We start from the raw sequence: 57671 nt of genomic DNA, 5'->3' as shown, positions 1-57671 counted from the left end.
GGGTAGGGGAGCTTGAACCGCGGGGCGCTCAGGGTGATACGCACCGGCACCCCTTGCGGGGGCTGGAACGCCTGGTAGCGGTTGGTGAAGAGGGTCAGCAACGGGCTGTTCCTTTCGCGCTGCGCCCGCGGTGAGCCGCGGGCACGTGGTACTCGTGCAGGTGTTGTGGCGTCTCCACTCGGACTGCGGGCCCTGAGCAGTACCGGGCACACAGGGAGCACCCTGTGGGCCCAGCCCTCCGATGCCGGGAGAGGGCAAGTCCGGACCAGACGCTGAGGTCCGGTCCGGACCGGTGAGCCTCAGTCCTCGGGGCCGGCCTTCCGACTGATGGGCTGTGCCAGATGGACCGTGACGTCGAAGACCTGGGGTTCACTGTCCGGGAACTCGGCTGTCACACGCAGGACCCGGTTGCACTCGTTCGCGAGCCGCGATGCTGTGGTTTCCTCCGCCTCGACAATGAAATCGGACGCCGGACCGGGAACCCTGTCCCTCGCCGAGTTCATGAGGTGATCCAGGAAGCCCGTGAGTTGCCGGATACCCGGGTTGGCCGATGCCGTACCCCAGTCCAGTTGAGAGCTGTCCGTCATCTACACCCTCTTTTCCACTGTTGAGTTGAGAACCTGCTTTACATTCATAATTTTAGTGGAATTCGAGAGCCTAGTACATATTCGCCGGGAATTGATTTCCGGAATTCTCGAATATATTTGCGCGCAATCTGGAGGCCGGCGCCAGTGCTGCGCACAGAAGCCGCACACCGCGAAGAGGCGCGGCCGGGAGTCAGTCCCCGGCCGCGCCTCCGTTACCTCACTTCGCTGCCGCGGAGTCCGCCTTCTTGGCGGTCCCGGTGGCGGGCTCCGCCTTCTTCTGTGCGGGGACGGTGCGGGGGGCACTCTTGGCCGTGCCCGCGGCCTTCGCCCGGGGAGCGGCGGGCTTGGGCGCCGCCTTCCTGGCGCTCGACTGCGCCGGGGCCTTGGCCGCCCCCTCGGGCTTGGTCTCGCTCTGCTGGGCGGCCTCCTGCTGGACCTCGACGGCCGCCTTGTTGAACTCGTCCGCCATGGCGCGCTGGATGCCCTGCGCCTTGCTCAGCATGTTCCGCACCTTCTGCACCTGGCTGTAGATCTTGCCGACGACCCGCACGTAGCGGTCGAGGTCGCTGCCGAGGATGACGGCCAGGTCCTCGGGCTTCTGGCCGCCCAGTTCCTCGAAGAGCTGGATCAGGATGTCCTCGGCCTTGCCGAGCTTGTCCTTGGCCTGCGCCTTGGCCGCCTTCCGCTTCTCCCTCTCCTCCTCACTGGGAGCCTCCTCGCCGGTGAGGGAAGTCTGCGTCTCCATCATCTTCAGGCCGTTGGCGAAGTGCTGGGCCTCCGCCTCGCTGTCGAAGTCGCCGCGCACGTAGCGCATGGCCGCGACCATCTGATTGGCCGGGCTGAGCTGGGCGATGTGCCAGGCCAGGTTGTTCTTGATCTGCCCCTTGTCGACCATGTCGGCGACCTCCGGGCGCAGGGTGAGCAGGCCGAGGCGCCAGGTGATGTGGGTCTCCGTCTTGCCGAACTGCTTGGCGATCTTCACCGGCGTCCAGCCGGCCGCTTTGAGGTCGGCGTACGCACCGGCCTCCTCCATGATGGTCATGTCCTCGCGGCCGACGTTCTCGGCGATGCTCTTGACGTATGCGTCCTCTTCGCTGGTGTTCTTGATGACCATGGCCGGGATCACGTCCATGCCGAGTGTCGAGCAGGCCCTCCACCGGCGCTCGCCCGCAATCAGCACGTAGGGGGCTTCGCCCCCCTCGACCGGACGGACGACGATCGGCTGAAGGAGACCATTCTCCTTGATGGTTTCCTTCAGTTCATCGAGCTTCGCCTTGTCGAAGAACTTGCGGGGCTGCTCCGGATTCCGGGCAATTTCCGAGATCTTGAGGTTCGCGAACATTTCCCGCGCCTTCCTTAAATTCAGGGAAAACTCTTTTTTATTTTCCCGTTGTTCTTACACTTATATCTTAATCGCATACGCCGCTAAAGCAAGTAGGGAATTCCTTTTAATTTCGAGAATTCAAATCGGCGAATTTCGCGCGAATTTACTGACAGGGGGATGCGGCGTCGACCGTGCGCGAAGGGGAAAGAGTGAGCCCGCCGCGGCCTCACGGCCGCGACGGGCTCTGCTCCCATCGCCTGCCCCACCGACCACGCCGACGTGGTCGACTCCTCGCGGGCGGGGCGCGGGGGGTCGGCCGCCCGCGAGGAGCAGGGAAGGGCGTCGCTTGCGCGGCGCCATCAACCGGGACCCCCAGCGGAAGTCGTCGATTGACGTGGTGAATCTATCACGACTTCAACAGTGCCACCTATCTGTGACTGAGCCGCAGCTCACGACGCACCGGAATCCGCCTCGTCCGACCCCGCGGTCCACTTCAGCACCGCCAGCACCTCCGCCACTTCCCTGGCCTCTTGCGGCGCGGGGGCGCCTGGACTCGACGGCCCGATCACGTGCGGCGGCTCACTTGCAAGACGGCCAATCCGCGCCTCATCAAGTCCGGCCTGCTCCGACGGGACTTCAGCGGGCGACATCTTCACGACCCCCTCACCGCCCGTATCCCCGCAGCCCGCCGACCGCATGTCAACTGGTCGGTACCTTCCCGGCGATGACGCATGCCGACTCCTCGCCTCTCCAGACGGCCGTCCCGATCGGATGCCGCGTCCCGCGCCCGGCTCGGCACTGACAAGCCCCGGCCTACGCCTCAAACGATCAGGCTTGCAATAAACTGCATGAAGCGTGCATCCTACTGCATGTCCGTGAACGTACGCTGGGACGAGGCCCGATGAGAGATGACCACCCCGTCGACGAACCGGATCAGTCGCTGGACGAACTGATCCGCAGTTCCAAGCGGACGGTCTCCGAACGGCTGCGGCACCTTCGTCACCACCACCCCGAAGGTCCGTTCACTCTCGCCGTGCTTGCGGAGAGGGCCAACGTCTCAGTCCGCACGCTGGCTCAGGCTGAATCCGCCGAGGGAGCGAACGTCACGCTCGAAACCCTCGCGAAAGTGGCCCACAGCCTCGGCATCAAGCGCATCGCCTACTTCCTCGACGACGCCGTCTACCAGCAGATCACGGAGGAGTTCCGTGCACTGGAACGACTGCGGGAGCAGGGAGTCGAGGGCGTCGCGGCGCGCAGGGCCGCCCCCACCGGCCTGCCCGCCGTCTCCGTGGAAGAACTCACCCGCCTGCTCACCGGAATCGCCGAGCAGGCCCGTGATGCTCTGCAGGAGCTTCCACCCGCAGTAGAGCGCAACCCCCCACAAGAAAGCGGCAGTTAACGCACGATGTGCTCACGAAAACGCCGGAAGACGACAAGCCATCAGCCTCACGACGACTTCAAGCAGCGTTGCGAAGCACGCGTCCGCTCCCTCGGCTTACCCAAGAGGGAGCATCTCACTGTCCCGGTCCTCTGCAACAGACTCAGCCAGCTTCGCGGACGGCCCATCCAGGTCCTGGGCCTGCCTCTGCCACTCGGAAGCCCCGACGGCCTGTTGATCGAGACCGAAGCCCAGGACTTCATCATCTACGAGGCACGTCTGGCCCCGGTTCACCAACGCCAGGTGGTCCTGCACGAAGTCGGCCACCTCATCTGCGAACACACCACAGAAACCGCCGTCCCGCTCCTCACGGAGCTGTTCACACCGTCTCTGGATCCCGGACTCGTACGCCGGGTCCTTGGCCGGGACCACTCGCACACCGACGTGGAACACGAAGCCGAGTACATCGGATCCCTCATCGGACGCAAGATCAGCACCTGGAGCTCCGAGCGCACACGGACCGTGCCGCCAGAGGCGCGAGACCTCGTAGCCCGTCTGTCGGCCTTGGACCCTTTCCGCCCCTGTAGGTAGCGATGAACAGCGTTGTGTACCCCATCTGCGCCGCAGTGAGCTGCGTCGCCTTCATCTACAAGCTCCGCATCCTGCGCATCGACCGTTCGCCGGCGCAGTGGGCGTTATGCGGGAACTTCCTGGTGTCCACGGTGATCTTCACTGTGTCAACGCCGACCGTCTGGGTGGCTACGAGCAGACTCGTCGGCGTCGTGAACTTCGCGGGACTCTTCACGCAGGTCCTGGCCATGGTCCTGGCCGGCTGCCAGCAACTGGTCCTGCTGCATCTCACCTACGAACGGGGTGTTGCCTGGCGCAAGGCGCGTTTCAGGCTCCTCGCCATCGGTCTCGTCATCAGCGCCATGATCGTGCTGTTCGTCTATGCGACCAACGCCAGTGAACTCCCGACGAACTTCGCGCTGACGACGGCGCGGTTCTATCCGGCGTACCTGTCGATCTACATCGTGGCCTACTTCTGGAACCAGATCGACATCTGCGTCCTCTGCTGGAAACACGCCCGTGTCTCCCCTCGGCCGTGGCTCCGCCGCGGCCTGCGTCTTGTCGCGCTGACCCTGCCCTCGTCACTCGTCTACGGGGGCTGCCGCGCCGCCGACATCATCGCGGGCCAATTCGGCATCTCCGGTGAGGCATGGGAACCGCTCGCCCCCCTCGCGCTCCTGGTCGGGATCGTCGGCAAGACGATCGGCTGGACTCTGCCGGACTGGGGCCGGTACCTCTCGACCGCGCAAGAGCGGTTCTACCGCCAGTGGGTGCACCGCCAACTCGCTCCGCTGCACCGTCAGATCACCGCGCACGTGCCCGATCCCGTGCTGGAACTGGGCCCTGACGACGACCTCCAGACGCGCCTGTACCGCATGGTCGTCGAGATACGGGACGCCCAGTGGGCTCTGCGCCTGTGGATGACACCGGAGGCGGCAGCAGCGGCCCGGCGCGAGGGCGAGAGCCTCGACCTCCGCGGCGACGACCTCCTCGCGTTCGCCGAGGCCCGACAGCTCACGGCTGCCATCGAGGCGAAGGCCGAGGGGGCCGAGCCCGCGGACCACTCGGTCATGCCGCGGCTCGCCGAGCCTCCGGACCTGGCGGCAGAGCTGTCCTTCCAGCACAAGCTCGCCCGCCACTTCCGCCGGTCCCTCCTGGTCCCGATGACCGCAGCGGGAACAGCTCCGGCCGCAGCACCACAGAATGGGAGCCGAGCATGACCTTCCCGGACACCGCCCCTCCGTGCCTCTTCGATGCCGGCTTCTTCGCGGATCCGTACGCCACCTACGCGCGCCTTCGCGTCGAGGGCGCCGCACACCACCTCGCGACCCCCGAGGGCTCACTCATCTGGCTCGTCCCCAGAGAACGAGACGTCCGAGCGGCACTGAACCACCCGCAGCTGTCGGTGAACAAAGCCCACTCGACGCACGGTTTCCGGGGCTTCTCCCTTCCGCCGGCCCTGGACGCCAACCTCCTCAACGTCGACCACGCGGACCACCTGCGGCTGCGCCGACTGGTGAGCCAAGCCTTCACCGCCCGTCGCGTGGAGCAGATGCGCAGCACGATCGAGGCGTCAGCCCACCGGCTGGCTGATGCCCTGGACGGAGGCGGCATCCACGACCTGGCCGCCGTCTACGCCAGCCCGCTTCCGATCACGGTCATCGGAGACCTCCTGGCCGTTCCCGACACGGACCGGCTCGCCTTCTCCTCCTGGGTCGGCACCATGTTCGCCCCCGAGCACCCCGGGCAGGCCGGCGAAGCCATCAAGAAGATCCAGGAGTTCCTGACCGGCCTGGTCGCCGAGCGCCGGCGCGCCCCCGGCGACGACCTTCTCTCCGGACTGATCGCCGCCCGGGACGAGGGCGACAAGCTCAACGAGGACGAACTCGTCTCTCTCGCCTTCCTGATCCTCATGGCCGGAAGCGAGAACGCCCAGCACGTGATCACCACCGGGGTGTACACCCTGCTCCAGCATCCTCAACAGCTCGCCGCGCTCCAGGCCGACCGGAAGCTCCGTCCGAACGCAGTGGAGGAGATACTCCGCTACGCGCACCCCAACCAGATGGCCATCCGCCGCTTTCCGCTGGAAGACCTCGACATCGGCGGCGTCCGCATCCCCCGGGGCGAAACGGTGATGCTCTGCCTTGCCTCTGCGAACCGGGACCCCGACCGCTACCCGGACGCGGACCGCTTCGACATCCGCCGGGCGGACAAGGCCCACCTCTCCCTGGGACACGGCCTGCACTACTGCCTCGGCGCTGCGCTGGCCCGCATCGAGGTCGAGGCCGCGCTCTCCGCCCTCCTGGACAGATTCCCCCGACTGCGTCTGGCCGCTGCACCGCACGAGGTGCGCTGGCGCCACTCCTGGCGGTCACACGCCCTGCGGGAACTACCCGTCACCGTGGCATGACACCCCACTCGACGTACGCACGCGCACAGTTCACCCCCTGGGGGCGGTCATCCCCATGTACGCCAGGTCAGGGCCACCCTGTCGGAGTCCACCGTGCGCGAGCCCCGGCCACCCGGATAGACGGCGATCTTGTCCAGCAGCAGGAACGTCAGTGCCCTCTTCGAGGCGAGCGGCGCGTGCTTCCACCACTTCACGAGGTCCGGAACACCAGCGACGCTCACGCCCGCAAGCTGCTCCAGGAAGCGCAGCTCCTGCCTGCCCTCGCGGATCTGCTTCGACAACTCCTTGTCTGCCGCCTTGAAAGCGGACAAGGACACGTCGCGCGCCTTCGCGAAGTCCTCGCCAAGGCGACTCTGGCGCTGGCGGTCATGCTCGATGCGCTCCAACAGCGAGGCCGCCTCCTGCTCGGCCTGCTCGCGCGCCTTCTCCACCAGGGCGCTCACTCCCGGCTTCGCCAACTCGGCCAGCACGTGCTCACCGACATACGTCTCCAGGAGGTCGGCGTTGATCCGTACACGCCCGCAGCCCCGGGGACGCCGTGGACTGCTCGGCGGGCAGCGGTGGCCGCGGCTGCCCGCGTTGGACGGAGCACCACCGAGAACGTAGCCGCACAAGCCGCACACCAGGCGCTTACCGCTCAGCATGTACTCCCGTTCCGGCGCCTGGGCGGCTCCCGGTTGATGCTTGGGGCGCATCTGACGGATCTTCCGGAACTGCTCGGGCGAGATCAGCTCCGGCCCGCCGGAGGGCAGCAGGTTGCCGTCCTCGTCCTCGAAGAGACCGGCGATGGCGGGGTGGTCCAGGACCGCGGCCAGAACGTGGGGCCGCCACTCGTTGCCGAGGGTGGTGCGGTGGCCCTCCGCGTTCATCCAACCCGTGATCTCCTCGTAGGGCTGCTCTGCCTCCCGCCGGTTGGCCGCCTCCTGCAACGGCCCTACCTCGTCAGCCTTCGGCCTTCTGAACGCCGTATCCGCGAACCCGTACAGCCTTGGCACAGAATCTCCCCAGCCTTCGCCGACCCCAGTACACCTCCTATGGTAACGAAGATAGGCCACACTGCTGCAAAGGGTGGTCCTATATCGGTAAAACGGCATATTCCACGGAGTCCTGCGGCAACCCCTACACGTGAGTGCCCTCGACTCCGAGTGCCTCCCACAACGCCGCCGTCGGCACCCGCACCGTGCTCCCCAACGGCAGCGTACGAACCGGGAACCGGCCGTCCCGGATCAACTGATACGCCTTGTTCGGCGAGATCCCCAGAGCCCGAGCCGCGGTCACCACATTGACCGTGACCGGAAGCGACAACAGCTCCTCCAGGCCCATCGCCCCAGCAGAAGCCTGCCCGTCCGTGTCCTGAGCAGTCATGTCGTTGGTCGCAATCTCCCCCGCGCCAACCTGCCCGCGACTTTACCTCAGTGTCCGACAGCCCTCGGAAGATCAACACAGATCGCGCAACGCGACCAAGGAACGACTGGCAGCCCCCGGATCACGGGCGGCGAGGGCGAGGGAAGAAGGCGCATGTTCGAGGACAAGACCTACAAGCGGTGTGCCTGCAAGGGCCCCATGACCCACAAGGCCGGGCCCAGGAATGGACAGCCCGTCCTCAACGACGACGGAACGCCCAAGATCGGCTACCTGGAGACCGCCTGCCCGCTTCTCAAGAAGCGGGACCACGGCTCCTGGTACTACAGCTTCGAACTCCCACCCGGCCCCGGCGGCAAGCGTCGGCACCCCAAGAAGGGCGGTTTCAAGACCCAGGAGAAGGCAGCCGCCGAAGCAGCCAAGGTTTATACCGAGGCCATGGCAGGAGTCGACGTCCTGTCGGACGAGACCGTCGGCGACTACCTGCGCCGTTGGCTCGACAACCAGCACGATCTCAAGGCCACCACGAAGAAGAGCTACGAGGACTACCTGCGCCTCTACTTCACCCCATACCTCGGGCACATCAAGCTCCGTGGGCTCCGGCCCCGACACCTCGAAGAGATGTTCGCCGCCGTCCAAGCCGAGAACAAGGCCAAGCTGAAGGACCAGGCGGCAGCTCAACTGGCCCGCGAGGCCGAGAAGAAAGCGCACGCAGCATGGCGCGATGCCAGCGCCCCTCGCGACCCGCAGCTGCGAGAGACCTGGAACGAAGCCAAGGCCCACCTCAAGGCCACCCTCGCACGCCCTCGCCGCCAGACCGGCCCCGCCACCCAGCACCGCATCAAGATGGCGCTCAGCTCCGCCCTCGAAGACGCCCGCAAACGCCGGATGATCACCGACAACTGGGCATCCATGATCCAGACGCCCCGGGTACGCAAGGCCAAGGCACTGGAGTGGACCGCCGCCCGCGTCGAAGCCTGGCGCAAGACCGGCAAGAAACCCTCCCCGGTCATGGTCTGGGCTCCAGAACAGACCGGCAAGTTCCTCGACTCCGTGGTCTACGACCGCCTCTACCCCCTATGGGTCATCATCGCCTTCCTCGGCCTGCGCCGCGGCGAAGCCTGTGCCCTGTCCTGGGCAGAGGTAGACCTCGACGTCGGCGCCATCCACATCACCGAGGAGATCGTCACCGTCGCCTACGAGCCGCACGAGGACACCCCGAAGTCCGACAACATCCGCGACATATCCCTGGACGAGGACACGATCGCCCTGCTGCGGTGGTGGCGCGACCGCCAGCAGGCCGAGAAGCAGGAGTGGCTCGAATCCACTGGAGAGTGGACCGACAGCGGCCGGGTCTTCACCCTTGAGGACGGCACGGAGTACCACCCTCAGTACTTCTCCGACCGCTTCGCGCGCCTCTACAAGAGGGTCGACCTGCCGCCGATCCGGCTGCACGACCTCCGCCACGGCTCAGCGACACTCGCCCTTCGGGCAGGCGTGGCCATGGTCACCGTCCAGCGCAGGCTCGGCCACTCCTCGATCCGCGTAACCTCCGACATCTACACCACCGTCCTCGCGGAAGTAGAGCGCGAGGCCGCTGAGGCAACCGTGTCCGTCGTACCCCGCTCACGCAAACGCGTCATCCCGCAGCCGCAGACCGGGGGCAATGCCTCAGCGGACGACGAGCCGCAAGAGGGCCAGGAGGTCACCGAGGAAACCCCGGATGTTCCCACCGAGGACGCTGCCTGACGGCATGTTCCCAGGATGTTCCCATCCGCTCACGCAGAAAGCCCCCGCGACCTTGCAGGGGCCTTCTGTCCGATCCGTTTCCCCTGGTCAGAGATGGAGCCGCTTTCGGGATTCGAACCCGAGACCTACGCATTACGAGTCCGGCGTTCCTCCGGATCAGAACCCACTCTCAGCAACAGACCCGACCCGTAACTTCATGGCCTTGCTCGAAGCCCCGCTGCGGCACCGCCGGCGGGCCTGCGCCGAGGACCGCATCCGCGCCGCCCGCTCCACCGGCCTGCGCAACCTGCCCCTACACGATGCGGCGCAGAACCAGGTCTGGCTGGAGATCGTCCAGATCGCCCTGGACACATGTGATCACCGCTGCACTGCAACGGCTCGATGCCCTTCCGAACCCAGGCTGACCGACAGCCTCCCGCCCCTACGAGCAGGACCACCCCGGAGCCGTGGAACCCGGAGTCCATCCGACGCGACAGCCGGGCCGCCATGATGCCCGCAAACAGAAATCTCCGCTCTGAACGAGCAGAAAAGGGTTAGTCAGCAAGCTGACGAACCCTCATGCAAGATCGAGGCTGACGACATCTTGAAGGCTGCGTCGGCCTTCTTCGCGGCCGATCTCGACCGGCCGTCGAAGCGCCCCACCGGTCCCGGAGTGGTTCAGGACAAGGCGCCAGGACGCTGTCGATGACGATACTGCCTACCGGGCGGATCCTTCGGTGCGCGTCGGCCAACCGGACCTGTCCGACGCCCCGGCCCTCCAACTGCCGGATTCCTGGTGCAGCGATCTCGCTGGGACGTTGGAGAAGGTGGCATCCGTCAATACTGACCGTGTCGCTGTACGTCAGCAGTACAGGATCGGGCGATCCGGGAATTGTTGGCATCCAAGGGCCCGCTGTGACGTGGGGCACGGTTCACGTGGTTGGGCGGAGCGTGCCGGCGGGGCGTGCGTGGTGTCCGCGAGGGGGGTGGAAGTCAGCCATCTCTGATCGTTCAGGCGCACCTTCGGAACGCTCAGCTGCACCAGCTTTACATGGATTGCGCGCAGGGTCAGCACAGGAAGATCTTGAGTCCTGTGAGTTCTCCTGCCCCTTGGGCTCGGTCTGGTGGTGCGAATGATTCACGCCACTGCCGTAGCCGCGTGTGTCGAATATTCGTGCGGAAAGCTGCTGTGGCCGCTTACGGTGAGGCGGCGCGCGCCGGATGCCTGACCGGTCCCGGGCGTGTGTATCAGCAGCCGGGGGGCTGCTTGCTCACGGGGGAGGGGCTGTATTGCTGTGCCGTCGTTCCGGAATCCATGTCAGTCCCGTTGTCGGCGTATTGCCTTGAGTTCTTCTCAGGATGTCGTACGGCGGTGATTCTTCCCGTCCTGCGGTCCCGCTTTCGGCGTGCAGCCATCTGACGATGAAAGGGATGTTCCTTGCGTTATAGACCGTGGTTCCGTGTGTCCGGGGCGCGAAGACCCCGATGGCTTACATCTGCTGTGACGTCCACGGTGGCCGTGGCGGTGCTCGGTGCCCTGGTGGTGCAGCCGGGGTTGCCGGCCCGGTCCAGCGGCCTCGGCGACCTCGCCCCTGTCGCCGACAGCTATGACGGTTTCGACACCGCGGCCGCCGAGCAACTGCGGCAGGACCAGTGCTTGATGGCGGATGTCCTGCGGCTGGGCGGCCCGTCGATGTCCGGTGTTGCGCGGGACGCGCTGAATCAGGCGCCGGACGCGTTGCACGCCGCGGCGAACCGCCAGTACTGGGACGACACCCCGCTGTCCAGGATGTTCGAGCAGGACCGAGTGCTTCTGGACAGTGATTCCGCACGTCGCGATACCACCCGCAAGAGTTGGCCGGTCCCGCTCAATGGTCTGGCCACGCCCCTCGGATACTCGTTCGGGGGGTTCTTCACGCCGCCGGACGGGAAGGAAGATTTCTTCGCGCGGACGGGGCTGCCGCAGTGGTCGGGTGAGCAGTGGTGGCGGAGCGAGGACACCTTCTACGAGGACCCGACTCCTCGGGCTGACGAGGCCACGGCGAAGGCCGTGAAGGACCTGGGCACCCCCCTCTACGGCAACGACCCGGACCCAGCGCTGCCCACCTGGAAGCGGGACTACGAGGAGAATCAGGCGTGGGAGCGCCTGGTCAACCGGCCCCTGGAGCCGATTGGCGCCGACAACGCCCGCCTGTTCCTGGGCGCCGGTGGCTTCGCCCGCAGCGCCCCCGAGACCGGCAGTCTTGAATTCCGGGTCGATGTGGAGGACCTGAAGTCCCGCTTCGCGGCGTGTGCCTGGCGTGGTCCGGTGGATCCGGACCGGGTCCTGGGACAGGAGGTGGCTGCCGCATCGGCCGAGTGGCAGCAGGAGATCGCTTCGCAGGCCACCCAGCGGAACCAGATCCTGGACGCGAACCAGGACGCCACCGACGCCCTGAAGGCCAGTGCGACGGCCATGGGCGACCTGCTCGGCCAGTCCTGGATAGCCGACCACCTCACCCGCTGGCAGGACCATTGGAGCGCCGGCGGCATCGGCTGGATCGGTGATGCCCCGCTGGAGATCCAGGTCCCCGGGGCCACGGGCAAGTGCCTGGACGTGGCGGGCGCCGGCATGACGAACGGCACCCCGGTACAGATCTACACCTGCAACGGCAGCGCCGCCCAGAAGTGGCAGATCTGGGCGTCCTACGACGGCGGCTACCAACTGTTGAACCCCAACTCGGGCAAATGCCTTGAGGTACTGAACGGCAGCAGCGCCGACGGTACGAAGATCGACATCCGGGACTGCGGCGACAGCACGGCACTGCAGTGGACGTTCGACGTCCGCAGCGCGGGCGCGCTGCGGAACGCAGCCACGGGCAAATGCGTGCACCTGCCGACGTTCGCCACCAGCCAGGATGCCGTGCTGTCGGCGTGCAACAACTCAAGCGCGCAGAAGTTCCTGATCGTCCCCAAGGGCCACACCGGCGACGACAGGCTCGGCTACCCCAGCCAGGCCCAGTTCGACAAGGCGAAGCGGGGTGTCACGGCCGCGCAGGCGCATGCGAAGGAACAACTCGCCGTCCTCAAGACCCAGCTCGCTGCCGGGCAGCAGGCGGCGACCGCCTCCGACACGGCGCTTCAGTCCGCCTACCAGATCGCTGACGCGAACGGGGCGCCGCGAGGCCGTGGTCTGCTGGTCGGCCAGCAGAAGGACCAGGTCACCAGGGGCGTGGCGGCTGCGCTGCAGGCCCTGGAGAAGGCCGGTGAGACGGCCGAGGCCGCCACCCGTGCCTCCGCCGGCGACAGCCAGACCATCGCGCAGCGCGCCCTGGCACAGACCGCCCAGACGAAGGCGGAGTTCCGCAAAGAGGCTGCCGCCAGGGCCGAGTGGCAGGCCAAGGCCGCCGCGGACGCCGCCAGGATCCACCGGGACAACGCCAAACAGGACAAGGAGACGGCCGAGGCAAAACTCGCCGTCGCGGTCAAGGCCGAGGCGGACGCGAAGGCCGCCGCAGCCGACGCCCACGCCAAACGACTCGCGGCCGAGGCCGAGGAGAAGACGGCCAGGGCGGAGAAGGACAACGCCGCAGCGAGCCGCACCGAGGCCGCCGAGCACCGCAAGAACGCCGAAGCCCAGGCGGCGACGGCCAAGGACGCCAAGGACAAGGCCGAGGCATCCGAGAAGACGGCCGAGGACCGGCGCGATGACGCGGTCAGGGCAGCCGACCACGCCAGGTCCCTGCGCGATGACGCCTGGGACGCCGAGCAGAAAGCCGATGCCGCCCGCGCCAAGGCCGACGCCAAGGACGCCTACGCAGACTCCCTCGATGCCGGCGAAGCAGCGGATGCCGCCCGCGCCGCCGCGAACGAGGCCGACGGGCATGCCGACGACGCCGAAACCGCCGCCGCCCGGGCACGCTCCGAGGCGGACGCCGCCACCCAGGCCGCGGCCGACGCCGACGCAGCCGCCACCCGCGCCGAAGCAGCAGCCAAACGCGCCCGCTCAGCCGCGGACGCCGCACAGGCCGACAAACTGAAGGCCGACGCGGCCGTGAAGACCGCGACCAGCGCCACGGCCGACGCGATCACGGCAGCCCAGGACGCCGCCACCGAAGCCAACACCGCGGTCAAGCTTGCCGACGAGGCCGAACAGCACGCCAAAGACGCCAAAACGCAGGCCGACGCCGCCAAGACAGAGGCCGGCAACGCCCGCTCGGCCGCGGCCACCTCCGCAGGCTTCGCCCACGTCACGGCACAGGCCGCGGCGGATGCGGGCAAGGCCGCCCAGCAGGTCGCCGACCCCGCCAACGACGCCATCCAGCTCGGCGCACCCTACATCGACACCGACTCCGCGGCCGGTCTGGTCGTGCTGACCGGACAAGGCTCGAAGTCCATCGCCGAGCAGCAGCAGGCTGTCGCCGACGCACACGCCAAGAACGCAGCCGCCGAGGCCCAGGCCGCCAAGAACATCGCCGACCAGGCAACCGGCGACGCCAAGGAGGCATACCAGCACGCGGCAGGCGCCGCCCAGTACGCCGCCGACGCCCGCACCTACTCCAAGGAAGCCCTCGGCTACGCCGCCGACGCCGCCAAGGCCGCATCCGCCGCAGCCGCCTCCCTGGCCCGCACCATCGACTACGACCAGCAGGCCACCACCGACGCCACAGCCGCCGACAAGGCCGCAGGCAACGCGGAGAGCTACGCCAAGGACGCCCGCGACTCCGCCGACTCCGCCGAACTCGACGCCGAAGCCGCCCGCACCGCAGCCGCCCAGGCCGAACAGGACGCCCAGGACGCCCGCGACGCAGCCGACCGCGCCGACACCGCCGCCACCGAAGCCGAACAGGCGGCTAAAGACGCCGACAAGTACGCAAAGGAAGCCCAGGAAGCAGCCGAACGCGCCGAAGCAGCCGGGAACGCCGGTCAGATCTCCTCGGGAACCGTCGTCGACGAAAGCGGCGCCTCCATCGGCAACATGTTCTACGTAGTCGACCAGGTGGAGAAGCTCGGCGAGCCGGAGGTGATCAACAAGCAGAACTGCAACCCGATCATCCACACCGGCGACTGCAAGATCACTGCGAAGATCCGGTTCAAGGCCGTCCTTGACCTGTACCTGTGCACCGCGCAGGACCTGGACCTCTCGAATTTCCAGTGTCCAACCAGCTCGACGTTGTACCTCGGCGACTACTCGACCGCGGAACTGTCCTCCGAGGTCACCGACACAATCTCGATGCTGGAGTTCAACGAGGGCATCGACCCGGTGGACATCCTCCTCGGGCACTGGATCAAGTGCGTCCAGAAGGTCGCTCCTGGAGGAGGTGACGGAAGCTGGAGCGGATGCGCATGGGCAGCCGTGGACGTCGCCACCCTGTTCGCGGGCAAGATCCTCAGGCCCATCGCGGACGCCGTCAAGGCGGCGGACGCCGCCGCGCGGACCGGCATCGGTTTCACCGACGCCCTCAACGCGCTGCGCACCCTCGGGCTGGCCGACGATGTCGTCGCTCGAATCGGGTACCGGGCCATCGACGAATTCGTCGAGTTCTGTACCAGGAGCGGGGCCCTCAGGCATCTGACCGCACAGGCATCCGTGGCGGCCGAGGGATGCCCCACGGGCCTGATCCGCTACGGCAGCGACGAGCTGAGCCGCGTGGCCTACCAGTTCAGAACGGAGTCCGGTTTCTACGGGGCGCAGCACAATGTCGCCGTCGCCAAGGTGCCGGGGTGGAACGACCCCAAGACCGGGGACCTCGTGGTCGCGAGCAGCAGTTTCGCCGGTCACTCGGAGACAGCGATTCTGGACAAGCTGAAGGCGAAGGGGTTCGACCCTCACCAGATCACCGCTCTGTACACTGAGCGGCAACCCTGTGGTGATTGCGCCTCCGAATTGGCCGATGCCCTCAAAGAGGGAACACCGATCACGTGGTCGGTCCCTTACTACCCAGGCATCGAGAGCGCGGCGAAGCAGCTGCTGGCCAGTTACGTCAAGCTCGCCGGCGGGGGGCGTTCAGCACGCTCCCTGACAGGCCGAGAGCAGGAAGAGAAGTGAAGGACGCATGACCGAGCACGGATTCGATCTGCCGCCGAAAGCCCCGCCGGACGTCCTCGCCCAGCGTGACGCGCTGGCTGAAGAAGCCTGCCGCGCACTGGCCCGGGCCGGGATTCCCGTTCACCGGGGTGACCTCGGAGGCGAGTTCGAAGGCAGGCCCGGGGCGGAGGTCCAGGTGGACCCTCTCGCCGTCGGCGGTGTGCTGGTGGAATGGAACACGGAGGCGGAACTGACGACTGCCGCTGTGAACCTTCTGGCGGGCGGAGTCGATCCTTCAGATCTGCCGCACGCGATCCGCCATTACGAAACTGTCCATTCCTGTATGCGGGACGCCCTCCTGGGAATTCTCACCTCGGCGGGATTCCAGGTCGAGAAGGCAGACGGGCACACCTACGGGACTGCGGTCTTCGTCAAGGGATTCCAGCCCTGACCCATCTTTCAGGCATCGTCGGCACCGCGCGGTTTCGGTGTGGGTACGCGCGCTCGACCTGGACCTCGTAGCGGAAGACAGGCCACCGCTCTCCGGTGACCTCCACCCCTCCGGCGGGGAGACGGCCTTCCGCCTCCCCGCCTAAGCATCCGTTCCCGCGAAGTCAAACCATGAACAGTCGTTCGGAGTAGGGGTATGGCTGCCGCTTCGGAATTGCTCGTTCAGATTCTCAGCGGCTCCACTCTGCGGATGGAGGTTGGAAGGATCTGTTGCCGCCCGTTCCTCAGCGCGGAACCGATGCCTGCCGCCCGAGACTGCTGCCGACGTTCTGTTTACTGTATGCGTGGATCTGGCTGACGGTGACAAAGAGGGAAGCAGGGCCGCCGAGACCCCGACGGTACTGGAGTCGCCGGGTCCGCGGTCCTTCGGGAATGGAGAACCCAGGAATGCTGTTGGGGCATGCGGCCACTTAGGTCTCCCGTGCGGCGGCGGCAGCATCTCGCAGACGGACGTCGCCCGCACATGGCGAATTCCCAAGTAAAAGGACACTTGCTCTACAGCGAATCCACAATCGGTCGGCAAGGGGTTTGCAGGGCGTGATATTCACGCGCGATGACCGGGCGGGGGAGGGGAAGCTGTCTTCGCGGCTCGGTCTGGTGACGGAGGCTGTCGAGGCGGCGCCGGGGATGGATCTGTACGCCTATGTGGTGGGTCGTATGTCGCAGGGCGACAGGGTCGACTATCTGATTGTGGATGAGGCGCAGTTCCTGGCGCCGGAGCAGATCGATCAGCTGGCGCGGGTCGTGGACGACCTGGGCCTCGATGTCTTCGCCTTCGGTATCACGACCGACTTTCGGACCAGGCTCTTTCCGGGCTCGCAGCGGCTGATCGAGCTGGCGGACCGGATCGAGACCCTTCAGGTCGAGGCGATGTGCTGGTGCGGGGCGCGTGCCACGCACAATGCCCGCACGGTGGGTGGCGCGATGGTCGTGGAGGGTGAGCAGGTTGTCGTCGGTGACGTGAACGGCTCCTCCGCGGAGGTCGGCTATGAGGTGTTGTGCCGACGGCATCACCGCCGCCGCATGACGAGCGCCACTGCGCGTGCCGGCGTGTTCTCGCCGGACGGCCTGCCGTTTGCCCCCGATTGAGCCTCGAACCTGTCTGCCGCGCCGTGGCCGTGGCGGCGGCCATGGCGACTACACGGCCGCTGAGCCGTCAGTCCGACGCCCGCACCCTAGATGATCAATTCCAAGGGATGCCTGCGGAGGGTGTGGGGTGGGCGGCGGCCGAAGCCACCGCGAGACGGTCAGGCGGGCTGCCGGCCCTGGTTGTCGAGGTGGCAGCGGGCGGTCAGGCGTCAGGGTCGACTTCGGGGTGCGTGAACCGCATGGGCTTGCCCAGCGACCGGGCGTAGGCGATTTCGGCTCGGGTGCTGTCTCCGATGTAGTCGCCGACTACGAGCACCTCATCAGCGAGCCGGATCTTCGCCCGGTGCAGATCGTCGAGTCGAACCTTCAGCGCCTCTGCCTCGACAGGATCGGACCAAGGTTCCTGCGGCGACTTCATGTCACAGCCCGGTTTGACCACAATCTTTCCGGCTTTGGTCTCCCGCAGATCGGCCTCGTTCATCTCGGTCATGAAGCGGGTGGAGCCGCAGATCACGACGATACGCGGGAGGCTCAACAGCTTCTTCGCGGCGGCGAGCTTCTCCTCGGGGCTGAGCAGTTGCGGGTATGACACTGGTTCCTCCTGGTGGTGTGGTCCAAGGGGTGCCTGCGGAGACGAGAACGAGGGTCTCCAAGATCGTTTTGTGACGAACGACGTGGACACCCTCGCGACAGCGCTCTATGCGACGACCGACGACATGCTGAAGGAGCATCCCGACCTGGCGCCGTGGCGCCCACCGGTCGGCATTACGCCCCGCCTGAGCGATGCCGAACTGGTCACCCTCGCCACGATGCAGGCCATACTCGGCTACACCTCCGAGGCCAAATGGCTCCGCCATGCCCGTGCCCACCGTGCTCACCTGCGCCACCTCTTCCCCCACCTGCCCCAGCAGTCCGGCTACAACAAGCGGCTGCGCAAGGCCGCCGGTCCGATGCGAAGCGTCAACCAGATCCTGGCCACGACCATCTCGGTGTGGAGCGGCGACGTATGGGTCGTGGACTCCACCCCGGTGGAATGCGGCCGCTCCCGCGAGACCGTCATACGCTCCGGCCTGGCGGGTTGGGCCGAATACGGCTACTGCGCCAGCCACAGCCGCTTCTTCTGGGGCCTGCGCCTGCACCTGGTCTGCACCCTTCAGGGCCTGCCCATCGCCTTCGCCCTGACCGGGGCCAAGGCTGACGAACGCGAGACCCTCCTTGACCTCCTGGCAGCCGAAGCAAGGCATCCTCGCGCTGACCGCCGCGATCTGGCACAACGACGCCACCGGACAAACCGTCCTACGCTCACTGATCGCCTACGATCACTGACCCCTTGGACTAGATCATCTAGAAGCGACCTGTGCATGGTCTGGACCGGTGCCTGGCTGGCCGAGTGCATCACGCTACGGCAGCCCGCCGACCTGGACAAACCCGACCTGGACCTGCGGCTCGGCGTGCCCGCAGCCGTCGCGTCCCCGGCCGCGCGCACGGTGACTCTCGCCGACAGAATCGAACTCGCTTACGATGTCCTGGTTTTGGTTGCAAACTGAGCGGCACGGACAACACCAAGTCCGCCGCGACGACTCCATTGACCCGCGCCGACCGCGGCTGGGCCCGTTTTCACAGGCGGAGACCATCGGTTACGACCTCACCGGCAACCGGCAACCGGCACGCGGGTATGCGCACATCCTGGGCCTCGATACAGGGTGCGAGTTCGTGGCGCCCAGGGGGTGTGTTGTAGGGCGCCGAATCGCGGAACTGATCGACTCAGCCGCCGCTCTTGCGTCGGAACGACCGCTGGCTCGCAGCCGGGCCGTGCGCCCTGCGGACCTTCGACGCATCGACGTTCGCAGCGAGGTCAGCGGCGTCCGCCTGCGCACCGCGCTTGCGCGCCAGGGCCTCCCGGAACTTGCGTTTCAGGTCGTAGTGGCCGTCGCTGTCGGGTTCCAGAGCGGACGTCTCGGGGTCGGTCGGCTCCGAACCTTCTGTGGATGCTGACTCTGCGGTCATGGTGACCTCCTGGGTTCGGGCAGTGGGAAGCACAGCTTGTCATGCCGGGCGCAGCGCGGGGTGCCGGGTGCGGGGTTCCGGCAGCATCATCTCGGCTCCGGCTACGGTGGGTATCGCCTCGCGGCCGGGCACACCACGTGGGCGTTCATCTCGTAGGCGTACGCACGGGAGGGTTTCGGGCCGGGCTGGAGATTCTCCCTTTCGTGGTCGGACGTATTCGATTATCAGGGCAGCGGCTCTCACCCGCCGCGACGCACCAGGGCCGCCTTGCGGGCCTCGGCGAGCTTCCGGGCCTCGGCGGCCTTTCGGGACTTGCCGCCGGCGCCGCGGGAGGTGTCCTTGCTGGTGCCCAGGCCGCGGAAGGGAGCGTTGGTGTTTTTGGGCCGGGGCGTGGCGGGCCCGCCGTCGAGCGGGGTGCCGGAGGGGGCCTTGGCCCCGGTGATCCGGCTCAGCTCCGCCTCGCCCGAGCGCACCTTGGTGATGGTCGGCTCGATGCCGGCCCCGGCCATCAGCCGGCTCAGCTCGCGGCGCTGATCCGCCAGTACCAGCGTGACGACGCTGCCGGAGTCACCGGCTCGGGCGGTGCGGCCGGCGCGGTGCACATAGTCCTTGAGGTCGGTGGGCGGGTCGACGTTGACCACGAGATCGAGGTCGTCGACGTGCAGGCCACGGGCCGCGACATTGGTCGCCACCAGGACGGCGATCTGGCCGTTCTTGAACTGTGCCAGGGTCCGTGTGCGCTGCGGCTGGGACTTGCCGCTGTGCAGGGCCGCAGCGTGCACCCCGTTGGCCCGCAGATGCCGGGTGAGCTGGTCGACCGCGTGCTTGGTGTTCAGGAACAGCAGTACGCGGCCGTCGCGGGCGGCGATCTCCGTGGTGACGGCGTACCGGTCGGGGCCGTGGACGACCAGAACATGGTGGTCCATCGTCGTGACTGAGCCCGCGGACGGGTCGACCGAGTGGACGACGGGGTCGTGGAGGTGGCGGCGGACCAGCTGGTCGACGTCGCGGTCCAGGGTGGCCGAGAACAGCATCCGCTGACCGTCGGGGTGCACCTGGTCGAGTACCTCGGTCACGTGCGGCAGGAAGCCCATGTCGCACATCTGGTCGGCCTCGTCGAGGACGGTGATCCCTACCCGTCCCAGGCGGCAGGCCCTGCGCTCGATGAGGTCGTGCAGACGGCCGGGGGTGGCGACGACCACCTCGGCCCCGTCGCGCAGCGCAACGGCCTGCCGGCCGATCGACAAGCCGCCGACGACCGTGGCCATCCGCAGCCGCAGTGCCTCTGCGTACGGCGCAAGCGCCTCGGTGACCTGTTGGGCCAGCTCTCGGGTGGGCACCAGGATCAGAGCGAGAGGCTGCTTCGGTTCCGCGCGCCGCCCGGCCGTCCGTGCGAGCAGCGGCAGGCCGAAGGCGAGCGTCTTGCCCGATCCGGTGCGCCCGCGCCCCAGGACATCGCGTCCCGCGAGGGCGTTGGGCAGCGTGGCCGCTTGGATCGGGAAGGGCTCGCGCACACCGAGTTCGCTGAGCGTTCGCAGTATCTCGGCGGGCAGTTCCAGGCTCGCGAAGGAAGCGAACGGGGGCGCTGTTGGGGCAGTGGCCATGAGCGGGGCGAGATCACTGTGCGAGGCGCCGGGGTGGTCAGGATGATTCATGAAGAGCCTTCCGCATGCGAACGTACCGAGGAAGGCCCGGTAGGAATGAGCAGTCGACGAACAAGAGGAACCGGACAGGCAGGATCGCCAACCGTCACGAGCACGCAAAAGCATAAGGCTAACACAAAGTGACAGCCCCGCGTTCTGAGATCGCGGCCCGGCGGTGCCGGCCCCAGTCGGCCGTCTGCGCGCTGCTTCCCCCGGCTGCCGGCCCCTGCGGGGCCGCGACCCCGATGGCTGTCTTGACGTCTCTTCCAGAAGGCCGATCGAGATCTTCTCGCCGGATCCACGCACGGCGAGCGGTGGCTAGCCGGGCTGAGGGGTCCCGCACACCCTTGTTGTTGCGCCACGAGTGCGGCCGGGTTGTTGCGCCACGAGTGCGGCCGGTGTCGCGGAACGCCGGTGTGCCCGGGAGAAGCCGGGTGGCATGACGAATGCAGAGCGTGCGCAGGGGATACCGTCGTCGCGGTGCGGTAGATGCGGACCACCGCCCGCTGTTCATGTCCGGTACGTCGTTGTAGACGGGCCGGAGGGTGAGCAGCTGCGACGGCGTCAACTGGATGTGATCCGCGCCGTCCTGACGTTCCTTGCGGATCAGGAGCAGGCCGCTTGCCGCCCCGGAGACGGCGAGGATCGAAGGTGTGGTGACCGTGGAGGGCCAGCGTTCGACGTTCGGACAAGCTCGTGCATGTTTCGGGCGTTCACGCTGCCTCCCTGAGATACGGAGGGTGCCGCTCGGCCCGATCGTTGCCAGGGAGGAGGGGAACTATCGGAGGCCGTGGCGGTCAAGGCGGTGGATGAGGCCGGGACGGCGCCGGTAGTCCTCGCGCAGGCTGATGAGGCGCTGTCGGAAGTCCGTGCTCCTTCCGATGTGGGCGTACGCGTCGCGTAGTTCCGCGAGGAGGGTGACGGCCTGGTCGTAGGCGTTGGTCTTCTTGGTGGTGATGTGTGCCTCGATCTGCCGCCAGGTGGAGTCGGCCTCGCTCGCGAGGGTGGTCAGGTGCTGGGCGCGGGTTGCGGCTCGTTCGTGTTCGGCGCGCTGTCGACGTTCGGTGCGTCGTGTGTGGGCGGCGTCCAGGAGTTGGGCGGCGGAGCGGCGTCCGGGGACGGTGGCGGGGGCGGCGGTGGTGCCGTACAGGCGGTGCAGGAGTCCGGTGCGCAACTGGGGCTCCGGGCCGAGGGCGAGCCGTAGCAGCAGAGCGTCCTTCTCCTTCTGGGGCAGGGCGGCGATGAGCGGAGCGAGTTCCTTCTTCGCGGGCCTGGCCGACGTCTTGGGCGTGACGGGACTGGCCTGCGCCGCGACCGCCAGCAGATCGCCATCCACGCGCAGGAAGTCCGCGAGCGCGCGCTGTGGAGCGGTCAGCTCGCCGAGCCCGGCCGGGACGGGCGGCTCCGGGCAGGTCTGGTACTCCTCTTCGCTGTCGTCTTCGAGTTCCCAGGCGGCGAGCGCGGAGAGCCAGGCGAGGTAGAGGGGGCGCAGGTCGCCGGTGGCGAGTTCGTCGCGTACGCCGATGAGGGCGGCCAGTGAGTCGTCGGCGCCCTCGATCCAGTCGCCGCCCTCGTCCTCGCTGGTCAGGTCGAGCAGAAGGTGGGTGCGGGTGGTCCAGGCGTCGACTTGGTGGTCCAGGCAGTACGGCTTCACCGTGGGCAGGGCCAGGGCCTGCTTGGACAAGCGGAGCAGCAGCCGGTGGGTGCCCCAGTTGGTGACATACAGGTGGGCGTCGAAGTAGCGCTCGACCATGTGGCGCGGATTGGCGCTGAGGTCACCCCAGTTGTAGGTATTGGTGAAGCTCGTGGCGGTGATCCGGGCCCGGGTGGAGATGGCCCGCAGTTGTTCCTGTTCTTCGGGACTGAGCGGACGGTCGAGGGCCTGGAACTCGTAATACTGGTACTCGCTCACACGGCGGACCCTATCGCCGCCGCAGGTGGGCTGGGACGCGGAGGGGCCACGGCGGCGGAGCCGACCGGACGCCGCACTCTGACGACGTAGGGCGAGCAGGGGCGAAGTGCTGCGGGGGAGGGACGGGCTGCGGCGGTGCGGACCGAGCGGGCGATGGAGCACGATGTGAGACCCGAGCCCGCGACCGCGCTGCAACTGGCGGCCGCGGGCAGGCTGCAGCGCAGCGACAAGACGAAGCCCCCATCCGCGGTCACCCTCCGCGCGCGGGGCCAGGTTCTCACCGGCGGTGACTTCTACGAGGGCGAGGCGGTCAGGCCGTTGCCCTTGACGGCACCTTGGGCTTCCGTACGGCGGGAGCACCTCACGACGGACATCGCCCGCACATGGCGCATTCAGTGCCGCGGCGCGGGCGGCGGCGCTGTCGCCGGATGTGCTGCCGGTCACCGGCATGTGACCGCCGGTCGGTGAGAAGCGCGTCGACTTGCTTGCCGGTCGCACACTGGCCATGGAGGAGCGGGAGGCTCTGGGCCGTGACCCTGGTCGGAGGTCCGAGTGCCAGGCAGGACTCGCAGGGCGGGGCGCGGGGTGACTGGCCGTGACGGGGCCCGCGTGCCGCTCAGTTGGACGTCATGGTGTCGTTGTCGCGCTTGGTCGCAGGTTCGAGTCCCCGGCGGGGCACCAGACAGATGGGAACCGTTGCGGGCGGTGGTTTCCGGGATCACGGATGACCGTGGAATCCACTCTGCACCTATGCAGAGGCTGTGCCGTTGGCCGCAGGTTCGAATCCTGGGCAGGAGCCACACCACATGGCTGGTCGGGCGCACGGCGCTGACCTGCGCATTTGCGTCACGATGGCGGTTGAGGGGCGGGCGCGGCTGGCGCCGCTCCAGCCGTGGACGGTCTCGGCGGCTCCGAAATCCGCGAGCGGGGCGACGGAAGGTACCGCGCGCGGTTGACGTGTGTCACGAGTTCGGTCGGGCATGACGAGACGCCGATGCGCCGGGGAGACGGTGGGGTGTATGGCGAATGCGGAGCGCGAGCCGTGCGGTTCCTCTCCGGTGGCCTGCTCGTGATCGCGCTCACCGACGACCGGGGCCGGCTGCTGTGGGTCTCTCCGCGGCCCGGCCCGCGCGGACCTCGGAGGTCACCGCCTGCCCACACGGCAAAACTCACCGCCCAGCTCCGCGCGGCCGGCCTCGGAGCCATCGCCGACCTGGGCTTCGTCGGCCTCGACGACAGTGATCCCGACGCTGACCCGGCGGTGATCACCGGTACAAGGCCGCCCGGAACCGGCTGCTGACCCGTGGCCAGAAGCTGTCGGACAAGGCACTCGCCGCAGTGCGTGCCCCGGCCGAGCACGGCTTCGCGCACCTGAAGAACTGGCGCGTCCTGGGCAAGGTCCGCACGGATCCGAGATGGGCGACCGCGCTGGTGCGGGCCCCTGCTGGTCCTCACGGACAAGGAAGTTGCCCGATGACGGACGATCTTGTCGCTGGACTACCGCCCCGGACCTGGCTGAGCGTCCCCACACCTACGCACACCAGCCCGCCCGACCCGCAGTCTCACGATGCACACGTCTCAGTCAAAACACTCGGGCCGACTTCACCACGGGAGGAGAGCAATACGTCTCCTCCCAGGACTCTCACCGTGCTCTGCCAGGTGCGCCGTTCGCAGTGCCTGCCTGGGAATGTTGGGGTCCGCGGCTGCCGGAACTGCGGCGAGGACCGGGGGCAGCTGCCGGGCGGGCAGCGGATCCGGCCGTCGCGATGTCGGGGAGGAAGCGGCGCGCAGCGGCACTGACATTCAGCATGCCCCAGCTGTCCGGGACCGTGCTGTGCAACTCGACAGTCCGGTACTGACGGGCTGTGGCCAACTGGGCGGCCTGCCAGGCGGTCGGTGCGAACCCCGGGGGCGGACTGCCGGTCTGGGGAGGCACTGCGCGCAGTGCCATGGCGGTGAGCAGGGACTGTGTTTCTGCTCGGAAAACGCTGCGGGGCAGCTGATGGGAGGCGGCGCCGGTCACTTCGACGCGGTGCTGTCGTCCCCGGGCCTCGAAGGTGAGGCCGTAGCCGAGATACTGCTGTTCCTTGCTGAACATCAGATCTCCGGTGATCCGGCCACCGCAGGCTCGGGTCCAGTTCCCCAGTGCGGACGCGGCCTGCGGCAATGGTGCGGTCCGGCCCACGCAGCTGACGTACGCCTCAGCCTCTACGTTGCCCTCCCGGAACAGGATCTGCCCACGGGGGCCTGTCTTCATCTGCACGGCTCCCACCCGATTCGACGGGGCGATGTTGATGGCCAGGCGGCCGTCGCCGCCGTGTGCGGCGTCGAACAGCTTGCGTACTGCGTTGAACTGCACGTTCTCGAACAACACTTGAGGAATACGCGAACCGACGATGGTCACATGCGCGTGGGGATTTGCCTTGAGGATGATCTCGGCGTTGGCCGCGGCGTTGCCGCCGGAACCGGTGATGAGCCAGGTGTTGACGACGTTCGGGTCGAAGTGGTTGCGATTGTCAGCGATATCGTCGCCCAGCAGGACCCGCCCAGGAGCCTGCGCCCTGGCGTATTCCCACTCCGCGGTGGCGTCGAGAGTGCGCAGAGCGCCTTGTGCGTGCTTCTCCTCGCGGAGCGCGGTGAGGACGCCTCCGGCGCGCAGCATCCGCAGAGCGGCCTGCGCCGTGGTAGCCGAGGTCAGCCCGCGCACCGGACGGGAGGCGGGAAGGTGCTTGCGCAGGGCGTCCAGGGCTTCGGACAATGTCTGAGCGCTGGAGTCGACACCCGGAATCACTTCGGGCGGCACTCCTGTGGCGACGGTCGGTGTGCCCTCGACCCTGATGCGGACGGGCTCGGAGCCGTCGGTGGGCTTGATCTGCGTGTAGAGGTGGCCGTCCTTGCCGGGGACAAGGCGGGCGTGACCGTCGACGACCGGGCCGCGGGCGGCCAGGGTGTCCTGCCACAGCTGTATGGCTCGCATCGGTACCCGGCTGGTGGGCTGGGCGAACTGGTGAGGGTGGCCGATGCCGGTGGCGGGTAGGGCTCGCACATGGTCGGCGGACTGGACGATGCCCTCGCCGGGATCCAGGTGCCAACGGCCGCGCGCATCAATGAGAAGTGTGTCGGAGGTCCGGCAGGTGAGGCTGGCCCCACCGCCGATGATCACCTGCCTGCTCGGCCATTCACCTGTTCGGGCGATCTCGGCTCGCAGCTCGTCCAGAGTACGGTCACTGGCCCTGGTGCGCTGTTCGGCTGCCTGCCCCGCCGCTGCGGCGAGTTCCTCGCGGGGAATGGGCGAACCGTCCGGCCGGAATCCCGGCGTCGGCTGACTCGTGACAGCTCGCGGAACGCGCCGCGGTGCTGTCCGCGCGCGGGCATGGAAAGCCTGTACGGCACGGGTGTCGAAATTGCCCAGGCGCTCGATGGGGGCGGCCAGTTGCCGGACTGCGTTCTTCGCCGTCAGGGACAGGTGCCTATGGGCCGCCTTCCTGCGCAGGTCTGCGGCGGCCTGCTCCGCAGCGCGGTTCGCGGTTTCACGGATCGAGGCTTGAGGGCGAAGTCCTAGATGGTCCATCAGGGCGATGAATTCACTGCGTGCCTGATTGTGCTGCCGACTACTCAGGGCGTGGTCGTTCATACGGGCAGCGAGGTAATTGAGTTCTCCGACCCTGCCGAGATCCTCGTCCGAGAGTCCGCCCTCGCGCTCGGCTGCGCGGCCGCGCTTGAGGAAGTCCTGGTGGTGGGTGGTCCTCCCCGCGCGGGCCCGGTCCCGCACCGCGAGAGTCTCACCCAGCTCATGACTCAATGCCCGGCCGACCTGCCTCGGGTCCATGGAGTCGGACAGTTGCACGATGTGGTTGTCGGTCGTGGTGTTGACATAGGTGCGGGCGACGGTACCCGACGGCAGAGGGACGGCGTCCACCCGAACCGTGAAGGTCATGCCCTGGCGGTCAGTAGCGGCGAAGTACCTCTCCTTGTCACCCTCCCGTAGGTCGACGGAGCGCAGTCGGTCCGCGTACACGCTCCGTACTACTGCCGGAAGGTCCGATTCCGCCTGGGCGATGATTGTGGCCTGCCGGGTTCGCGCATCCGCGGTGCGATCGGCGCCCCGGCCCGTGAACGCGGTGCCGACGACATCGGTGGCGGTGATGGCCACCACCGTTCGGGGAGGCTCACCGGAATACTCGCTTGCGGCCACGGCCAGATGTCTCCTTTGTCTCATCGCCGGTCACGCATCCGAGGTGGCTTGTATCAGACGCGGCCGCGCCTACAGTAGCTACTTGCCCCTGAAAACGGTGGCGATTGCGGAGGGTTGACCTTTGGTGAGAGCTGGTGCGGACTTCTGGTGAGCCGGGACAGGTGACGCGGGTCATCGGCGGCCGGGGGTGGTGGCGGTGTGGCGGGTCTGGGAGTCCAGGACACATGGTGAGAGGTGCGGCCGGAGCAGGCACGGCAGTTACCGGCCGAGCCGGCTGCCTGCTGTGTCTTGACGTACGTTCTCTGGTCCTCCTCGCGTGGATAACGAGGCGGGCAGGAAGTCGGTGTCTCCGCATGGCTGAGAGGCACGGGCTTCCGCATGTTCGGAGGCGGGTGCCATCCGTTACGCCATCGCTTGCCGGTGAGAACAGCGGCACCTGGGGCTTCATCGTGGTGGACGGAAAGAACGGCTCCGCCATGTCACGCGAGGCGCATTCGGATGACCGGATCGGGCTGTCCTTCAGAAGCGACGACAACCAGAACTTCTCCTGCTCCGTCGATCTGGCCATCATTCCGGTGGAACCTCGACTACGTCGTCGACCCGCACGGCAACGCGATCAGCGTTGAGCCGAACGCTCCCGGCGAATCACGCCGGGAGCGCTCAGGTCCGGCCGAATCAGAAGGCGTCGATCTGCCAGGCGATCACGCCACTTGATCCCTTGCTGCCGTTGACGTCGATGCGTATCGGCTTGTTCACCGTGATGCGCTGCTGAACCACCGACTGGTCGCACGGGACCGGTCTTTCCTCGCTCTCTGGCGTCACGGTGAGGTTCGCGCTGCCGCTGCCGAAGCAGACCACGTTGAGCCGGTAGGTCCTGCCCTCGCTCAAGGTGGGTTCGGTGTGGATGCCGTCACTGACGCGTTCCGCGCCGGCTTCGACCATCTTCCCGTCCTGGACGGCGGCCAGAGTTGCCTGAGCCTGCTCGGTGAGCTTCTGCTCGGACGGACCGGCGGTCGTCCGGGACGCGCTCGGCGCGGATGAGGGTGACGTCTTCGCCGACGTGTCGTCCTCGCTGCCTGATGTGCAGGCGGTGAGACAGAGCAGCGACGCCGTGAGAGCACATCCGACGAGTGAGGCTCGCGGGACCAAGTGGGTCATGATGGTATTTCCCCATACTTCCGGCCGGTTTCGGGACGGGGGCAGCGTGCCGTTCCCTGGCCGATGTGTATGCCGACGTAGTCCTTTGCCTTTGGCGGAGCGGTACCTCTTCCAGGACGCCTTGTACCCCATGAACCGTACTTCAGGGGACTGTACTTGTTGCTGTTGTTGCTGCTGTTGGTGTGGGGGTACGCGTGGCCGGTGGTGGCGGGCAGCTGGCGCCGATCTTGCTGCTGACGGTCGACCTCGCCTTCGCGATGATTCCACTCCCGGTGAAGCCATCGCTGCCCCGGCAGCCCTCGCACCTGCGCCGGAGCCCTCGCACTTGCCTCGGCGGCCCTCGCACCTGCGTCGGCAGTTCCACCTGCCGTTCGGTCCCTGTGGCCGCAGGCCGGTTCGTGCCCGGTCATCTGGGGAGCTGATGGCGGGGGAGCTGGCGGCGATCGTGCCGTTCGAACTCGTCGACGCGGTCTCGGCGCAGACGAGGACCGTGCAATCGTGGTTGCGTGATTCGCCTTCGTGGGCCGGTTCCGGGACCAAGGGGGTGACGCCGTCCGTGTCCGATGCGGGCGTCCGCACGAGGGCGGGTGCCGTCCCTCCCCTATCGCAGGCCCTCGGTGAAGGCCAGAAGTGGCGCGGCGGTCCGTGGCGGGTCCTCAAGGTTCGGTGAGTGGCCGATGCCGGGCAGCATCTTGACCGTCGCGCCCGGGACGGCGCGGTAGTCGGCCGCGGACGTGGGGCGCCACCTGCGGTCCTCCGCTCCGAAGAGCACCAGCAGCGGCTTGCCGAGCGGCGCCAGCCGTACCGGGAGCGACCGCTGGTCGAGAAACGCGCGGATCGTTCGTGACGTCGCGCCGAACATGTGGAAGTCGATGTCCCGGAACTGGTCCACGAAATCCTGGGGGATCGCGAAGCCCTCGTGGAAGCCGTCGCTCACGGCCCGGCGAATCTGGTCGTCCGTCAGGTCCGTCCACGAGTCCGTCCGGAACGGGACTTCCTTCGCGATGTAGGCGGCCATGTCGGGGCCGGTGTTGATGAGCACGACGGCGGTCACGAGGTCGGGTCGTTGCTCGGTGAGGGCGGTGGCGAACACCCCGCCACTGGAGTGGCCGACGGCGGCGGCGTGGTCGACGCCGAGCCGGTCCAGCGCTTCGCCGGCCCGGCGGGCCTGGTCGTCGACCGTGTAGCTCGCGCCGTCCGGTCTGCCTGACCGGCCGCACCCGAGCAGGTCGATCCGGATGACCCGGTGAGAGCCGGTCAGCAGCGGAACCATCGGCTCCCACGAGCGAGCCGACGCGCCGGTTCCGTGGATGAGCAGGAGTGCGGGGGCGCCGGGCGGGCCGTCCTGGCAGACGTGGATCTCACCGTCGGCCAGGGGCAGGGTCGTTTCCTCGGTGGCGAGGTGTGACGTGTTCTCGGAAGCGGTCATGCGGGCAGTGTGGTCGGCGGTGCGGCCCGGTGGCTTGGAAAAATGTTCCGGCGACCGGCGTGCGTAACATGGAGGAATGGGGGCCGAAACGGACGATCTGCTGTGGGACATCACCTGTCCCGCACGTCCCATCCGCATGCCTGGCGTCACCATGGCCGGGTTCCGTGACCGTGGCATCACCCCGCCCGGTCTCCGGCTCATCCCGCATCCTGCCGTCGCCCTGGTCCTGGTGTTCGGCGGCACGATCGTCGTGGAGGACACCACCGGTCGGCAGCAGCACGGCAGCTTCGTCACCGGGCTCGGGTTCGGCGAACGCCTGGCCGCGCTGCGGGTCGACGCCTTCGAGTGCCTACAGGTGCGCCTGTCACCGGTGGTCGCGCACGCCGTCCTGGGCGGGGTCGTCGCCGACCTCGACACCACCGCGGTGACCCTCGACGACCTGTGGGGCCGGGAATCGGCGCGGATCAGTGAGCGACTGGGCGACCTTCCGTCCTGGACGGACCGCTTCGCGTGGGTCGACGCGTGGCTCGCCCGTCGTTGTGCGGCGGCGTCGCGGGTGGCCCCGGAAGTGGCCTGGGCCTGGCGTCGGATCGACGCCAGCCGGGGCACGGTCCGGATCGAGCGTGTCGCGACCGAACTCGGCTGGAGCCGCAGACAGTTGTGGTCCCGGTTCCGGTCGCAGGTCGGTCTGTCGCCCAAGCGCGTCGCGAAGCTGGTCCGCTTCGACCACGCGGTCCACGGCCTGGTCGCGGGTCAGGACGCGGCGGGAGTCGCGGCCGACAGCGGCTACACCGACCAGTCGCACCTGCACCGGGACGTCATGGCGTACACCGGGTTGACCCCCGCGACCGTGGTCGACGAGCCGTTCCTCGCGGTCGACGACATCGCGTGGGGCTGGCCCGGACCGGCCCGGAAATAGAGCGCCGGCGTGGGCAGCCGCATCGTCCTGAGTCGCAGGCACGCGGACACCGGTGGCGCCGCCCCGCGGCCCCGCCGTCCGTTCGCACCGTCCCTGACCACGGGCCTTGTCCGGCCAGGTGCGCCTCGTCGCCACGCCCTCCCGTCGGCCCACCGACACGGACCGCCTAGGAGTCGGCGCCCCCGTAGGAGGACAGTTCCTCCGCGGTCAGGAAGGGCCGGCACGTTTCGAGGAGGGTGCCGGCCATCGCCGTCGCCGCGGGTGTCGCGGGGAACTGGGCCTGGGTGGCGAGCGCCAGCGTCCAGGTGATGGTGGGGGTGACCGGAATGGTCCGCAGATCCGGGTAGTTGCCGGCCGCCGTGGCGGGCATCAGGGTGACGCCGAGCCGGTTGCGGACGAGCCCTGCGGCGGTGTCGTAGTCGGCCACCTCGTAAGGAGCGTCGACGTCGGTCCCGGCGGTGGTGAAGGCGTCGTCGGTCTGGCGGCGGATGCCCCAGCCCGCCGCGAACCGTACGACCGTCTCCCCGGCCAGGTCCGACACCTGGACCTGGCTGCGGGAGCCCAGCCGCTGATCGGGCCGGCACAGCAGGACCAGGGGTTCACGGGCGACCGGCCGCAGGGCGATCTGCGGTGGTGCCGTGGTGGCGGCGACCAGGGCGAGGTCCAGTGAACCGTCCGCGATGGCGGCCAGGTGCCCGGCGGTGCCGGCGACGCTCTGGTGCAGCCTGATCGAGACCAGCGGATATTCGGTGTGGAAGCGGCCGAGGGCGGCGGGCAGGTCGAGCGGTCCGGACGACATCAGGGTGCCCAGGTCGACGCTGCCGCTGAGGTGCTCGCGGAACTGGTCCACGGAGTTCTTCGCGCGCCGGGCCGCGGCGAGCGTCCCGCGTGCCTCGGTGAGAAACCGGGCGCCCGCCGGGGTCAGCGCGATGCGGTACCGCGAACGGTCGAGCAGCTGGATGTCGAGTTCGCGTTCGAGCTTGGCGACCGCCGTCGACACCGCCGACTGCACGACATGGACCCGCTCGGCGCCACGGGAGAAGCTGCGCTCCTCGGCGACGGCCACAAAGTACTCAAGCTGCCGTAGTTCCACCCATACATTATCTCACATCGAGATCATCTCCATCGGGTCTTTTTGTTGGACGAGATATATCTGCCGGGGTCATGCTTTTCGTCACGGGTCGAGAAGTGGATCCGTGTGAGGGGAGACGAGCGATGGCGATCGATCTGACCGAGGAAACGATCACGGCCGCGGTGCAGGGAACCTTCGCCGGGGCGAGTGATGCGCGCCTGCGTGAACTCTTCGTCAGCCTGGTCCAGCACCTGCACGACTTCGCCCGCGAGACGCGCCTCACCAGCGAGGAATGGTTCACCGCGGTGGACTTCCTGGAACGGGTCGGCCACCTGTCGTCCCCCACCCGGCAGGAGTTCGTGCTGCTCTCGGACATTTTGGGACTGAGCGTGCTCGTCGACCGGATCAACCACGCACGCGGCTCGGCCACCGACTCCACCCTGCTCGGGCCCTTCTACGTGGAAGGCCGGCCCCGCGTCGAGAACGGCGCCGACATCTCCGCGGCGTCACGGGCATGCCGTTGTTCTTCAGCGGTGCGGTCGTGGACCCCGAAGGACGGCCGGTGGCGGGTGCGTGCGTGGACATCTGGCACAGCGACGGCGAAGGCTTCTACGACGTACAGCAGGCCGACAGGCTGAACGGCGAGACCGCCATGCGGGCGCTGCTGGCGACGGACGACGACGGCCGGTTCTGGTTCCGTTCGATCGTGCCGCGGTACTACCCGGTGCCCACCGACGGCCCCTGCGGCGAGATCCTCCGCGCCGTCGGCCGCTCCCCGATGCGGCCCGAGCACATCCACTTCTGGTTGCACACGAAAGACCACGAGTCGCTGGTCACGATGCTGTTCCGGGGTGACGACCCCTATCTGGAACGGGACGCGGTGTTCGGCGCCAAGACTTCACTGGTCGCCGACTTCGTCCAGCACGGCGCCGGGGAGACGGCGCCGGACGGGACCGTGATGTCCGAACCCTTCCAGACCGTCGAATGGACCTTCGCCTCGCCCCGGACCGCCGCTGACGCCGCGGAACCGGACCCCCCTGTCCAACACCCGTCCAGAAAGGACATCCGCGTGCGCGCGCTCCGTTTCGACCGGTTCGGCGGTCCCGAGGTCCTGGGCGTTGCCGAACTGCCCGTTCCGGGGCGGCGGAGATCATCGACGAGTTCGTCCCCTTCACCCCCGACCCGGCCGCACTGGCCGGCGAACTGCTGGCGCACACCGGACACCGGGGAGCCGAGGTCGTCTACGACGCAGTCGGCGGGATCACCACCGCCGCGGCCCTCGCCTCGCCGGCCCACCGGGGCAGGCTCGTGGTGATCAGCGCCGTCGGCACCCCGACGGTGGAGATCCACCTGCCCGACTTCTACCGCCACGAGGCCCGCATGCTCGGTGCGGACAGCCGCAAGCTCGACGTCACCGAGTCGGCCGAACGGCTGGCCCTGCTCACCCCCTACTTCGAGCGCGGCGACTTCCGCCCGCTGCCGGTCACCCACCGGTTCGGCCTCGACGAGGGCCCCAAAGCCTGTGCCGCGGTGGAGGACGGGGTCTCCGGCCGCGTCGTCGTCGTTCCCTGAGGCCGTCCGCAACCACCGAGGAAGGCGACACCATGACACGCTGCGCAGGCACCCGTATCACCGTTCTCGACGAGAACTTCATCGACATCCTCCTACCCTCGACCCCGGGCATCCGCCGCTGCACCATGGACCAGCACTTCAACTCGCGCTACGGCGAACTGCTCGCGAGAACGGGCTGTGCTTCCTCGTGGAGACGTTCACCGAAAGCGGTTCCAGCACGATCCTGTTCGACGCCGGGCTGACCTCCGAGGTGGTGCTGCACAACGCCCGGCACCTCGGCGTCGATCTGCACGAGGTGGAGGCGGTCGTCCTCAGCCACGGCCATCCCGACCACTTCGGCGGCATCAACGGAGTCCTCAGGGCGATCGGCCACCCGACCCCGGTCGTCGTGCATCCGGACGCGTTCGACCCGCGGATGATCGTCACATCGCACACCACCCTGCCGATGATCAATATCGGGCTGACACGGGAGGGAATCCGAGCATCGGGCGGTCAGCCGATGGAGGCCCGCGGCTCCGTCCCGCTCGGACCCGGCCTGCGCACCTCGGGCGAGATGCGGACCACCGCCGACTTCGAGTTCGAAGCCCCCGCCGGACGCCTGTGCGTCCACGCGGACGGCCGTGTGGAGGCCGACGACATCGAGGACCACCAGGTCCTCGGCATCGACGTCGAAGGCCACGGGCTGATCGTCATCGACCCGTGCGGGCACCGCGGCGTCGTCAGCTCGGTCGAGCACATGCGGGCCCTCACCGGCACCGAGAAGGTCCACGGCGTGCTCGGCGGGTTCCACACCGGTCATCCCGGCATCAGCACGGGCTGGATCGAGAACACGGCGAAGGCGCTCGCCGCCTACGAGCCGCAGCTGATCGCCCCCATGCACTGCAGCGGATTCCCCCTCAAGAAGGCCGTCTCCGACCTCGCCCCGGAGGCGTTCGCCCTCATCACCGCGGGCACCGTGCTCACCATCGGCGACGTACCCGCCGACACCGCACCTGGCAGTGACCCGCGGCCCTTCGAGCAACCGTACAGAGGTCAAAGGTGACAGGCAGAACGCTCAGCAAGGGGGCATCGTCTGCACCGGAGCCCCCGAATCGGTGAACTCCCGCGCGGCGACGTGCTGGTGGAGGACGGCACGATCACGGCCGTCGGCGAACACCTTCCCGTGCCGGACGCACACGTCGTCGACGCCGACCGGCCGAACCTGTTGCCGGTGAACAACCTGTCGGCGGCCATCACCCTCGCCGACAACGAGAACGCCGACACCCTCGTCGCCGGCGAGCCGGCCCGCGCGAGCAGGCCGAACGCCTCCTCGCCCTGGTCCTGGGCGGCTGCGCGGCGGAACAGGGCTGAACCGGCGGGCGGGGAGGCCGCCGGCGGTCAGCGCGGGCTCTGGATCACGGAGAAGACCGTGCCCTCCGGGTCCGCCACGGTCGCCACCCGCCCGTGCTCGCTGTCGTGCGCCGGCTTCAGGATCCCGCCGCCCAGGTCGACGACCTGGCGCAGCGTCGCGTCCGTGTCGCCGACCTCGAAGTACGTCAGCCAGTGCGGCCCGCGGGTGCGCGGAAGCCGCTGTCCCGCACCGTGCACGCCGGCCACCGGCCGGCCGTCGACGTGCAGGGTCACGTAGTCGAAGTCGGCGGACACCACCGGATCCTGCTCGTACCCGAACACCGACTCGTAGAACTTGACGACGCTCGCGGTCTCGAAGGTGACCAGTTCGTTCCAGGCCGGCGTGCCGGGTACCCCGGTGACCGCCGTACGGAGGCGGGCGGTGCCCTGGCAGACCCCGAAGACGGCTCCCGCGGGGTCGGAGGCGATCGCCATCCGCCCGGCCTCGTCCGCGTCCAGCGGACCGACCCCGACGGTGCCGCCGCACAGCCGTACCGTTTCCGCAGTCCGGTCCACGTCGTCGGAGGCCAGGTAGGGCGTCCAGGCGACGGACAGCCGCCGGTCGGGCGGCAACTGGCCGATGCCGGCCACCTCCTGCCCGTCGAGCAGGGCCCGCACGTTCGGGCCGAGTTGCAGCGGTCCGGGCTGGAACTCCCAGCCGAACAGCGCGCCGTAGAAATCCTCCGTCGCCGTCAGCGCGTGCACCATGAGACTCACCCAGCAGGGTGTGCCGGGCGCACGCTGGGCGTGCGCGCCGTCGGCCGAATCGGCCGACCCCCGTGACTCGGTCATCGTCACCCTCTCCCCGGCCCCCTGGCGGTGGCCGTGTCGCTTCCGCTCGGCGGAACCGGTGTGCCGCGGCGGTGCGCACGCACCGTCCCGCTGCTCACACCCTCCGTGCCCGCACGTGGCACGGCTGCGTCACCACCCGACGGCACACTGCCGGGAGAATGCCTGATCTGTCGTTCCGTGCCCGTTATCGGGCGTTTGCCGTCGGGTGTCCATCAGCTGTACAGCACGTGCCCGGTTCCGTACGCCTCGTGATCGAGCCTGTCCGGCGGAGCAGAGTAGTCGGACCTGGACGACGCGGCCACCCCTGGCGTATGGATGGGGGCCATGGAAGTCATCATCAGCGCATCCCGACTCGCCCACGACCTGACCGCGGACCGTCCGCCCGTGCTGCTCGACGTCCGCTGGCAGCTCAGCGTGCCCGGGGCGAACGGCGCGACGGCCTTCGACGGCCGGGCCGCATACGCGGCCGGGCACCTCCCCGGCGCGGTCTTCGTCGACCTCGACGAGGAACTGGCCTCGGCCCCGGGGGAACGCGGCCGGCATCCGCTGCCCGACCTGGCCGAGTTCGGCGCCGCGATGCGCCGCGCGGGCGTGTCGGCCGACCGGCCGGTCGTGGTGTACGACGGCGGTCAGGGCTGGGCGGCGGCCCGCGCCTGGTGGCTGCTGCGCTGGACCGGGCACCCGGACGTACGGGTCCTGGACGGCGGGCTGTCCGCCTGGGAGGGACCGCTGTCGACCGACGTCCCCGAGCCTGCCGAGGGCGACTTCGAGCCGGTGCCGCGGCCGACCGGGCTGCTGGACGCGGCCGGGGCCGCCGCGCTGGCCCGGTCCGGGGTGCTGCTCGACGCCCGCGCGGGGGAGCGGTACCGGGGCGACGTCGAGCCGATCGACCGGGTCGGCGGCCACATTCCGGGTGCCGTGTCGGCGCCGACCAGCGAGAACGTGGGGCCGGACGGCCGGTTCCGGCCCGCGGACGAGCTGACGGCGCGGTTCGCCGCGCTCGGTGTCTCTGCCGGGGCGCAGGTCGGCGTGTACTGCGGCTCGGGGGTCTCGGCGGCCCACCAGGCGCTGGCGCTCGCGGTCGCGGGGATCCCGGCGGAGCTGTACGTGGGGTCGTGGTCGGAGTGGTCGGCGGATCCGTCCCGGCCGGTCGCCGTGGGACCCGACCCGCAGTGACGACAGTGGAGGCGGCGGGGGCTCGGACACCGAACCTCCGCCGCCTCCGCTACGGCCAGATCACCGGCGCTGCTTCACGGGTCGCGGTGGGAACCCGCCGGGCCGCCACGGATACGGGCGCCTCGGGCGGGACCGCTACCGGTGGCTTCCGGCGCGCGCCCCGGACTGCTCCCGCTGCGCGGGGTTATTCCTGCTTCTTGCGCCGCGTGCCGAAGACGATCTCGTCCCAGCTGGGGACGGCCGCCCGGCGGCCCGGACGGACGCCGTCGGCCTCGGCCTGGCGGTCGGTGGCGCCGACGAGGCGGTCGCGATGGCTGCCGACGGAGCGTGGCATGAGGACGTCCGCGTAGGCGGAACCGGCCGAGGCCGCCGGGGCGGGGGGCTCCTCCGCCCCGGGTTCCGCGACGGGCTCCTCCTTGGGCTCCGCCGGGCGTTCGGGTACCACCATGTCGCCCCGGAAGCTCGGCACCGCCTCCAGCAGGCTGGTCAGCGAGTCGCGTTCGCTCGTGCTCTCCTCGGCCGGCTCGGGAGCCGGGGCCGGCAGGCTCGGCCGTTCCCGGTCGTGGGAGCGGTCCAGCGCGCGCTCGCGCGGCAGCCGGGCGATACGCGGCACGAACGGAAAACTCGGCTCCGGTACGGCGAGGTCGTCGGACTCGCCGATCAGCGAGCGCGCCTCCTCGTCGACGGCCTGCACGAGCCGCCGCGGCGGGTCGTACGTCCAGCTCGCGGAGTGGGGTTCACTCGCCACCCGGTAGACCAGCAGGACCTCCCAGGTGCCGTCGTCGCGGCGCCACGAGTCCCACTGCACGGTGTCCTTCTCGGCGCCGCGCAGCAACAGCCGTTCCTGGACGGCCTCGCCGAGCAGCGGGCCGGAGTTCTCACCGGGGCGGCGTACCGAGGTCTTGCGGGCCCGCTCCGCCATGAAGGCGCGCTCCGCGAGCACGGGGCCCTCAAACCGACGTACGCGGTCGACCGGGATGCCGGCGAGTTGCGCGACCTCTTCCGCGGTCGCGCCGGCGCGTATCCGCGCCTGGATGTCACGGGGGCGGAGATGGCTCTCCACCTCGATCTCGATCTGGCCGAGCCGGGGGCGGTCGCCGCGCACCGCGGCGCGTAGCCGCTCGTCGATCGGAAGGGTGTATTCCGTGGAATCGGCAGCCTTGAGCACCAGCCGTGTGCCGTCATTCGAGACGGCCACGACACGCAGTTCGGGCATGGGAACCTCCCGGGTGGTGCCTGCCGACGTCACGTGCGTCGCTGCTTCCGCTAGTCGAGTGTGGCCTGCCCGGGTGCAGCCTGCCACAACCTTGCCGAGTTGCCCGGCGTGTCGGGCTGGGGCCCTGGATCGCCGTTATGGCACGGTTACCTGTTCGCAACGCTAAGTGACCAAAACCGCCACCCTGCGCAACTAGCCCCCCTCCAGCGGTCCAACAAGGCCCCGGGCACCCCGAAAGACGACCGGACCCAGGGCTCGCAACAGTACTCCATTCGGACCACGTGCGTGGATTGGCGCGCCGCCCAACTTCCGGCGGGGGGTGGGCGCCAGGCGCCCCTGCCCCGGATTTCTCGATCACAGGCGTGGCAAACTTCACGCAATCCACAAAAACGGAACTATCGGTTTCGCCTGTACGTCACCTTCTCGTGTAGTCCGTCGGTCAACTGCATGAAAGACAGGCAAGGTCCGGGATGCGTAAAAAGCCCGATTCAGCTGTTGAGTCGAGCGGGCGGGAGGAGGTGCGGCGCAGGCGGGTCGACCTGAATTTCCCCCAGGTCGCGGGGAGCGCGGTGGCCGCGGTCGTGGCCGCCAAACTCGCCTCCTACTTCGGCGTCTACGGCACCATCCTCGGCGCCGGCGTCGTCAGCGTCGTCGCCACCTGCGGTGGCAGCTTCTTCCAGCACTTCTTCTCGCGGACCGGCGAGCAGATCCGGGACGCGGCGGTCGCCACGAGGCCCAGGGAGCAGGCGCTCCCGGCGCAGGGCGAGTTCACCGAGGGCACGGTCTACCGGGCCCGGATCCGCGGCTGGCGGCGCCCGGTGCTCGCCGCCGCCGTGGTCTTCCTGGTCACCATGGCCGGCATCACCACGTACGAACTGGTCTCCGGCGGCAGCCTCAGCGGCGGTACCGGCACCACGGTCAGCGACGTGCTCCACGGCTCGTCGTCCGCGGACTCCGGCGGCTCCGCCCCGGCATCGCCCGAGCGGTCCCCGTCGGCCGGGACGTCCTCGTCGTCCGCGGGCACGTCCACGGCGGGCACCGGGGACACGGCGGGCACCGGGGACACGTCGGGAGGCGGGGGCACCGCGGGGGACGGGGCGACCGCGACCCCCACGCCGAGCGCTTCCACGGACCGGGGGCCGGGCGTCCGGACGGAGGTGACGCCGTCGCCCTCCGCGACGCCCAGCGGTTCGGTCACGGCCCCAGCACCCTCCGCAAGTAGTCGTTCTGGAACCGCCGGTCAGGATCCAGCCGGTCACGCAGTGCCGTGAACTCGCCGAAGCGCGGATAGACCTCGGCGAAGTAGGCGGCGTCCCGGGTGTGCACCTTGCCCCAGTGCGGCCGCCCCTCGTGCGCGGTGAAGACGCGCTCGGCGAGGGTGAAGTACGCCTGGAACGGCGTGCCCCGGAACATGTGGACGGCGATGTAGGCGCTGTCCCGGCCGGAGGCGGTGGACAGGGCGATGTCGTCGGCCGGGGCCGTGCGCACCTCGACCGGGAAGCTGATCCGCAGCCGGGAGCGGTCGACCGCCGTCTTCAGTTCGCGCAGCGTGTCCACCAGGGCGGCGCGCGGAACGGCGTATTCCATCTCCACGAACCGCACCCGGCGCGGGGAGGTGAAGACCTTGTGCGGGATGTCCGTGTAGGTGCGCGCGGACAGCGCCCTGCTGGCGGCGTTCGCGACGGCCGGGACGGCCGCGGGCACCGCCCGGCCCACCCACTGGGCCACCTGGAACACCCCGTTGGAGAGGAACTCGTCCTCGAACCAGCCCGCCAGCCGTCCCACCGGCCGCTCCGGACCCGCGCTGCGGTTGTTGCGCTTGGTGTTGGTGTTTCCGGTGTGCGGGAACCAGTAGAACTCGAAGTGCTCGTTCTCGGCCCAGAGTTCGTCGAAACCGGCGAGGACCCGGTCCAGGGGCATCGGCTCCTCACGTGCCGTCAGCAGGAAGACCGGCTCCACGGCGAAGGTGATCGCGGTGACGATGCCGAGGGCGCCCAGGCCGATCCGGGCGGCCGCGAAGACCTCCGGGTTCTCCTGCTCGGAGCAGGAGAGCACCGAGCCGTCCGCCGTGACCAGCTCAAGGCCCCTGATCTGGGCGGCGATGGAGGCCGAGTCGCGGCCGGTGCCGTGGGTGCCGGTGCTGGTGGCCCCGGAGGCCGTCTGCTCCGTGATGTCGCCCATGTTGGTGAGCGACAGGCCCTCGCGCGCCAGGGCCAGGTTGAGCCTCTTGAGCGGGGTGCCCGCCTCGACCGTGACGGTCATGTCGTCCCGGTTGATCGTGCGGATGCCGGTCAACAGTTGAGGGCGGATCAACACTCCGTCGGTGGCGGCGACGGCCGTGAAGGAGTGCCCGGTGCCGACCGCCTTCACCTTGAGGCCGTCCTCGGCGGCCCGCCGTACGGCCGCCGCCAGTTCCTCCACCGAGGCCGGTGTCACCTCCCGCGCGGGGTGGGCGACGACATTGCCGCCCCAGTTACGCCACGTGCCGTTCTTTTCGCTCGCTGTGGTACTCAACGACGCCTCCCCGACCCGCGGCCGGCCTGCTGAGCCGGCGGAACCCGAGGAAACCGACCGTGACCGCGACGGCCCCGGACACGGCCGGAACCCCGTACCCGGCGCGCGCACCGGCCGAGTCGATCACCCAGCCGGCCACGGAGGAGCCGACGGCGACCCCGACCGCTAGGCCGGTGCTCACCCAGGTCATGCCCTCGGTGAGTTTCGCGCGAGGTACGTGCTGTTCGATGAGGGACATCGTCGTGATCATCGTCGGTGCGATCGACAGGCCCGACACGAACAGCGCCACGGCCAGAAGCGGCAAGTTTCCGACCAGTAGGAGGGGGATCATACTCACGGCCATCGCGCATATGCCCAACAACCAACGACGTTCCGGCCGCCCGGCGAAGTGCAGCAGGCCGAACACCATCCCGGCCACGCAGGAACCCGCCGCGTACAGCGCCAGAACCAGGCTCGCGGCGCTCTTGTGGCCGCGCTCGTCGGCGAAGGCGACCGTGACCACGTCGATCGCCCCGAAGATCGTCCCGGTGGCGACGAAGGTCGACACCAGCACCTGGAGGCCGGGCGTGCGCAGCGCGCTGCCGCCGTGGTGCTCGCGGCGGTGCGGCTCGGGCTCGGTGGCGCGCTGGGCGGTCAGCCAGAAGACGCCGACGGCCAGGAAGCAGGCGGCCAGCAGCGGCCCGGCCTCCGGGAACCAGGCCGTGGACAGGCCGATGGAGATGATCGGCCCGAAGATGAAGCAGACCTCGTCGATCACCGACTCGAACGAGTAGGCGGTGTGCAGGTGCGGGGTGCCCCGGTACAGGGCCGCCCAGCGGGCCCGGATCATCGCCCCCAGGCTGGGCACCGAGCCGATCCCGGCCGCGCAGACGAACAGCACCCAGTCCGGCCAGGAGAAGTACGCGGCGAGCAGCAGGCCGGCCGCCGCGGCGAGCGCCACCAGGGTCGCCGGACGCAGCACCCTGCGCTGCCCGTGCCGGTCGACCAGCCGGGAGATCTGCGGGCCGATCGCCGCGGCCGACAGCGCGAGGGTGGCCGACAGGGCGCCCGCGAGCCCGTACCGCCCGGTGAGCTGGGAGATCATCGTGACCACGCCGATGCCCATCATCGACAGCGGCATGCGGCCGAGGAACCCGGCCGTGGAGAACGCCTTGCTGCCGGGCGCGGCGAACAGGGCGCGGTAGGGGCTGGGCACGTGGGTCTCCGAGGTGCGGTACGGCGGGCTCCGGCCGGCCGCGGGTGCGGGAACGCGGTGGACCGGTGAGCGGGCCAGTAAGGCGTGAAGGGCGTCGATACAGCTTACGAGTAAGGGCACCCTAATGCACCAGGAAAGTCGCGGGAAATCCGGCCGGAACCGCACTCGTCACCCTGCCGTTCCCCGGCTGTCGGTACCAGGTGGCAGGATCGAGACATGCCAGACGCGCACGATGCCACCCCCTACGACGCCCTGCTCCTGCTCTCCTTCGGCGGCCCGGAGGGCCCGGACGACGTGGTCCCGTTCCTGGAGAACGTGACACGGGGGCGCGGCATCCCCAAGGAACGCCTCAAGGAAGTCGGCCGGCACTACTTCCTGTTCGGCGGGGTCAGCCCCATCAACGCCCAGAACCGCGCCCTGCTGGACGCCCTGCGCAAGGATTTCGCGGAACACGGCCTGGGCCTGCCGGTCTACTGGGGCAACCGCAACTGGGCGCCGTACCTGACGGACACCCTCCGGGAACTGGTCGCCGACGGCCGCCGCCGCGTCCTGGTGCTCGCCACCAGCGCCTACGCCTCCTACTCGGGCTGCCGCCAGTACCGGGAGAACCTGGCCGACGCGCTGGCCGCCCTGGCGGCCGAGGGTCTCGAACCGCCCCGCATCGACAAGCTCCGGCACTACTTCAACCACCCCGGCTTCGTGGAGCCCATGATCGACGGCGTGCTGCGATCCCTCGCCGACCTCCCCGAGGCCGTGCGCGACGGCGCCCACATCGCCTTCACCACCCACTCCGTCCCGACCTCCGCGGCCGACACCTCCGGCCCCGTCGAGGCGCACGGCGAGGGCGGCGCGTACGTCGAGGAACACCTGGACGTGGCGCGGCTGATCGCCGACGCCGTCCGCGAGCGCACCGGCGTCGACCATCCGTGGCGGCTGGTCTACCAGTCCCGCTCCGGCGCCCCGCACATCCCGTGGCTGGAGCCCGACATCTGCGACCACCTGGAGGAGCGGCACGCGGCCGGCGCACCGGCCGTCGTCATGGCCCCCATCGGCTTCGTCTCCGACCACATGGAGGTCCTGTACGACCTCGACACGGAGGCGAAGGACAAGGCCGACGAACTGGGCCTGCCGGTGCGCCGCTCGGCCACGGTCGGTGCCGACCCGCGGTTCGTGGCCGCGATCCGCGAGCTGGTCCTGGAGCGCGCCGCCGCGGAGAGCGGACGGCCCGTCGAGCGGTGCGCCCTGGGCGCGCTCGGCGCGAGCCACGACCTCTGCCCGGTCGGCTGCTGCCCGGCCCGCACCCCGCGCCCGGCCGCCGCGGGCGCCGACAGCCCCTACGCATGAGGAGCCCCGTGACCGACACCCCGTACCCGGACCTGCTGGCCCTCGCCCTGGAGGCCGCCCGCCGCGCCGGCGACCTGCTGCGCGACGGCCGTCCGGCCGATCTCGCCGTGGCCAGGACCAAGTCCAGCCCGATCGACGTCGTCACCGAGATGGACATAGCCGCCGAGAAACTGATCACCGGGCTGATCGCCGACCAGCGCCCGGACGACGGCTTCCTCGGCGAGGAGGGCGCCTCCAGCGACGGTACGAGCGGCATCCGCTGGGTGATCGACCCGCTCGACGGCACGGTGAACTACCTGTACGGGCTGCCGACCTGGTCCGTGTCCATCGCGGCCGAGCAGGACGGGGAGACCGTCGTCGGGGTGGTGGCCGCCCCGATGCGCGGTGAGACGTACCACGCGGTACGCGGCGGCGGCGCGTGGGCGACGGGGGCCTGGACGGGCGAGCGCGCACTGGCCTGCCGCCCGGCGCCGCCCCTCGACCAGGCCCTGGTGTCCACGGGCTTCAACTACGTCTCCGCGGTCCGCGGCCACCAGGCCCAGGTCGCCGCGCGGCTGATCCCGCTGCTGCGCGACATCCGGCGCGGCGGCTCGGCCGCGGTCGACCTGTGCGACGTGGCCGCGGGCCGCCTGGACGGCTACTACGAGCGCGGGCTGAACGCGTGGGACATGGCCGCGGGCAACCTGATCGCCCGGGAGGCGGGCGCCCTGACCGGTGGACGCCCCGGAGAGCGCCCCTCCGGCGATCTGGCGGTGGCGGGTACCCCCGGCGTCTTCGAACCCCTCCAGCGCCTCCTGGAGGACTTCGGCGCCTGGCACGACTGACGGCTACTGCGGCACGGGGGCACCGGACCCCCAGACGCGGTCCGGCCGGCCCGACACGGGACCCTGTCCGTGTCCACCGGTCGGGAACCCGGCGCGGAACACCGACCGGGAACCAGGCGGAGGACACCGGCCGTAGAACGCAGCGGGACCCCGGCGCTGGATTCGCCGGGGTCCCGCCGTTGCGCTACGGGCTGTCAGACGCTTGAGGCGCCGACCTCCACACCGTGTTCGGCAGCGAGGCGGTGCAGGTCGTCGAGTTCGGCCTGTTCCACCTCGGCGAGGAAGTCGTCGCCCTCGTCGCGAGCCCGGGACAGGTCGGACTCGGTCGCCTTTATGCGCTGCAGAAGTCCTGCGGTGAATGCGTCCATGCTGCGCCCCCTCGTCCTGGGTCGTGGGTCGGTGGCACGGGGGTGTGCCGTTCAGAAGGGGCGATCACGTCTCCCGCAGGTGCCCAGCACTGCCCTGCTGGGCGGCGACGGTGCCGGACACCCGCGCCCGCCCTGCGGGAAGCGGACTGACATGCCGCATGGTGGTACGGCACACGCAGAGCGTGATCGCGGGGTGTAAACCGGTCCTCCCCTCGGTCCCTTCCGAAGAAACCTCAACCGAAGGAGAAAATTTCGCATTCCCGCCCCGGCGCCCCGATCCGTCCGGCTCCGTTCCCGTCTTACTGCCGACTTATGGCCGAAAAGGGCAGGATGGAGCCACACCCGGGAAAGCCCTGCCCGCGCGCCCATGGTTGGGCCGTGCGGGTGGACACAGGAAGGACTAGCGACGTGCGCGTACTCGTCGTCGAGGACGAGCAGCTGCTCGCGGATGCGGTGGCCACCGGACTGCGCAGGGAGGCCCTGGCGGTCGATGTCGTGTATGACGGCGCCGCCGCTCTGGAGCGCATCGGCGTCAACGACTACGACGTGGTCGTCCTCGACCGAGACCTCCCGCTCGTGCACGGCGACGACGTCTGCCGCAGAATCGTCGAGCTGGGCATGCCCACGCGCGTGCTGATGCTCACCGCCTCCGGCGACGTCAGTGATCGGGTCGAGGGCCTGGAGATCGGCGCCGACGACTATCTGCCCAAGCCCTTCGCCTTCAGCGAGCTGATCGCACGCGTGCGTGCCCTCGGCCGGCGCACCAGTGTGCCGCTGCCGCCCGTCCTGGAGCGGGCCGGGATCAAGCTCGACCCGAACCGCCGCGAGGTCTTCCGGGACGGCAAGGAGGTCCAGCTCGCGCCGAAGGAGTTCGCCGTGCTGGAAGTGCTGATGCGCAGCGAGGGCGCCGTCGTCTCCGCGGAGCAGCTCCTGGAGAAGGCATGGGACGAGAACACCGACCCGTTCACCAACGTCGTACGGGTGACGGTCATGACCCTGCGCCGCAAACTGGGCGAGCCGCCCGTCATCGTGACCGTGCCCGGCTCCGGCTACCGGATCTGATGCGCCGTGGCCACGACACCCGCGCCCCCGCAGGCGCCCCCGAAGCCGACCTGGGACCCGCGCAGACCCCAGCCGCCGTTCCCCTGGCTGCGCCCGACCATCCGGATACGGCTGACCCTGCTGTACGGCGGCATGTTCCTGATCGCGGGCATCCTGCTGCTGTCGATCATCTACCTGGTGGCCGCGAACGCGCTCAACGTGGGCAGTGAGCTGCCGTTCAAGATCCTCTCCGGCTCGGTGAGCAGCAGCAGTTGCAACTTCCCGAGCGCGCCGTCGGCGGCCGAGCTGAACAACGCGATGAACGACTGCGTCAACCAGCAGCGCCAGCACGCCCTCGACGACCTGCTCAGCCGCTCGCTGCTGGCCCTGCTGGGCCTCGCCGTGATCGCCTTCGCGTTCGGCTACGCGATGGCCGGCCGCGTGCTGTCCCCGCTCGGCCGGATCACCCGCACCGCGCGTGCGGTGGCGGGCTCGGACCTGTCCCGGCGGATCGAGCTGGACGGCCCGGACGACGAGCTGAAGGAGCTGGCGGACACCTTCGACGACATGCTGGAGCGGTTGCAGCGGGCCTTCACCGCCCAGCAGCGGTTCGTCGGCAACGCCTCGCACGAGCTGCGCACCCCGCTCGCGATCAACCGCACCCTGCTGGAGGTGCACCTGTCGGACCCGGAGGCGCCCGTGGAGCTGCAACAGCTGGGCAAGACCCTGCTGGCCACCAACGAGCGCAGTGAGCAACTGGTCGAGGGACTGCTGCTGCTCGCCCGCAGCGACAACCAGATCGTGGAGCGGGGACCCGTGGACCTCGCCGAGGTCGCCTCGCAGGCCATCGACCAGGTGCACGCGGAGGCGGAGGCCAAGAGCGTGCGGATCACGGGCGAGCGCGGTCCCGCGGTGATCCAGGGCAACGGCGTACTGCTGGAGAGGATCGCCCTGAACCTGGTGCAGAATGCCGTGCGGTACAACGTGCCCGAGGACGGCTGGGTCGAGGTCACCACCGAGGTCCAGCACGGACAGGCGGTACTGTCCGTCTCGAACACCGGCCCGGTGGTCCCGGCCTACGAGATCGACAACCTCTTCGAGCCCTTCAGACGGCTCCGTACGGAGCGGACGGGCAGCGACAAGGGTGTGGGGCTCGGCCTGTCCATCGTCCGGTCCGTGACGCGCGCACACGGCGGTCACATCTCGGCACAGCCGCGTGAGGGGGGCGGGCTCATGATGCGGGTCACCCTGCCGACCTGAGGGTGAGCCGCCGCGATCCCGGTCGCGGCGCAGACGATCTTGCCGGAAGGCCGACACACGCGGGGATGTTCGCTTTGCGCTGAATCTTCGGGCGGGTCGACGGGGGTTCGCATGTGTGATCAATCACAAGGGCGGATTTCCGGCCATCTACTCTCCGTGATCACAATCCTGGGCGGAAAGCCGGGAACATCCGGGTTTTCAAGGGTCTTGATCACGGGAAGTACACGGTGAGACGCCTTTGAGGTGCGGCATTCGGACCGTGTACGGTCCCCATCGCCATCCAAGCCGATCACTCTTGAGGAGTCCGGTTGGGTGTCGATTGAGTAACAGACCTTGATGTGAGGCAAAATCTCCGCCTCGGGTCGGGCACAAGTCCGGCCTCTCACGCGTTACGTGCGCTGGAGACACCGCAGACACCCAGAGGGGGAGAGCGACATGGCAACCGATTACGACACTCCACGCAAGACCGACGACGACGTCGACTCGGACAGCCTGGAAGAACTGAAGGCCCGGCGGAACGACAAGTCGACCTCCGCTGTGGACGTGGACGAGTTCGAGGCCGCCGAGGGCCTGGAACTACCGGGCGCCGACCTCTCGAACGAGGAGCTGGCGGTCCGGGTACTGCCCAAGCAGCAGGACGAGTTCACGTGCATGAGTTGCTTCCTGGTGCACCACCGCAGTCAGCTGGCCCGCGAGAAGAACGGTCAGCCGATCTGCCGCGACTGCGACTGAGGGCGGGTCGGCCGTGACTGGCTCGACCCCTCCTCGGAAGCGCCGCTTCCCGTTGCGGGGAGCGGACCACGGGCCGCGGGACGGCTCGTACGGCGCGCGTGACGACGAGCGAGGCTCACCGGAGACGGGGGCCTCGCTCGACAAACCGACCACGGACCGGGGTGACCGCCCGGAGCCGGCCGAGCACCCCGCGCCCGTCGCACCGACGGAGGAGTTCCCCGCCCGCACGCGACCGAGGGTGCGGACAAGAGCCGTCGCCATCGGCGGCAAGGCCCGGGATCTGGCCCGGGAAGGGGCCCGCAAGGGCGGGAGCCGCGCCAAGGCGGGGCTGGCGTACCTCACGGACCGGATCATCGACATGGCCCCGCGGATCGCCGTACGCGACCTCGCGACGCTGCGTGGACAGTTCCCCGGTCTCGGGCCGGAGCAACTCGCGGACAAACTCGTGGCGGGTGCGGCCCACGGGACCTCGGCGGTGGGAGCCGGGGTCGGTGCGGCGGCGATGCTGCCGGTGCCGCCCGCGATGCCGACCGAACTGGCCGCGGAGATCACCGGGGTCGCGGCGATCGAGTTGAAGCTGGTCGCCGAACTGCACGAGGTCTACGGGGTACGGCCGCCGGGCGGCCTGATGGCCCGCAGCACCGCGTATCTTTCCTCCTGGTCGGGGGAGCGCGGGATCGACGTGATGAAGCCGTCGACGATCAACACGGCCCTCGGGGGCCAGATGAAGCGCGAACTGCGCCAGCAGATCATGAAGCGGATGGTGCGGGACCTGCCGAACCTGATGCCGTTCATGGTCGGCGCCGCCGTCGGGGCGGTCATGAACCGCCGCGACACCAAGAAACTGGCCGCTCGGATCCGCGCCGACCTGCGCAAGGTCCAGGTCCCGTGGGACGAACTGGCCGAGCTGCCCCCGCTGGAGCCTCCCGCGGAGCCGCTGGCGCCGGGAGATCTGCCCGGGGAACTCGACCGCTGACGAGACGCCCCCAGGCCCCCCTCGGGGCCTGTACCGGCCGAGCAGGCGGTGCGCGAAGTCCGCTGCGGTCGGGCAGCGCTCTGAGTAGGCACGGGGCTGTGCTGAACAGGCATGGGGCTGTGCTGAAGGGGCGCGGGGCTGTATCGACATGCGGCTCAGCCGCAGTGGGGGCCGGCGAAGCCGAGCGGAGCGCTCAGGCCGTCGCGCCGTCGCGGGCCGCGTCGATCGCCGCCGCCAACTGCTCCGGGGCGCGCGTCGACAGATACAGGTACGGCGTCGGGTCGGCCGGGTCGCTGACCTCGACCCGCAGGGCCTGCGGGATGTAGGAGCGCAGCAGCAGGAAGGCGCGGGTGTCGGCCTTGTACGTGCGCCAGGCGCGGGCCTCCTCCGGATCCAGGATCTCCCACTCGCCGAGCGCCGCCACCGGGATCTTCGCCTCGCCCGCGATCAGGTGATCGCCCACGACGCGGATGCGCGGCGAGCCGTACGAGCTGGCCATCACCGCGGCCACCGCCGTACCGCCGACCAGTCCGCCCAGCAGCGGCAGGGTGCCGAAGGGGAGCAGGACCAGGGCGCAGGCGACGCCGACCAGAAGGCTGATCAGCCACCACGAACGGGGGGCGGTGAGGCGTTCTTCGTACGGGCTGCCGGGGTGCTCCATGAGCCAAGCTTGGCACGCGTGGCGAAGGCCGCCCGAATCGGGGCGCCCGCCGCAACCGGACGCCGGTGAGGGGTGTAGCTGCGGGGTGCCGCGGGGTAGAGCGGAGGTGGGTCGACGGGCGACGGGTGGTGGGGCGTGTCAGGCCGGGTAAGGTCTGCGGCTGTGAGTGGTGGTTCCGCTGTCCTTCAGCCCCCCGCCGACGCCGTCGAACCGGTGCGGCATCCCGATGCGCCCGCGCCCGGCGAGGTGCTCGGCTCGCATTACGGACAGTGCTTCGGCTGCGGCCAGGACCAGCCGCACGGGCTGGGCCTCGCGGTGCGGGCGGGCGAGGGTGTCACCCTGACCGCCGAGTTCACCGTGCGGCCCGCTCACCAGGGCGCCCCCGGTCTCGCGCACGGCGGGGTGCTGGCGACCGCCCTCGACGAGGCGCTGGGCTCGCTGAACTGGCTGCTTCGCAAGGTCGCGGTGACCGGGCGGCTGGAGACCGACTTCGTGCGGCCGGTGCCGGTCGGCACGCGTCTCCACCTGACCGCCGAGGTGACCGCGGTCGCGGGGCGGAAGATCTACGCCTGTGCGGTCGGCCGCATCGAGGATCCCGGCGGGCCCGTGGCCGTCCGTGCCGACGCCCTGTTCGTCGAGGTCGAGGTCGGCCACTTCGTCGAGAACGGCCGCGACGAGGAGATCCAGGCCGCGCTGCACGACCCGGACCAGATCCGGCGGGCCCGCGCCTTCGAGGTGAACCCGTGAGCGCCCCGGACAGCGCGGCCCCGGCGCGTCGTGCCCCCCTGGACGTGCTGATCCGGCGCGTCGACCCGGACGTACCGCTTCCGGCGTACGCGCACCCCGGGGACGCCGGCGCCGATCTGCGCACGACGCTGCGGTGCGAGCTGGCGCCCGGAGAACGGACCGTCCTGCCCACGGGTGTGTCGATCGCCCTCCCCGAGGGGTACGCGGCCTTCGTGCACCCTCGATCCGGTCTGGCCGCCCGCTGCGGTGTCGCGCTCGTGAATGCCCCAGGGACGGTTGATGCCGGGTACCGTGGGGAGATCAAGGTGATCGTGGTGAATCTCGACCCGCGCGAGTCCGTGCGGTTCGAGCGCTTCGACCGGATTGCCCAACTGGTCGTCCAGCAGGTCGAGAGGGTCCGCTTCCAGGAGGTCGCGGAGCTTCCCGACTCGGCGCGGGCCGAGGGGGGCTTCGGTTCCACCGGGGGCCACGCCACGGTGGGCGGCGAGAGCGACAGAAGTGGCCGGGTCGCCGAGGGCGGCCGGGCGGGTGGGAATCGATACGCTTCGGTCGTATCCGACCGGGAAGGACAGTGACGTGTTCGGACGTCGCAAGAAGAAGGGTGCCGCCGAGGACGCGGCCGGCGAGGCCGAGCAGGTCGTCGACAGCGTCGACACCGAGGCGGACGAGGAAGAAGCGGGCGGGCCCGAGCAGCGGGTGCGGCTCGAACCGGAGCCCCGCCCCGACGGGCCGTGGGACGACTCCGAGGTGCGCGACCCGGCCGAGGGCCGGGTGGATCTCGGCGGTCTGTTCGTGCCGGGTATCGACGGCATGGAGCTGCGGGTCGAGGTCGCGGGAGACGCGATCGTCGCGGCGACCGTCGTGCTGCGCGACAGCGCGGTCCAGTTGCAGGCGTTCGCCGCGCCCAAGCGCGAGGGCATCTGGGGCGAGGTCCGCGAGGAGATCGCCTCCGGCATCACCCAGCAGGGTGGCATCGTCGACGAGGTCGAGGGCCCGCTGGGCTGGGAGCTGCGCGCCCAGGTGCCGGTGCAGCTGCCCGACGGGACCGGCGGCTTCCAGGTCGTGCGGTTCATCGGTGTGGACGGCCCGCGCTGGTTCCTGCGTGGAGTGATCTCGGGTCAGGGCGCGGTGCAGCCGCAGGCGGCCGGGCTGCTGGAGCAGGTCTTCCGGGACACGGTCGTGGTCCGCGGCGAGGGCCCGATGGCGCCCCGCGACCCGATCGTCCTGAAGCTGCCGAACGACGCCCAGATGGTTCCGGAGGGCGTCCAGCAGGAGGAGTCCTCGCGCTTCTCCGGCGGCATGGGCCAGTTGCAGCGCGGACCCGAGATCACCGAGGTCCGGTAGCGGACAGCCGAGTACCAGTACCAGTACCAGTCAGCCAACAACGACGAGGGCCGCACCCCGGGCCAAGGGGTACGGCCCTCGTCGTGTTCACATGCGTGGTCGTCGATTCCGTTCCGGCGCGGGGACATCCGATCTCGTGTGCGGGCCCTTGACGGGCTTTTGGTCTGTACCTATGGTCTCCGGCCAACGCCTCTGTTCATAAAGGCGCTCCGAGTTCACATACGAGAACGGAGTTGCTGTGCGTCGTACCCCCCTCCTCGCGGTGGTGGCCGCCCTCGTGCTGGGCGTCTTCGCGGCCCCCGCCGCACAGCGTGCCGACGCTGCCCCCACCGCCTTCGTCCACCCCGGAGTCACCGTCTCCCAGGGCCAGCTGGAGTTCGCCCGCACCAAGGTGCTGGCCGGAGCCCAGCCCTGGAAGGGCGCCTACGACCAGATGATGGCGAGCAAGTACGCCGACCTGAACCGCACGCCGAAACCCCGCGCCACCGTCGAGTGCGGTTCGTACTCCAACCCCAACTACGGCTGCACCGACGAGCGCGAGGACGCGATAGCGGCCTACACCGACGCCCTCGCCTGGTACATCACCAAGGACGCCCGGTACGCCCAGAAGGCCATCCAGCTCATGGACGCCTGGTCGGCCACGATCACCAGCCACACCAACAGCAACGCGCCGTTGCAGACCGGCTGGGCCGGCTCGTCCTGGCCCAAGGCGGCCGAGATCATCAAGTACACGTACAGCGCTGGCTGGGCGAACTCCGGCCGTTTCGCCACCATGCTGCGCGACGTCTACCTCCCCGTGGTCATCAAGGGCTCCAACTCCAACGGCAACTGGGAGCTGTCCATGATGGAGGCCGCCGTCGGCATCTCCGTCTTCCTGGAGGACAAGGCGTCCTACGACACGGCCATGGCGAAGTTCCGCACCCGCACGGCCGCCTACGTCTACCTGTCCACCGACGGTGACCTGCCGAAGACCGTACCCAGCCAGAACCTGAACACCCGGGACAAGATCGTCTCGTACTGGCAGGGCCAGTCCACCTTCGTCACCGGGCTCACCCAGGAGACCTGCCGGGACTTCACCCACACCGGGTACGGCATCTCCGCGATCTCGCACGTCGCCGAGACCAGCCGGATCCAGGGGCAGGACCTGTACGGCACCGACGTCGGCGAGCGGCTGCGGCAGGCCCTCGGCTTCCAGTCGAAGTACCAGCTCGGCACGGCCGCGCCCAGCTGGCTGTGCGGCGGCTCCCTCAACCTCGGCCTCGGGCCGGTCACCGAGGTCGGCTACAACGCCCTGCACAACCGCCTCGGCATCGCCATGACCAACACCCAGACGCTGACCCAGAACAACCGGCCGGCCGGCAGCAACAACCTCTTCGTCGCCTGGGAGACCCTGACCCACGGCGACAACCCGAACTGACGGATCCGGACCGATCCAGAACAGATCACAAGCAATCCGAACCCATCTGAACCCATCCGAACCCATCCGAACCGCATCCGGACTGCATCCGAACCCCATGCGGACCCCGTGCGAACCCCATGCGAACCCTTGGACGGCCGGGCGTCGGGCGGCGATACTGGCGCCCGGTCGACGGGGGAATCGGTTGTGACGGGGGAAGCGGCATGAACGCTCAGGTCATCACGGAGACGATGGTGCGCGTCGAGGACGTGCACCGCTCCTACGGGCACGGAGCCGCCGCCGTGCACGCCCTGCGCGGGGTCTCCTTCGAGATCCCGCGCGGCGAACTCGTCGCCCTCAAAGGGCGCTCGGGATCCGGCAAGACCACCCTGCTGAACCTGGTCGGCGGGCTCGACGTGCCGGACCGCGGCCGGATCACCGTCGACGGCCGCGACCTCGCCGGACTGGGCGAGCGGGGCCTGCTGGCGCTGCGGCGCGACCGGATCGGCTTCGTCTTCCAGTCCTTCGGGCTCATCCCGATCCTGACCGCGGCGGAGAACGTGGGTGTGCCGATGCGGCTGCGCCGGGCCGACCCGCGCGAGCGCGAGGAACGCGTCGACCTGCTGCTCTCCCTGGTGGGTCTCGCCGAGCACGCGGCCCAGCGCCCCGGCGAGCTGTCCGGCGGCCAGCAGCAACGCGTCGCCATCGCCCGCGCCCTCGCCAACGGCCCCGCGCTGCTCATCGCCGACGAGCCGACCGGCCAGCTGGACGCCGAGACCGGGCACGCCGTGATGGAACTGCTGCGCGCCGTCGTACACAGCGAGCAGGTCACCGCGCTGGTCGCCACGCACGACACCACCCTGCTGGACCTGGCCGACCGGGTGCTCGAACTGGGCGACGGGGAGATCGCCGAACGCTGACGCACGGTCCGGCGACCGGCGGCGCGGTGATCGCGCCACCGCGGCCCGGCGCCCGCCGTACCGCGCCCGGTACGCTCTGACCTGCGCCGACCGGTGGCGGCGGGCGTGGAACTGATCGACTCATCAGGGTTGCGTCAAAGTTGCCCGTCACCCCACCACCTGTCCCTTTCGTCGCAATTGCGGGCCGTAAGGTCGACGCTGCGTCGGCAGTAGTGACGGGAAGACAATGGGGCCATGGCACGCGGAAAGCTTCGGATCTATCTCGGTGCGGCACCGGGCGTGGGCAAGACCTACGCGATGCTCTCGGAGGCACACCGGCGCATGGAGCGGGGGACCGACTGCGTGGTCGCCTTCGTGGAGCACCACGAGCGGCCGCGCACCGAGGTGATGCTGCACGGCCTGGAGCAGGTGCCCCGCAAGGAGCTGGAGTACCGGGGCAGCCGCTTCACCGAGATGGACGTGGACGCGGTCCTGACCCGCCGCCCCCAGGTCGCCCTGGTGGACGAACTCGCCCACACCAACATCCCGGGCTCGCGCAATGCCAAGCGCTGGCAGGACGTGGAGGAAATGCTCGCCGCCGGGATCGACGTGATCTCGACGGTCAACATCCAGCACCTGGAGTCGCTGGGTGACGTGGTCGAGTCGATCACCGGCGTGCGGCAGCAGGAGACCGTGCCGGACGAGGTGGTCCGCCGCGCCGACCAGATAGAGCTGGTCGACATGTCGCCGCAGGCGCTGCGCCGCCGCATGGCGCACGGCAACATCTACCAGCCCGACAAGGTGGACGCGGCCCTGTCGAACTACTTCCGGCCGGGCAACCTGACCGCGCTGCGGGAGCTGGCGCTGCTGTGGGTGGCCGACCGGGTCGACGAATACCTCCAGCAGTACCGCAGTGAGCACCGGGTCTCGAAGATCTGGGGCTCGCGGGAGCGGATCGTGGTCGGTCTGACCGGCGGCCCCGAGGGGCGGACGCTGATCCGCCGCGCGGCCCGGCTCGCCGAGAAGGGCGCGGGCGGCGAGGTGCTGGCCGTCTACATCGCCCGCAGCGACGGCCTGTCCGCGGCCTCACCCAAGGAGCTGGCCGTCCAGCGTGCCCTCGTCGAGGACCTGGGCGGCACCTTCCACCACGTCGTGGGCGACGACATACCCGCCGCGCTGCTGGACTTCGCCCGCGGCGTCAACGCCACCCAGATCGTCCTCGGCTCCTCGCGCCGCAAGACCTGGCAGTACGTCTTCGGGCCCGGCGTCGGCGCCACCGTCGCCCGCGAGTCCGGCCCCGACCTCGACGTGCACATCGTCACCCACGGGCAGGTCGCCAAGGGCCGTGGGCTGCCCGTCGCCCGGGGCGCCCGGCTCGGCCGGAGCCGGATCCTCTCCGGCTGGCTGGTCGGGCTGCTGGGCCCGGTGGCCATGGCGCTGCTGCTGAACGCCGTGGACCTCGGCCTCGCCAACGACATGCTGCTGTTCCTGTCGCTGACGGTGGCGGCGGCCCTGCTCGGCGGACTGCTGCCCGCCCTGGCGTCGGCGGCCTTCGGGTCGCTGCTGCTGAACTACTTCTACACGCCCCCGCTGCACCGGCTGACCATCGCCGACCCGCACAACATCGTCGCCATCGTGATCTTCGTCGGGGTCGCGGTGTCCGTGGCCTCGGTGGTGGACCTCGCCGCCCGGCGCACCCATCAGGCGGCCCGGCTGCGCGCCGAGTCCGAGATCCTGTCGTTCCTCGCCGGCAACGTGCTGCGCGGCGAGACCAGCCTGGAGGAGCTGCTGGAGCGGGTCCGGGAGACCTTCGGCATGGAGTCGGCCGCCCTGCTGGAGCGGGCGGGCGACGTCGAGCCGTGGACCTGCGCCGGCCGGGCCGGCTTCGGCCCGCCGCTGGCGCGCCCCGAGGACGCCGACGTCGACATGCCGGTCGGGGACCACATGGCGCTCGCGCTGACCGGCCGCGTGCTGCCCGCCGAGGACCGCCGGGTGCTGGCGGCCTTCGCCGCGCAGGCCGCCGTCGTCCTGGACCGCCGACGCCTGCGGGAGGAGGCGCTGCGGGCCCGCGCCCTCGCCGAGGGCAACCGGATCCGCACCGCGCTGCTCGCCGCCGTCAGCCACGACCTGCGCACCCCGCTCGCCGGCATCAAGGCCGCGGTGACCTCGCTCAGGTCCCACGACGTCGACTGGTCCGAGGAGGACCGGGCGGCGCTGCTGGAGGGCATCGAGGAGGGCGCCGACCGCCTCGACCACCTGGTCGGCAACCTGCTCGACATGTCCCGGTTGCAGACCGGCACGGTCACCGCGATCATCCGCGAGGTCGACCTCGACGAGGTGGTCCCGATGGCGCTGGTCGGCGTGGACGAGGCCGGCGTGGAACTGGACGTCCGCGAGACCCTGCCGATGGTCTCCGTCGATCCCGGGCTGCTCGAACGGTCGGTGGCCAACCTGGTGGAGAACGCCGTCAAGTACAGTCCGCCCGGCCGCCGTGTCATGATCTCGGCGAGCGTCATCGCCGACCGGGTGGAGGTGCGGGTCGTGGACCGCGGGCCGGGCGTCCCGGACGAGGCCAAGGAGCGCATATTCGAGCCCTTCCAGCGCTATGGCGACGCCCCGCGCGGCGCCGGGGTGGGTCTCGGGCTCGCGGTCGCCCGCGGCTTCGCCGAGGCGATGGGCGGCACGCTGACCGCCGAGGACACCCCCGGCGGCGGCCTCACCATGGTCCTCAGCCTCCGGGCGGCAGGATCGCGTCCCGAGGTCCTCCCCTCCGGAGAGGGCCTGGCAGAACCCGAACCCGAAAGGGAGGCTTCATGACCCGGGTGCTCGTGATCGACGACGAGCCGCAGATCGTGCGCGCCCTCGTGATCAACCTCAGGGCCCGCAAGTACGAGGTCGACGCGGCCCCCGACGGCAGGACCGCCCTCGAACTCGCCGCCTCCCGCCACCCCGACGTGGTGGTCCTCGACCTGGGCCTGCCGGACATGGACGGCGTCGAGGTGATCAGGGGCCTGCGCGGCTGGACCCGGGTGCCGATCCTGGTCCTGTCGGCCCGGCACTCCTCCGACGAGAAGGTCGAGGCGCTGGACGCGGGCGCCGACGACTACGTCACCAAGCCGTTCGGCATGGACGAACTGCTGGCCAGGCTGCGTGCCGCCGTGCGCAGGGCCGAGCCGGTCGGCCCCGGCGAGGACGACGTGACCACGGTGGAGACCGAGGGGTTCACCGTCGACCTCGCGGCGAAGAAGGTCAACCGGGGCGGCAAGGACGTCCGGCTGACCCCCACGGAGTGGCACCTGCTGGAGGTGCTGGTCCGCAACACCGGACGGCTGGTCAGCCAGAAGCAGCTGTTGCAGGAGGTGTGGGGTCCCTCGTACGGGACGGAGACCAACTACCTGCGCGTGTACATGGCACAGCTGCGCAGGAAGCTGGAGACCGACCCCTCGCACCCGCGGCACTTCATCACCGAACCGGGGATGGGATACAGGTTCGAGCGGTAGGCCCGCCGGGGGCGGCTTGCGGCGGGCCGGTGGCGCGACTGTGCGGTCCCGCCACCGGTCCCGGACGCACCGGTACGTCGCCGTCGGCGGGCGCCGGTACGCTTCTGTCATGAGTGCTGTTCCGCATTCCGAGAAGCCGGCCGGCCGGTTCCGGCGCATGCTCGACCGGCTCTCCTCCTCGCAGGAGGACCTGGAGTCCGAGGAGCTGCGGGAGGACGCCGAGACGGCCGGCTGCATACGGATCGGCGACTGCCAGGACCGGCAGATCGTCACGGTAACTGGTACCTTGCGCACGGTCACGCTGCGTCCGCGCGCCGGAGTCCCGGCCCTGGAGGCCGAGCTGTTCGACGGCTCCGCAGCACTGGACGTGGTGTGGCTCGGCAGGCGTTCCATCGTGGGTATAGAACCGGGGCGCAAGCTGATCGCATCGGGCCGGATCTCGATGAGCCGGGGCCGCCGGGTGCTGTTCAACCCGAAGTACGAACTAAGACCCCTTGGACGGGAGTAGCCGGTGACGTCACTCGACAAGCCGACCGAAGACGCCACTCAGCAGGACGACGCGCGGGCGGTGACCGAGGCCGCGCTGTTCGAAGCGTTCGGCGGTGTCCGGGGCATGGTCGAAACGGTCCTGCCCGGGCTCCTCTTCGTCACCATCTACACGATCAACAAGAACCTGCACTGGTCCGCGATCGCGGCCCTGGCCGTGTCGGTGATCCTGGTCGTGGTCCGGCTGGTGATGAAGGACACCGTCAAGCACGCCTTCAGCGGCGTCTTCGGCGTGGCCTTCGGTGTCCTGTTCGCGATGTTCACGGGCAACGCCAAGGACTTCTACCTCCCGGGCATGCTCTACACCCTGGGCCTGGCCCTGGCGTACATCATCACGACCCTCGCCGGCGTTCCCCTGATGGGCCTGATCCTCGGCCCGGTCTTCAAGGAGAACCTGTCCTGGCGCCATCGCAACCCCGGCCGCAAGAAGGCGTACGCCAAGGCCAGTTGGGCCTGGGGACTGATCCTGCTCGGCAAGTGCCTGGTCCTCTTCCCGCTGTACTGGTGGGCTGACACCGCGCAGCTCGGCTGGGTCCTGGTGGCGCTGAAGATCCCGCCGTTCCTGCTCGCCGTCTGGCTCACCTGGGTCTTCCTCGCGAAGGCGCCCGCGCCGATCGACGTGTTCGCCGAGATGGAGGCAGCGGAGAAGGCCGAGGAGGAGCGGAAGACGGCGCAGGCCGACCAGGCCGCGGAGTCCGACGAGTCGGCCGCGGGACGGCACCGCCGGGAGGCGTGAGCGACATCCTCGACACGGAGGGGGCGCCCCGGGGCACCCGGCGCCCCCCCCCGCCGGGGGCGCGGCGGCCACGGCGCGGGGGGGCCGGGGCCGCGGGACCCCCGCCCCCCGCGGCCGCCCCGAGGGCGGGCCCCCCCCGGCGC

At 69.5% G+C, this 57671-nt stretch carries 50 protein-coding genes and 4 pseudogenes (1 of these 54 only partly in view); 35 read left to right on the top strand and 19 right to left on the bottom strand.

What is annotated here, in order from left to right; translation table 11 throughout:
- From ACFC09_RS03605 to ACFC09_RS03595, 3 genes are all read right to left on the bottom strand, one after another.
- A protein-coding gene (locus ACFC09_RS03605) for a hypothetical protein (protein WP_376523563.1) crosses the window boundary here: on the bottom strand, positions 1-101 show its start. 310 nt of this gene lie to the left of the window's left edge; only the first 101 of its 411 coding nucleotides appear in the window; the start codon lies at positions 99-101; its stop codon lies off the left edge, out of view.
- Positions 102-299: 198 nt separating this feature from the next.
- Positions 300-587 (bottom strand): hypothetical protein, encoded by a 288-nt coding sequence (locus ACFC09_RS03600; protein WP_376523561.1) that lies wholly within the window; start codon positions 585-587, stop codon positions 300-302.
- Between the two features lie 217 nt (positions 588-804).
- Positions 805-1929, bottom strand: a complete 1125-nt coding sequence (locus tag ACFC09_RS03595; RefSeq protein ID WP_376523558.1) for a ParB/RepB/Spo0J family partition protein — start codon at positions 1927-1929, stop codon at positions 805-807.
- A gap of 883 nt (positions 1930-2812) precedes the next feature.
- Here ACFC09_RS03595 and ACFC09_RS03590 point away from each other — a divergent pair.
- From ACFC09_RS03590 to ACFC09_RS03575, 4 genes are read left to right on the top strand one after another with little or no spacing between them, the layout of a single operon-like run.
- Positions 2813-3310: a helix-turn-helix domain-containing protein gene (locus ACFC09_RS03590; protein ID WP_376523557.1), complete on the top strand. Its 498-nt coding sequence runs from the start codon at positions 2813-2815 to the stop codon at positions 3308-3310.
- A gap of 6 nt (positions 3311-3316) precedes the next feature.
- The gene (locus ACFC09_RS03585; RefSeq protein WP_376523554.1) at positions 3317-3880 is read left to right on the top strand and encodes an ImmA/IrrE family metallo-endopeptidase; all 564 of its coding nucleotides are present in this window, start codon (positions 3317-3319) and stop codon (positions 3878-3880) included.
- Positions 3881-3882: 2 nt separating this feature from the next.
- Complete coding sequence (locus ACFC09_RS03580; RefSeq protein ID WP_376523551.1) at positions 3883-5079, top strand: MAB_1171c family putative transporter; 1197 nt, start codon at positions 3883-3885, stop codon at positions 5077-5079.
- The gene (locus ACFC09_RS03575; protein WP_376523550.1) at positions 5076-6269 is read left to right on the top strand and encodes a cytochrome P450; all 1194 of its coding nucleotides are present in this window, start codon (positions 5076-5078) and stop codon (positions 6267-6269) included. Before ACFC09_RS03580 ends, ACFC09_RS03575 begins: the two co-directional genes overlap by 4 nt.
- 47 nt (positions 6270-6316) lie before the next feature.
- Here ACFC09_RS03575 and ACFC09_RS03570 read toward each other — a convergent pair whose 3' ends face one another.
- Together ACFC09_RS03570 and ACFC09_RS03565 are read right to left on the bottom strand one after the other, a co-directional pair.
- The gene (locus ACFC09_RS03570; protein WP_376523547.1) at positions 6317-7198 is read right to left on the bottom strand and encodes a hypothetical protein; all 882 of its coding nucleotides are present in this window, start codon (positions 7196-7198) and stop codon (positions 6317-6319) included.
- A 190-nt stretch (positions 7199-7388) separates the two neighbouring features.
- Entirely contained in the window at positions 7389-7634 is a 246-nt protein-coding gene (locus tag ACFC09_RS03565) for a helix-turn-helix domain-containing protein (RefSeq protein WP_376523544.1), read from the bottom strand.
- 153 nt (positions 7635-7787) lie between these two features.
- Between ACFC09_RS03565 and ACFC09_RS03560 the strand changes: the two genes are divergently transcribed.
- The 5 genes and pseudogenes from ACFC09_RS03560 to ACFC09_RS03540 form a co-directional block, all read left to right on the top strand.
- Positions 7788-9380, top strand: a complete 1593-nt coding sequence (locus ACFC09_RS03560) for a tyrosine-type recombinase/integrase (RefSeq protein WP_376523542.1) — start codon at positions 7788-7790, stop codon at positions 9378-9380.
- 199 nt (positions 9381-9579) lie between these two features.
- A pseudogene (locus tag ACFC09_RS03555) lies at positions 9580-9729 on the top strand (IS1380 family transposase); the annotation flags it as partial.
- 1290 nt (positions 9730-11019) lie between these two features.
- Positions 11020-15387, top strand: a complete 4368-nt coding sequence (locus ACFC09_RS03550; RefSeq protein ID WP_376523644.1) for an RICIN domain-containing protein — start codon at positions 11020-11022, stop codon at positions 15385-15387.
- A 7-nt stretch (positions 15388-15394) separates the two neighbouring features.
- On the top strand, positions 15395-15817 hold the full coding sequence (locus ACFC09_RS03545; protein WP_376523539.1) for a hypothetical protein: 423 nt from the start codon (positions 15395-15397) through the stop codon (positions 15815-15817).
- A gap of 539 nt (positions 15818-16356) precedes the next feature.
- Positions 16357-16965 (top strand): annotated as a pseudogene (locus ACFC09_RS03540) (thymidine kinase); the annotation flags it as partial.
- Positions 16966-17167: 202 nt separating this feature from the next.
- On the opposite strand, the gene ACFC09_RS03535 reads toward ACFC09_RS03540, so the two are convergent.
- The gene (locus ACFC09_RS03535; RefSeq protein WP_376523536.1) at positions 17168-17557 is read right to left on the bottom strand and encodes a hypothetical protein; all 390 of its coding nucleotides are present in this window, start codon (positions 17555-17557) and stop codon (positions 17168-17170) included.
- A gap of 70 nt (positions 17558-17627) precedes the next feature.
- Here ACFC09_RS03535 and ACFC09_RS03530 point away from each other — a divergent pair, with 70 nt between their 5' ends.
- A complete protein-coding gene (locus ACFC09_RS03530) occupies positions 17628-18512 on the top strand; it encodes a transposase (RefSeq protein ID WP_376523534.1) in 885 nt (294 codons plus the stop codon).
- A gap of 217 nt (positions 18513-18729) precedes the next feature.
- Here ACFC09_RS03530 and ACFC09_RS03525 read toward each other — a convergent pair whose 3' ends face one another.
- From ACFC09_RS03525 to ACFC09_RS03515, 3 genes are all read right to left on the bottom strand, one after another.
- Positions 18730-18972 (bottom strand): DUF5302 domain-containing protein, encoded by a 243-nt coding sequence (locus tag ACFC09_RS03525; protein ID WP_376523531.1) that lies wholly within the window; start codon positions 18970-18972, stop codon positions 18730-18732.
- Between the two features lie 239 nt (positions 18973-19211).
- Positions 19212-20627 carry a DEAD/DEAH box helicase gene (locus ACFC09_RS03520; protein WP_376523529.1) on the bottom strand — a complete coding sequence of 472 codons (1416 nt, stop codon included), beginning with the start codon at positions 20625-20627 and terminating at the stop codon, positions 19212-19214.
- 766 nt (positions 20628-21393) lie between these two features.
- Entirely contained in the window at positions 21394-22527 is a 1134-nt protein-coding gene (locus tag ACFC09_RS03515; protein ID WP_376523526.1) for a hypothetical protein, read from the bottom strand.
- Between the two features lie 165 nt (positions 22528-22692).
- Here ACFC09_RS03515 and ACFC09_RS03510 point away from each other — a divergent pair, with 165 nt between their 5' ends.
- Both ACFC09_RS03510 and ACFC09_RS03505 read left to right on the top strand, forming a co-directional pair.
- Positions 22693-22995: a hypothetical protein gene (locus ACFC09_RS03510; protein ID WP_376523524.1), complete on the top strand. Its 303-nt coding sequence runs from the start codon at positions 22693-22695 to the stop codon at positions 22993-22995.
- A gap of 592 nt (positions 22996-23587) precedes the next feature.
- Positions 23588-24004, top strand: a pseudogene (locus ACFC09_RS03505) (transposase family protein); the annotation flags it as partial.
- A gap of 165 nt (positions 24005-24169) precedes the next feature.
- On the opposite strand, the gene ACFC09_RS03500 reads toward ACFC09_RS03505, so the two are convergent.
- Positions 24170-26722 (bottom strand): hypothetical protein, encoded by a 2553-nt coding sequence (locus ACFC09_RS03500; RefSeq protein ID WP_376523521.1) that lies wholly within the window; start codon positions 26720-26722, stop codon positions 24170-24172.
- A 353-nt stretch (positions 26723-27075) separates the two neighbouring features.
- Here ACFC09_RS03500 and ACFC09_RS03495 point away from each other — a divergent pair, with 353 nt between their 5' ends.
- Positions 27076-27348, top strand: a complete 273-nt coding sequence (locus ACFC09_RS03495; protein ID WP_376523518.1) for a hypothetical protein — start codon at positions 27076-27078, stop codon at positions 27346-27348.
- Positions 27349-27397: 49 nt separating this feature from the next.
- On the opposite strand, the gene ACFC09_RS03490 is transcribed toward ACFC09_RS03495, so the two are convergent.
- A complete protein-coding gene (locus tag ACFC09_RS03490) occupies positions 27398-27880 on the bottom strand; it encodes a hypothetical protein (protein WP_376523516.1) in 483 nt (160 codons plus the stop codon).
- A gap of 601 nt (positions 27881-28481) precedes the next feature.
- A complete protein-coding gene (locus ACFC09_RS03485) occupies positions 28482-29309 on the bottom strand; it encodes an alpha/beta fold hydrolase (protein WP_376523513.1) in 828 nt (275 codons plus the stop codon).
- Between the two features lie 76 nt (positions 29310-29385).
- On the opposite strand from ACFC09_RS03485, the gene ACFC09_RS03480 reads away from it, so the two are divergent.
- Complete coding sequence (locus ACFC09_RS03480) at positions 29386-30228, top strand: helix-turn-helix domain-containing protein (RefSeq protein WP_376523511.1); 843 nt, start codon at positions 29386-29388, stop codon at positions 30226-30228.
- Between the two features lie 166 nt (positions 30229-30394).
- Here ACFC09_RS03480 and ACFC09_RS03475 read toward each other — a convergent pair whose 3' ends face one another.
- Positions 30395-31321 carry a LysR family transcriptional regulator gene (locus ACFC09_RS03475; RefSeq protein WP_376523509.1) on the bottom strand — a complete coding sequence of 309 codons (927 nt, stop codon included), beginning with the start codon at positions 31319-31321 and terminating at the stop codon, positions 30395-30397.
- Positions 31322-31443: 122 nt separating this feature from the next.
- Here ACFC09_RS03475 and ACFC09_RS03470 point away from each other — a divergent pair, with 122 nt between their 5' ends.
- The 4 genes and pseudogenes from ACFC09_RS03470 (at position 31444) to ACFC09_RS03455 (ending at position 33914) form a co-directional block, all read left to right on the top strand.
- On the top strand, positions 31444-31938 hold the full coding sequence (locus ACFC09_RS03470) for a dioxygenase (protein WP_376523507.1): 495 nt from the start codon (positions 31444-31446) through the stop codon (positions 31936-31938).
- Positions 31842-32174 (top strand): annotated as a pseudogene (locus tag ACFC09_RS03465) (hydroxyquinol 1,2-dioxygenase); the annotation flags it as partial. The gene ACFC09_RS03470 and the pseudogene ACFC09_RS03465, both read left to right, overlap by 97 nt.
- Before the next feature lie 275 nt (positions 32175-32449).
- Positions 32450-32872: a zinc-binding dehydrogenase gene (locus ACFC09_RS03460; protein ID WP_376523643.1), complete on the top strand. Its 423-nt coding sequence runs from the start codon at positions 32450-32452 to the stop codon at positions 32870-32872.
- A complete protein-coding gene (locus ACFC09_RS03455) occupies positions 32823-33914 on the top strand; it encodes an MBL fold metallo-hydrolase (protein ID WP_376523504.1) in 1092 nt (363 codons plus the stop codon). The genes ACFC09_RS03460 and ACFC09_RS03455 overlap by 50 nt, the downstream gene beginning before the upstream one ends.
- Before the next feature lie 335 nt (positions 33915-34249).
- On the opposite strand, the gene ACFC09_RS03450 is transcribed toward ACFC09_RS03455, so the two are convergent.
- Positions 34250-35053: a VOC family protein gene (locus tag ACFC09_RS03450; protein WP_376523501.1), complete on the bottom strand. Its 804-nt coding sequence runs from the start codon at positions 35051-35053 to the stop codon at positions 34250-34252.
- A 324-nt stretch (positions 35054-35377) separates the two neighbouring features.
- Here ACFC09_RS03450 and ACFC09_RS03445 point away from each other — a divergent pair, with 324 nt between their 5' ends.
- Positions 35378-36229, top strand: a complete 852-nt coding sequence (locus ACFC09_RS03445; RefSeq protein ID WP_376523498.1) for a sulfurtransferase — start codon at positions 35378-35380, stop codon at positions 36227-36229.
- 184 nt (positions 36230-36413) lie between these two features.
- Here ACFC09_RS03445 and sepH read toward each other — a convergent pair whose 3' ends face one another.
- On the bottom strand, positions 36414-37445 hold the full coding sequence (gene sepH, locus ACFC09_RS03440) for a septation protein SepH (RefSeq protein ID WP_376523495.1): 1032 nt from the start codon (positions 37443-37445) through the stop codon (positions 36414-36416).
- Between the two features lie 470 nt (positions 37446-37915).
- Here sepH and ACFC09_RS03435 point away from each other — a divergent pair, with 470 nt between their 5' ends.
- Entirely contained in the window at positions 37916-38716 is an 801-nt protein-coding gene (locus tag ACFC09_RS03435) for a hypothetical protein (RefSeq protein WP_376523493.1), read from the top strand.
- Here ACFC09_RS03435 and ACFC09_RS03430 read toward each other — a convergent pair.
- Together ACFC09_RS03430 and ACFC09_RS03425 are read right to left on the bottom strand one after the other, a co-directional pair.
- On the bottom strand, positions 38640-39959 hold the full coding sequence (locus ACFC09_RS03430; RefSeq protein ID WP_376523490.1) for a D-arabinono-1,4-lactone oxidase: 1320 nt from the start codon (positions 39957-39959) through the stop codon (positions 38640-38642). The genes ACFC09_RS03435 and ACFC09_RS03430 overlap by 77 nt on opposite strands.
- Positions 39919-41154 (bottom strand): MFS transporter, encoded by a 1236-nt coding sequence (locus ACFC09_RS03425; RefSeq protein ID WP_376523488.1) that lies wholly within the window; start codon positions 41152-41154, stop codon positions 39919-39921. The genes ACFC09_RS03430 and ACFC09_RS03425 overlap by 41 nt, the downstream gene beginning before the upstream one ends.
- Positions 41155-41370: 216 nt before the next feature.
- Here ACFC09_RS03425 and ACFC09_RS03420 point away from each other — a divergent pair, with 216 nt between their 5' ends.
- Both ACFC09_RS03420 and ACFC09_RS03415 read left to right on the top strand, forming a co-directional pair.
- Positions 41371-42498, top strand: coding sequence for a ferrochelatase (locus ACFC09_RS03420; RefSeq protein ID WP_376523486.1), 1128 nt, complete (start codon positions 41371-41373; stop codon positions 42496-42498).
- Positions 42495-43322 carry an inositol monophosphatase family protein gene (locus ACFC09_RS03415; protein ID WP_376523485.1) on the top strand — a complete coding sequence of 276 codons (828 nt, stop codon included), beginning with the start codon at positions 42495-42497 and terminating at the stop codon, positions 43320-43322. Before ACFC09_RS03420 ends, ACFC09_RS03415 begins: the two co-directional genes overlap by 4 nt.
- A 194-nt stretch (positions 43323-43516) precedes the next feature.
- On the opposite strand, the gene ACFC09_RS03410 is transcribed toward ACFC09_RS03415, so the two are convergent.
- A complete protein-coding gene (locus ACFC09_RS03410) occupies positions 43517-43690 on the bottom strand; it encodes a hypothetical protein (protein ID WP_376523483.1) in 174 nt (57 codons plus the stop codon).
- Between the two features lie 408 nt (positions 43691-44098).
- Here ACFC09_RS03410 and ACFC09_RS03405 point away from each other — a divergent pair, with 408 nt between their 5' ends.
- The 4 genes from ACFC09_RS03405 to ACFC09_RS03390 all read left to right on the top strand — a co-directional run bounded on the left by ACFC09_RS03405 (position 44099) and on the right by ACFC09_RS03390 (position 47699).
- Positions 44099-44752, top strand: a complete 654-nt coding sequence (locus ACFC09_RS03405) for a response regulator transcription factor (protein ID WP_031035257.1) — start codon at positions 44099-44101, stop codon at positions 44750-44752.
- A 6-nt stretch (positions 44753-44758) separates the two neighbouring features.
- Complete coding sequence (locus ACFC09_RS03400; protein WP_376523481.1) at positions 44759-45991, top strand: sensor histidine kinase; 1233 nt, start codon at positions 44759-44761, stop codon at positions 45989-45991.
- Positions 45992-46426: 435 nt separating this feature from the next.
- Entirely contained in the window at positions 46427-46723 is a 297-nt protein-coding gene (locus ACFC09_RS03395) for a DUF4193 domain-containing protein (RefSeq protein WP_005481602.1), read from the top strand.
- Between the two features lie 13 nt (positions 46724-46736).
- Positions 46737-47699: a hypothetical protein gene (locus tag ACFC09_RS03390; RefSeq protein WP_376523479.1), complete on the top strand. Its 963-nt coding sequence runs from the start codon at positions 46737-46739 to the stop codon at positions 47697-47699.
- 193 nt (positions 47700-47892) lie between these two features.
- Here ACFC09_RS03390 and ACFC09_RS03385 read toward each other — a convergent pair whose 3' ends face one another.
- On the bottom strand, positions 47893-48360 hold the full coding sequence (locus ACFC09_RS03385; RefSeq protein WP_376523477.1) for a DUF3093 domain-containing protein: 468 nt from the start codon (positions 48358-48360) through the stop codon (positions 47893-47895).
- Between the two features lie 162 nt (positions 48361-48522).
- Between ACFC09_RS03385 and ACFC09_RS03380 the strand changes: the two genes are divergently transcribed.
- From ACFC09_RS03380 to ACFC09_RS03340, 9 genes are all read left to right on the top strand, one after another.
- Positions 48523-49107 carry a PaaI family thioesterase gene (locus tag ACFC09_RS03380; protein WP_376523474.1) on the top strand — a complete coding sequence of 195 codons (585 nt, stop codon included), beginning with the start codon at positions 48523-48525 and terminating at the stop codon, positions 49105-49107.
- The gene (dut, locus tag ACFC09_RS03375) at positions 49104-49682 is read left to right on the top strand and encodes a dUTP diphosphatase (protein WP_376523472.1); all 579 of its coding nucleotides are present in this window, start codon (positions 49104-49106) and stop codon (positions 49680-49682) included. Before ACFC09_RS03380 ends, dut begins: the two co-directional genes overlap by 4 nt.
- Position 49683: 1 nt before the next feature.
- Positions 49684-50451, top strand: coding sequence for a DUF3710 domain-containing protein (locus tag ACFC09_RS03370; protein ID WP_376523469.1), 768 nt, complete (start codon positions 49684-49686; stop codon positions 50449-50451).
- Between the two features lie 238 nt (positions 50452-50689).
- Positions 50690-51868 (top strand): alginate lyase family protein, encoded by a 1179-nt coding sequence (locus ACFC09_RS03365; protein ID WP_376523467.1) that lies wholly within the window; start codon positions 50690-50692, stop codon positions 51866-51868.
- Positions 51869-52071: 203 nt separating this feature from the next.
- Positions 52072-52767 (top strand): ABC transporter ATP-binding protein, encoded by a 696-nt coding sequence (locus ACFC09_RS03360; protein ID WP_376523465.1) that lies wholly within the window; start codon positions 52072-52074, stop codon positions 52765-52767.
- Positions 52768-53001: 234 nt separating this feature from the next.
- Positions 53002-55563 carry an ATP-binding protein gene (locus ACFC09_RS03355; protein WP_376523462.1) on the top strand — a complete coding sequence of 854 codons (2562 nt, stop codon included), beginning with the start codon at positions 53002-53004 and terminating at the stop codon, positions 55561-55563.
- The gene (locus tag ACFC09_RS03350; RefSeq protein WP_376523459.1) at positions 55560-56246 is read left to right on the top strand and encodes a response regulator; all 687 of its coding nucleotides are present in this window, start codon (positions 55560-55562) and stop codon (positions 56244-56246) included. The genes ACFC09_RS03355 and ACFC09_RS03350 overlap by 4 nt, the downstream gene beginning before the upstream one ends.
- Before the next feature lie 109 nt (positions 56247-56355).
- Positions 56356-56754 carry an OB-fold nucleic acid binding domain-containing protein gene (locus tag ACFC09_RS03345; RefSeq protein ID WP_376523456.1) on the top strand — a complete coding sequence of 133 codons (399 nt, stop codon included), beginning with the start codon at positions 56356-56358 and terminating at the stop codon, positions 56752-56754.
- 3 nt (positions 56755-56757) lie between these two features.
- Complete coding sequence (locus ACFC09_RS03340) at positions 56758-57528, top strand: DUF3159 domain-containing protein (RefSeq protein ID WP_376523453.1); 771 nt, start codon at positions 56758-56760, stop codon at positions 57526-57528.
- Positions 57529-57671 lie beyond the last annotated feature (143 nt).

The organism is Streptomyces sp. NPDC056161 (genome assembly GCF_042268025.1).
GTDB lineage: Bacteria > Actinomycetota > Actinomycetes > Streptomycetales > Streptomycetaceae > Streptomyces.
Note: the sequence above shows the minus strand (reverse complement) of the source record. Positions and strands in the feature narration are given on the sequence as shown.

Excerpts from the sequence above, each read along its gene's own strand:
- ACFC09_RS03445 (WP_376523498.1), top strand. The coding sequence starts at position 35,378 with ATGGAAGTCATCATCAGCGCATCCCGACTCGCCCACGACCTGACCGCG.
- ACFC09_RS03580 (WP_376523551.1), top strand. The coding sequence starts at position 3,883 with ATGAACAGCGTTGTGTACCCCATCTGCGCCGCAGTGAGCTGCGTCGCC.
- ACFC09_RS03395 (WP_005481602.1), top strand. The coding sequence starts at position 46,427 with ATGGCAACCGATTACGACACTCCACGCAAGACCGACGACGACGTCGAC.
- ACFC09_RS03525 (WP_376523531.1), bottom strand. The coding sequence starts at position 18,972 with ATGACCGCAGAGTCAGCATCCACAGAAGGTTCGGAGCCGACCGACCCC.
- ACFC09_RS03345 (WP_376523456.1), top strand. The coding sequence starts at position 56,356 with ATGAGTGCTGTTCCGCATTCCGAGAAGCCGGCCGGCCGGTTCCGGCGC.
- ACFC09_RS03600 (WP_376523561.1), bottom strand. The coding sequence starts at position 587 with ATGACGGACAGCTCTCAACTGGACTGGGGTACGGCATCGGCCAACCCG.
- ACFC09_RS03385 (WP_376523477.1), bottom strand. The coding sequence starts at position 48,360 with ATGGAGCACCCCGGCAGCCCGTACGAAGAACGCCTCACCGCCCCCCGT.
- ACFC09_RS03575 (WP_376523550.1), top strand. The coding sequence starts at position 5,076 with ATGACCTTCCCGGACACCGCCCCTCCGTGCCTCTTCGATGCCGGCTTC.
- ACFC09_RS03565 (WP_376523544.1), bottom strand. The coding sequence starts at position 7,634 with ATGACTGCTCAGGACACGGACGGGCAGGCTTCTGCTGGGGCGATGGGC.
- sepH (WP_376523495.1), bottom strand. The coding sequence starts at position 37,445 with ATGCCCGAACTGCGTGTCGTGGCCGTCTCGAATGACGGCACACGGCTG.
- ACFC09_RS03595 (WP_376523558.1), bottom strand. The coding sequence starts at position 1,929 with ATGTTCGCGAACCTCAAGATCTCGGAAATTGCCCGGAATCCGGAGCAG.
- ACFC09_RS03585 (WP_376523554.1), top strand. The coding sequence starts at position 3,317 with ATGTGCTCACGAAAACGCCGGAAGACGACAAGCCATCAGCCTCACGAC.
- ACFC09_RS03350 (WP_376523459.1), top strand. The coding sequence starts at position 55,560 with ATGACCCGGGTGCTCGTGATCGACGACGAGCCGCAGATCGTGCGCGCC.
- ACFC09_RS03550 (WP_376523644.1), top strand. The coding sequence starts at position 11,020 with ATGGCGGATGTCCTGCGGCTGGGCGGCCCGTCGATGTCCGGTGTTGCG.
- ACFC09_RS03360 (WP_376523465.1), top strand. The coding sequence starts at position 52,072 with ATGAACGCTCAGGTCATCACGGAGACGATGGTGCGCGTCGAGGACGTG.
- ACFC09_RS03545 (WP_376523539.1), top strand. The coding sequence starts at position 15,395 with ATGACCGAGCACGGATTCGATCTGCCGCCGAAAGCCCCGCCGGACGTC.
- ACFC09_RS03450 (WP_376523501.1), bottom strand. The coding sequence starts at position 35,053 with ATGACCGAGTCACGGGGGTCGGCCGATTCGGCCGACGGCGCGCACGCC.
- ACFC09_RS03415 (WP_376523485.1), top strand. The coding sequence starts at position 42,495 with ATGAGGAGCCCCGTGACCGACACCCCGTACCCGGACCTGCTGGCCCTC.
- ACFC09_RS03590 (WP_376523557.1), top strand. The coding sequence starts at position 2,813 with ATGAGAGATGACCACCCCGTCGACGAACCGGATCAGTCGCTGGACGAA.
- ACFC09_RS03560 (WP_376523542.1), top strand. The coding sequence starts at position 7,788 with ATGTTCGAGGACAAGACCTACAAGCGGTGTGCCTGCAAGGGCCCCATG.
- ACFC09_RS03490 (WP_376523516.1), bottom strand. The coding sequence starts at position 27,880 with ATGACCCACTTGGTCCCGCGAGCCTCACTCGTCGGATGTGCTCTCACG.
- ACFC09_RS03435 (WP_376523493.1), top strand. The coding sequence starts at position 37,916 with ATGCGTAAAAAGCCCGATTCAGCTGTTGAGTCGAGCGGGCGGGAGGAG.
- ACFC09_RS03470 (WP_376523507.1), top strand. The coding sequence starts at position 31,444 with ATGGCGATCGATCTGACCGAGGAAACGATCACGGCCGCGGTGCAGGGA.
- ACFC09_RS03420 (WP_376523486.1), top strand. The coding sequence starts at position 41,371 with ATGCCAGACGCGCACGATGCCACCCCCTACGACGCCCTGCTCCTGCTC.
- ACFC09_RS03520 (WP_376523529.1), bottom strand. The coding sequence starts at position 20,627 with ATGAATCATCCTGACCACCCCGGCGCCTCGCACAGTGATCTCGCCCCG.
- ACFC09_RS03410 (WP_376523483.1), bottom strand. The coding sequence starts at position 43,690 with ATGGACGCATTCACCGCAGGACTTCTGCAGCGCATAAAGGCGACCGAG.
- ACFC09_RS03485 (WP_376523513.1), bottom strand. The coding sequence starts at position 29,309 with ATGACCGCTTCCGAGAACACGTCACACCTCGCCACCGAGGAAACGACC.
- ACFC09_RS03355 (WP_376523462.1), top strand. The coding sequence starts at position 53,002 with ATGGCACGCGGAAAGCTTCGGATCTATCTCGGTGCGGCACCGGGCGTG.
- ACFC09_RS03480 (WP_376523511.1), top strand. The coding sequence starts at position 29,386 with ATGGGGGCCGAAACGGACGATCTGCTGTGGGACATCACCTGTCCCGCA.
- ACFC09_RS03495 (WP_376523518.1), top strand. The coding sequence starts at position 27,076 with ATGGCTGAGAGGCACGGGCTTCCGCATGTTCGGAGGCGGGTGCCATCC.